Here is a 57,671-nt window from a genome sequence, read left to right as displayed (position 1 = left end):
ACGTGCATTATCACGCATTTTGTTGACGCTTGCCCGCCAGTCGCTTGATTAACTCACGGCGAAGCTGCGACAGGCTGGGCGCGGCTTGACCATGCCAAGGCAGTGGCCGCATCAATGTCATGGTTTTTAGCCCTAACCGCGCAGTGAGCAGGCCAATACCGAGCCCCTGCGCCACCCGGCCTGATACGCGACCCGCGATATTCACCGACAGCACATCAAAGCCCACATCGGTCATCGCCTCACTGGCACCCGCCAGCGCCATGTTGGTGAGCACCATTTTCAGTAAACGAAAACGCGCTTTAACGCCCAGTTGGATCCCGTAGATCTGCGCGATACGCGTCATCAAGTAAAAATTACGCCACGCCACCAGCAACATATCTGCTACCGCCAACGGGCTGACCGCCACCATGAGTGCGGCTTCTTGCGCGTGCTTGGTGACCAAAGCACGCGCCGCTTTATCTTGTGCGCTGAGCACTTGCTGCTCATAGAGGCTCAGAATTTCACTGTCACTATGTGTGGCCGCCAATTGCTGCTGCCAGTTGGCAAAGGCGGCCGTTTGCGCCTGCCCGGTTTGCTCGGCCAGTTGCTGACAAAACCGCTCTCCTTGCCCCACCGCATCACTGCTTAGCAGCTGCTCTGCTTGTTCTCGTACCGCCTCACGCTCCACCAAGCGGCGCATCGCCCGCCACTCTTTGCCTAGCATCACCAGTCCAGTGGTGGCAAGCGCGATCAGCAGGCCTTGCCAACCCAGGCTCAACCAATCTCGCGCCAGCCAGCTTTGATAGACGCTGTCCGCTGATTGCCACACCGCGAGTAATACAGTCACTAATAGCAAAAACGGCCATACGCGGCGACGTTGTCGTGGCGAAGGCGTTAGGGTCGCTTCAAGTTCCGCATCCCACTCTTCACTCGGTGCAGGGGTAAAATCGGTTTCCGATTGGAACTGTATGCCTTGTTGGATTCGACTTTCCGTGTCGTGTTCTACATCCACATCCTGTGCAAAAGTTTGCTTTGGCTTGTATTGCGTCATCGCGCTCTCACTTATCGAAATTTATCGCCCAGCAAGTAATCCAATGCCTTATCCATACGAATGTGCGGTAACGGCGCATCCAGGGGCGCTTGCTGAGGGCGGAAAGAGGGAAAATCAAACCCTTGCGCTTGCCAGAATGTCTCTTCAGGTAACTGCGCTGGCACATCACCCGGGTACAAGGTGACTGGCGAATTGTCGGCAAGAAAGCCTTTTAGCGCGCGCTGGTTTTCGCCTTTTACCGAGACATAACCGGGTGTGGTGGCTTCAATCGCGGCAACACTTTGGCAACGCATATCAATGCCCTCGAACGCGGCTTGCTGCCACGCCTGATGAACGATTTGTTGTAATAAGCTCACCATATTTGGGTGTTGATCGGGGGTCACATGATCGGCTTTAGTGGCCGCAAACAAGACCTTGTCAATCCGTGGTGAAAACAGTCGTTTCATCAACCCTGACTTGCCATATTTAAAGCTTTGCATCAGCTGCTCAACGGCAAGACGCATATCATGAAACGCCGCGGGGCCAGCATTCAGGGGCTGTAAGGTATCTACCAAGATCACTTGCCGGTCAATTTTGGCAAAATGCTCGCGATAAAAATTAGCAACCACGTGCTCGCAATAATAGTCGTAGCGCGCTTTTAGCACACCGTAGTTGGAGTCTTTCCCGGCTTTGGCCAACGCTTGCTCGTCCTGTTTCCCCACCCATGGGAAGAACTGCACCACAGGCGCGCCCGCTAGTTCACCTGGCAGCACAAATCGACCTGGCTGCACCCAGTGCAAGCCTCCGTGCGCTTTACACTGATGCAAAAACGCGGTGTAGTCTTCGGCAATGTCCGCCAGCATTTTTTCATCCGCCGGGGCAAATGGATCAAGCGCCGCCGCTTTGGTTGTCCAGGTGGCCGCCAGCTCGCCGCGGCGACCAGTGAGTAGCCCTGCTTGTTTGGTCGACCATTGCGAGTAGCTTTGGCTTAACAAGGGCAAATCGAGCAGCCACTCCCCCGGATAATCGACAATATCCACGTATAGCGTGGCCATTTCATTGATTGCCCTCAGTGCTGCCGACTGGGGGCGATAGCGCACCGCGAGGCGTACTTCACTGACATCACGTGTCGGTGACGGCCATACCGGTGGGGTTTGATGAAGCGCCTGCATGGCACTGTCGTAATCAAACGCGGGCAGATGCATGTGCGGATGGGGCTCTCGACGTGCACCCAATCCCCGCCCCTGTTGCACCAATGACATCAGCGGTAAGTTAGGCTCAGTACCCAACTGCGTCAGTTGATTAATGAGAGAAGTAATAAAGGCGGTTTTACCCGCACGAGAAAGACCGGTTACCGCGAGGCGAACATGACGGTCAGCCCCACGGCTCACCCACTGCTTCACACGCCTTTTCACTGATGGCATAGGTTGATATGGCTCCTAATTGGCCAAGCTGCCCAAACAGGGCAGCAAGGTTAGAGTTGTTTGAAGGCTTGGTCGACGTTAAAGGTCGAAGAGGTCACATAGGCTTCCATGTGCGTCACCTTATCTTCCATTTGGCTAAATTCACGGTCGAGATCGGCAATCAATTGGCTCGCCGATTTTCCTGACTGCCAAGGTTTTTGCTTCACTTGATGCTCTTGTTGCGCGGCACTCGGCTCTTGCCTGACCTCTGGCGGCTTTTTATCCAGGATCAATACCGCCGCGATATAAGCGACCACCACAAAGAACCCAAAACCGAGTAAAAACGCCGAGACAGTGAGGATGCGCACTAACCAAGTTTCCATGCCAAAGTGATTGGCAAGCCCGGCGCACACCCCAGCGATGCGGCCATTTTCTGGATCTCTATACAAGGTATTACTCATGCGCGTTGCCTCCAGTGGGGGGCTTCTGCATCCAATAAACGTTCTAGGTTATCTACCCGCGCCTGCAGCTTTTCGGCACGTTGCGCCAGTTGTTGCAGTGTCTCGTAATCTTGCCCACTCAGGCCTTGCGCCACTTGACGCTTACTGCGGTAATGCAGAAATAACCACAGCGGGGCGACAAACAGCAGAAAAATCGCCAGTGGGAAACCGAGAAATAATGATGACATGTCCGCTCCTTGTGGTATCGGTTACGATTGGTTGTTTTTCATTTTGGCTTTTAAAGACGCCAGCTCTTTTTCAATCTCATCTTGCGCTTGTAAGTCAGCGAACTCGTCTTCTAGGCCTTTGCCCTGGCCGACTTGATAACTGTCCGCTTCTGCTTCTAGTTCGTCAATACGGCGCTCATATTGTTCAAATTTTGCCATCGCTTCATCGGCGCGGCCACTGCCAAGGTGACGGCGCACATCGCGACGATTACCCGCGGTTTCACGACGAATTGTCAGTGATTGCTGACGTGCGCGTGTCTCGCTTAACTTGGTTTCTAGTGCCGCAATTTCGCCAGCAAGCTTCTCTACGCTTTCGTTAATCAGCGTCAGCTCCTCATCCAACGCAACTTTAACATCATGCGCTTTCTGCTTCTCAATCAATGCCGCACGAGCCAGGTCTTCACGATCTTTTTGCAATGCGAGTGAGGCTTTGTCCTGCCACTCTTGGATCTGACGCTCGATATTTTCAATTTTACGCGCAACTTCTTTTTTATCGGCTAGCGCTTTTGCCGACGAGGTACGCACTTCAACGAGGGTGTCCTCCATTTCTTGAATGATCAAACGGATCATTTTTTGTGGATCTTCTGCCTTGTCTAACAAGGCGTTGACGTTAGCATTCACAATATCAGCAAAACGCGAAAAAATTCCCATTATAAACTCCTTAATACGCTTCCTCATTGATGAGCCAGAGAGTTAAGGCCAATGGCGCATTAACCCGTGGTACTCGGCTCTGACACACCCAATAGGATTCAAATCCCATGCCAACTTTTAAGTCATTTATTTTCAATAACTTAAAAGGGATTGCGTTACCCCACTAAAAAGGCCATGATGAAGAAAACCACTATTTGGTAAAAATCGCCATGCGTGAACAAGACAATTTATTGGGTGAATCGGATCGTTTTCTCGCCGTGTTGGATCATGTCAGCCAACTGGCACCGCTTAACCGTCCAGTGCTGATTATGGGTGAGCGCGGAACCGGGAAAGAGTTGATTGCACAGCGTCTTCATTATCTCTCAGCACGCTGGTCGCAACCATTGGTGAGTTTAAATTGCGCCGCACTCAGCGAAGGATTGATCGACTCCGAGTTATTCGGCCACGAAGCCGGCGCCTTTACCAGCGCCAAAGGCCGACATGCGGGACGCTTTGAGCGGGCGGAAGGCGGCACCTTGTTTTTGGACGAGATCGCCACCGCGCCATTGGGCGTGCAGGAAAAGCTGCTGCGGGTGATTGAATATGGCGAGTATGAGCGGGTAGGTGGTGTCTCTCCCCTGCGTGCCGATGTGCGCCTTATCTGTGCCACTAATGAAGACTTACCTGGATTGGCACATGAGAACCGCTTTCGACCCGACTTGCTTGATCGGCTGGCGTTTGATGTCATTCACCTCCCGCCACTTCGCGAGCGTCAGCAAGATATTTTGTTATTGGCTGAGCACTTTGCGATGAAAATGGCCGTGGAGCTTGGCTACGCGTTATTTGCCGGCTTTTCCGAGCACGCTAAGTCTCAATTGTTAACGCATACGTGGCCAGGCAATGTGCGTGAATTAAAAAATGCCGTCGAGCGTGCCCTCTCCCGTCACAATGATCCCAACACGCCCATCGACACGATTTGTTTAGACCCTTTTTCACCGCCTTGGCAGCGGGCTCATTCTGCGGTCACTGCGGCCACTTCCACCACCAAAGCCGACTCACTGCCCCCTCTGCCACTCGACCTCCGTCAATGGCAAACCACGCAAGAACGCGATTTGGTCACAGCGGCGCTGTCGCAAGCCAACTATCATCAGAGAAAGGCCGCGCAGTTACTTGGCCTAAGCTACCATCAATTTAGGGGGCTGCTGCGAAAACATAACGTGGGGCAACACGACGCGCATGACCCGATGCGCTGAGTGTACGGACACAGATACACCCCCAATGCAAAGAAACACCAGATAGCCCCTACTTTGCTTGGTGGTAAAGCCGTTTCGGTGGTAGATTACGGGGTTTACTTTGATAGCTGATTTCACTTGGTTTATGCGCGTTTTTTTCCAGTTTTTGATCCTGGGGGTGAGTGGTCTGCTCCTTGCAGGTTGTGACGCTGCCAGCGATCAACGTGCGGCCGACAATCGTGGCTTTGTGTTTTGTGGCCCTGGCCAGCCGAACACCTTTAACCCTCAGTTGACCGATGGCGGCCTCACGGCTGATACCTTGTCGAGTCAGCTTTATGACCGTCTGCTGCGACTCAATCCCGAGACGTATCAACCCGAGGCGATGCTAGCAAAAAGCTGGCAGGTGAGTGATGATGGTAAAACCTACACCTTTTCTCTGCGTCGTGGCGTCGCGTTTCATCGCAGTGTTCAGTTTACCCCTTCGCGGTACCTCAACGCCGACGATGTGGTGTTTTCCTTTCGTCGCCTTATTAACCCACGCCATCCTTTTCATCACGTTTCCGGTGGTCAGTATCCGTGGTTTGATAGCATGAACTTTGCCGGCTTGGTGACCAGCGTTAAAGCGCTCGACACCTACCGCGTGCAATTTACCCTCTCTCGGCCCGATGTCTCTTTTCTCTCCACCTTGGCTACCAACTTTTCAGTGATCCTTTCAAAAGAGTATGCCAACCAATTGCTGGAGGCGGGCACACCAGAGAAGCTCGATACCTATCCGGTTGGTACCGGCCCTTTCGCGCTGGCGGAGTACCAGCCACGCGAGCTTATTCGACTGCGCCGCCATTGGCAGTACTGGCAAGGCCCTGCGCCGATGGAACAGGTGGTGTTTGATGTTTCCACGCGCGGCACAGGGACGCTTGCAAAAATGCTGACCGGCGAGTGTGATGTGCTCGCCTCGCCCGTCGCGAGCCAGCTTCCCGTGGTTGTCGGTGATGAGCGCTTTAGTTTATCGTCGCAAACAGGGATGAATGTGGCCTTTATTGCGCTCAATACCCGCCACCCTGCGTTATCGGAAGTGGCAGTACGTCAAGCGATTAACCTAGCGATTGACCGAGGGGCGCTGCTCAGTTCGGTCTATTATGGCACTGGCGCGCCGGCCACCAGCTTACTGCCACCCATGTCATGGGCCTATGATCCTAATCGAAAAACCCAGTATGATCCCAAGCTGGCCGCGGCATTACTTGCCAAAGCAGGCTATCGTCATGGTTTCAGTGTCGATTTAACCGTGCCGCTTAAACCCACGGCGTTTAACCCCAGCCCCCGTAAAACCGCGGAATTAATCCAAGCGGACTTGGGAGAAATTGGTATCGACGTCGATATTATCCCGGAGAAAACCGTCAATCGCACGTCCATTCGCCAAGGTGATGACAGCCACGATATGGTATTAACGGGATGGGTCGCCGATAATGGCGATCCTGATACGTTTTTACGCCCTTTGCTCACCTGCAACGCGAAGTTTACGGGCTGGAACATCTCTAACTGGTGTAACCGCTTTTTTGACCAAACGCTAAATCAGGCGATTGCCACGGACAAGATAGCCAAGCGCAAGGCGTTATATCAGAAAGCTCAAACTATCCTTGACCGTCGCATGCCCGTCATTCCCCTGGCCCACGGCATTCAGCATCAAGTGCGTGACGCCAGACTAACCGGACTGACAATGACGCCCTTTGGGGCCGACAGTTTCGCCGATGTGTCGCGGGAGCGCTAACCAATGTTGATTTATACGTTACGACGCCTCAACTTATTTTTAATCACCCTAGTGATCCTCACCTTGGTCGCCTATAACATTATGTTGCTGGCACCCCATTCAAATTGGCACCAATTTGATTACTGGATAGGCTGGATTTACTACATTCGCCAACTGCTTGATGGCGACCTCGGATTAGCCGTCAATGGCTCACCGGTTGTCGAGACACTGGCGCACGTCGCACCCGCGACCTTAGAGCTATGCTTTGCCGCGCTCTTTATTAGCTTGATTGTGGGCGTGCCATTAGGCACGCTGGCTGGCATTCGTAGCCAAGGGCCTGCAGATAAAGTGATTTCTTCGTTTGCCCTGGTGGTGTTCTCCATCCCTACATTCTGGTTGGCTATCCTCTTTATCATGGTTTTCTCGCTCGACTTACAGTGGTTTCCGGTGTCTGGGCGCTATAACCTTTTGTATGAAATCCCGCATATTTCCGGCTTCGCGCTGGTGGATTTGTGGCTGTCAGACTTACCGCTACAAGGCAAGGCCGCAACAGATATTGTCCGCCACCTGGTGTTACCGACCCTAACGCTTGCCGTGGTCCCGACCACCGAGATCATTAAAATGGTACGCGACTCTATGGCCTATGTGATGCGACAGAATTACATCAAAGCCGCCGCGACCAAGGGGCTATCAAAAACGGAAATCGTGCTTCGTCACGGGATGAAAAACGCCATTCCACCGATCATCCCTAATTTTGGTTTACTGGTTTCCACTATGGTGACCTTTGTGATCATCGTCGAGTCAGTCTTTAACTGGCCTGGGATTGGGCGCTGGCTACTCGATACGCTCATCGCTAAAGATTATGTGTCAGTACAAGGCGGCGTCTTGGTCATTGGTGGGTTTGTATTACTGATTAATATCATCTCGGATGTATTGGGGGCTTTTATGAACCCGCTGGTAAGGAAAAAATGGTATGCCCTCAAATAGTGTGTACGTTGAACAGCATATCCCGACCCAATTCGAGCGCACCTGGAATGCGTTTCGTCGCAACAAGCTTGCGGTGATTGGCTTTTGGTGCCTGGTTGGGCTCATCCTGGTTACCTTATTTGCCCCCCTTCTCGCCCCGTGGAGCCCGCAGCATCAAACAGGCCACTTACTGATGGCGCCCTCTTGGGTGCAATCAGGGCAAATTGAGTACTTTTTAGGGACCGATGATCTGAGCCGCGATATGCTCTCACGCCTGATTGCGGGCTCTCGACTCACCTTTGGCTATGCGCTGATCACCGCATTGGCCGCGTCGCTGGTCGGTGTGGCGATTGGCGTACTGGCTGGGATGACCAAGGGACTCAAGTCGAGTGTATTAAACCATATCCTAGATAGTATCCTTTCTATTCCATCATTATTGTTGGCCATTATCGTGGTGGCGTTTTTAGGTGTGGGAGAAACCCAAGTATTACTCGCTATTTGGCTATCACTGATCCCACGTATCATTCGCGCCGTGTATACTGCGGTGCATGATGAAATAGGGAAAGACTATATCATTGCCGCGCGCTTAGATGGGGCCAATGATTTTTATCTCCTTTATCACTCGATTTTGCCCAATATCGTCACTGTGCTGAGTACCGAAATTACCCGCGCGATTTCTGTCGCCATTCTTGATGTGGCGGCACTCGGCTTTTTAGGTCTTGGGGCACAGCCGCCCGCGCCTGAATGGGGCGCCATGTTAGGGGATTCTGTTGAGCTGATTTTCACTGCGCCTTGGACGGTCACTTTGCCTGGAATGGCGATTGCGTTCAGTGTGTTGGTTGTTAACCTAGTGGGTGAGGGGATCAGCCAAGCCATCAACGCAGGAACTGAATAATGCCGTTACTTGATATTCGACACCTGACCATAGAAATAGAAACCCCACAAGGCATGGTGAAAGCCGTCGATCGTATGAGTTTGACCATCAATGATGGTGAAATTCGTGGCTTGGTGGGTGAATCTGGCTCAGGCAAAAGCTTGGTGGCTAAAGCCATTTGCGGCGTCACTAAGGATCAATGGCATGTGACCGCCGACCGATTACGCTTGGGTAATATCGACCTATTAGAACTGCCCGCGCGCGAACGTCGCCATGTGGTCGGCAAAGACATTGCGATGATTTTCCAAGAGCCCTCTACCTGTCTTGACCCTTCCGAAGTGGTGGGACATCAGCTTGAAGAGGCGATTCCGCCCGCTTCATTCTCAGGCAGTTGGTGGCAGCGTTTGAATTGGCGCAAACAACATTCGATTGCCTTGCTGCATAAAGTGGGCATCAAGGATCACAAGCGAGTCATGGAAAGCTACCCGTATGAGCTGACCGATGGCGAGTGTCAAAAGGTGATGATTGCGATGGCGATTGCCAACCGCCCTCGCCTATTGATTGCCGATGAACCGACCAACGAGTTAGATCCCATTACTCAGGCGCAGATATTTCGTTTACTGAGTCGCACCAATCAGCTCTCCAACACCACCATATTGCTGATTAGTCATGACCTGACCTTGGTGACGCGTTGGGCTGATAGGATCACCGTGATGTATTGTGGCCAGTCAGTGGAATCGGGTAACCGCGAGCAAATTTTGACGACGCCGCACCACCCCTATACCGATGCCTTATTGCGGACGATGCCTGATTTTAGTCGCGACATCCCCCACAAGAGCAAGCTAGAGACCTTGCCTGGCTCAATACCGCCACTACAGCATTTGCCCATCGGTTGTCGACTGGGGCCACGTTGCCCGTATGCACAGCGTAAATGTGTGGAAACCCCACATACGCAAAAAGTGAAAAACCATAAATTTGCCTGTCATTTCCCACTCAACATGGAGAACAAGCATGGCCGCTCTTCTTGAAATAGATGGGCTCACCAAAGATTATCATCACCGGACTGGGTGGTTGAGAAAGCGTGTCACTCATGCGGTTAAGCCTGTGTCTTTCTCATTAGATGTTGGGGAAACCATTGCCTTTGTGGGCGAAAATGGCTCAGGAAAATCGACGCTGGCACGCATGATTGCGGGTGTTATCGAGCCGACGGCAGGGCAAATCCGAGTTAATGGCGAGACGCTGCGTTACAAAGACTACCAAACCCGCTGTAAATTGATTCGGATGATCTTCCAAGATCCGAACACCTCGCTCAACCCACGCAATCAGATCGGGCAAATCTTAGAAGGCCCCTTGCGACGAAACACCAACATGACCCCGCAAGAGCGCGGCAAACGCATTAAGAACACGCTATTGCGTGTGGGCTTGTTACCCGAGCACGCCTACTTTTATCCGCAAATGCTGGCCACCGGCCAAAAGCAACGGGTATCGCTTGCGAGAGCCTTAATTCTTCAGCCCAGTGTCATTATCGCTGATGAAGCCTTAAATGGCTTGGATATGTCCATGCGCTCGCAGATCATCAACTTGTTGCTGGAGTTACAAGATGAGATGGGACTGTCTTACGTGTATGTGTCTCAGCATATGGGGGTGATTAAACACGTTACTGACAAATTGATGGTGATGCAAAAAGGGAACGTGGTGGAATCAGGCAATACCGCAGACATTTTTGCCAACCCGCAACACGGCTTGACGCAAAGGCTGATTGATAGTCATTTTACCGCACCTGTCTTAGACCGGCGTTCGCGTAAATCAGCTGGCGCACGGCCATAGCCTGATCAAGAGCGGCATTGTTAGCCGCTCTTTTTATTGCCATTTATCTATGATCTTAATCGCTTAGCTAGTTAACGTTTGGTTGATCGCTGCCAGCACAGCAGCAGGATCGGCTGCCTGCGTTACTGGCCGACCGATCACAAGATAATCAGAGCCCGCTTGCACCGCTTCTTTTGGCGTCATCACTCGGCGTTGGTCACCTTGGTCACTGCCGGCGGGACGGATCCCCGGAGTGATCAACTTAAACCCATCTCCACATTCAGCCTTCAATAGACTGGCTTCATGCGCAGAGCACACCACCCCATCAAGCCCTGCCTGCTTGGTTAACCCCGCTAAGCGCTGCACCTGTGCTTGCGGTGACGTATGAAGGCCACTGTCAGCTAAATCGTTTGCTGTCATGCTGGTCAGTACGGTCACGCCAATCAACCAGGGGCGATTGCCGCCATAGGGGGCCAGGGCTTCACGTGCTGCAACCATCATTCGCTCGCCACCAGAGGCGTGGACGTTGACCATCCAGACCCCTAACTCAGCCGCCGCCGACACCGCACGTGCACACGTATTGGGGATGTCGTGGAATTTAAGATCGAGAAATACCTCATGTCCCCCCGCGTGCAGCTGTTTAACTAATGCCGGCCCAAATAAGGTGAACATTTCTTTGCCCACTTTTAAGCGACATGAGCCCGGCTCAATTTTATCCACAAAGGCCAGTGCTTGATTCATGTCTGCGTAATCGAGTGCCACGATGACTTTTGGGTCGTGCATGTTGTCTCCTTGTTCCTTATATAGTGTTCAACTAAGCGGTGATTCCCGCGCGATAGATAAAAAAACGGCGATGCCAATGCATCGCCCTTATTCACCATCAAGCCCCCGGATTGGCTTGATTGCCCCCCAGCTTTTGCAGGACGGACATTGCCAGTAAAGCGCGTGAGTGGAGAAGCCGCATTTTCGACAACGATAATGCGGTTTCACCTTCATCTGTTCGGCGACCAAGTCTTTTAGCGTGTTCAGACTGGTTTTTGCGCGTCCCTCTTCCGCTTGCTCAACATGGTATTCCATTAACTTGTGAAAGCCGCGCATGGTCGGATTGCGAGTAAGCTGGCGAGTGAGAAAGCTTTGCGCCATCGCGATATTTTCGTTGTTACCGATCACCTCTGATAGCATCAACTCCGCGCTGACCCCAGCATTCTTTTCAATGCATTCTTTTAAAAACCGAACCAGATGCATTTCACGCCCTAGCGCGCGATAGCTCTCCGCCAACAGTGGTAACGCCTCACTGACAAAGTCCGCATCCTGCTCTAGGATGTTCTCTAGCTGCTTGATGGCGCCTTTATAATCTTGGTGCTCAATATCAAGCTTGGCCAGCTTCAAGCTGGCGCGCACGCAACTTTTATCATACGACAAGGCGCGACGTAGCCATTGTCGTGCTTTATGTTCGTCGCCATCGGCGAGCTGTTGCATCGCCAGCTCACAATGAAAATGGGCAATGTCTTTACGTAACTTGTGCTTGCCCATCTTGACCAGTTTACTCGCGGTATCAATCGCGTTTTCCCACTCTCGGGTTTGCTGAAAGATAGCCAACAACTGCTGAAGGGCAAATTCTTGATAATCTGGCTCATCCACCAGCTCGGAAAATATCTTTTCTGCGCGATCAAAAAACCCGGCGACCATGTAATCTTTGGCCAGCTGTTGCATGGCGAGGTTGCGTTGATCAAGCGTCAGATTAGGGCGAGCAATCAGGTTCTGGTGGATGCGAATCGCGCGATCGACTTCGCCCCGAGAGCGAAACAGATTGCCAAGGGCAAGGTGGGTATCAATGGTCTCATTGTCGACCTGGAGTAGCTCGATAAACAGATCGACTGCTTTATCTGATTGTTCAGACAGCAGCAGATTGAGCCCCGCCACATACTGACGAGACAAGTGATGTGACTGTTCTTGCCGTCGATGACGAGCATTCCTGTTACCCATATACCAGCCGTAACCGGCCGCAATGGGGAGCAACAGAAACAACAGCTCTAGCATGAATTATTGTTCCTTAAGCGGGTCCGTGCGCAATTTATCAAGTTCTTTGCGTTGCTTATCCACCTGCTTACGCAGTCTTCGAGCGGTCACTCTCGCTTTTAGGTATAACGCACCGCAGACTAACCAGCCAATGCCAAAACCCATGACAAAGACGATACCCAAGATCACAGAAAGACGAAATTCCCCTTGGGCAATTAAGTAGTTAAAGTTGACCACATCTTGGTTTTGCGCTCCCAGCGCCAAGGTGATCAGAAAACATAACACCAGAAACAGAATGCCGAGTATTTTCACAAGTATTCCCTCATTGCGAAAGGCCTAGTGCCTCTTCAATTATGGCAGAACGACAAGATGCGAGGCACTTGTCACTGTGAACGTTTGCTTGATACAACAAAACGTTACTAATACACCCTTGGCTCGCGCTGTCCACTCGCATGATGGCAAGTGGCAAGGTTTTAGCTGTGGGTACAAGATCTTACACAGAAGGTATGATTATGCAGGAAATTCGCCACGCAAGCTATGATCGATAGGCATAAAAAAACGGCATACCTACAGCATGCCGTTTTTTCCAGCGTCTATCGCTTAACCATAGATGTTAACGCGATCACGAAGCTCCTTACCAGGTTTGAAGTGCGGGACGTATTTACCGTCAAGCTCCACTTTTTCCCCTGTTTTCGGATTACGCCCCACACGAGGCGCGCGATAATGCAGTGAGAAACTACCAAAACCACGGATTTCGATCCGATCACCGCTTTCAAGTGTGGTCGCCATATGCTCAAGGATTTCCTTGATAGCATCCTCTACCTGCTTAGCAGACAGATGGGCTTGCTGACTACAGAGCCTTTCAATTAACTCAGATTTGGTCATAGACACCCCGCTTTAGTATGTTTCTCAACAGTATAAATGCAGAGGGGGAAAATTTCCCCCTCAACTTATACATTATTCGCTCTTCGCTGCTTTAAACGCGTCAGCCATAGCATTACCGATAGCGCCTTCATCAGATTTGTTCAGGCTAGCCATCGCTTCTTGCTCGTCAGCTTCGTCTTTCAGACGAACAGACAGGTTCAGAACGCGGTTCTTACGGTCAACGCCGGTGAACTTCGCTTCAACGCTGTCGCCAACTGAAAGGACTTGTGTCGCGTCTTCAACACGGTCACGCGCGGCTTCAGAAGCACGCAGATAACCTTCAACACCTTCTGCAAGCTCAACAGTTGCGCCTTTCGCGTCAACAGCCGTTACCGTACCGTTAACGATAGCACCTTTCTTGTTCGCTGCCAGGTAGTTGTTGAATGGGTCTTCTTCCATCTGCTTGATGCCCAGTGAGATACGCTCACGCTCGGCGTCAACCTGAAGAACCACTGCTGAGATCTCGTCGCCTTTCTTGTATTCGCGAACGGCTTCTTCGCCAGCCACGTTCCAAGAAATGTCAGACAAGTGAACCAGACCGTCGATGCCGCCGTCTAGACCGATGAAGATACCGAAGTCAGTGATTGACTTGATCTTACCAGTTACACGATCGCCTTTGTTCTGAGTTTCAGCGAATTGCTGCCATGGGTTGGCTTTACACTGTTTCAGACCAAGGCTGATACGACGACGCTCTTCGTCGATGTCCAGAACCATGACTTCAACTTCGTCACCCACGTTAACCACTTTAGATGGGTGGATGTTCTTGTTGGTCCAGTCCATTTCAGACACGTGTACCAGACCTTCAACGCCTTCTTCGATTTCAACGAAGCAGCCGTAGTCAGTTAGGTTGGTTACACGGCCAGTCAGCTTGTGACCTTCTGGGTAACGGTTAGCAATAGCTACCCATGGATCTTCACCCAGTTGTTTCAGGCCAAGCGATACGCGAGTACGCTCACGGTCAAACTTCAGAACCTTAACGTTGATTTCGTCACCAACATTAACGATTTCTGATGGGTGCTTAACGCGCTTCCACGCCATGTCAGTGATGTGAAGCAGGCCGTCAACGCCGCCAAGATCAACGAACGCACCGTAGTCAGTCAGGTTCTTAACGATACCTTTAACTTCCATGCCTTCTTGCAGAGAAGCTAGCAGCTCGTCACGCTCAACGCTGTTTTCTGACTCGATAACCGCACGACGAGAAACCACAACGTTGTTGCGCTTCTGGTCAAGCTTGATTACTTTGAACTCGAGCTCTTTGCCTTCCAGGTGAGAAGTATCACGTACTGGACGAACGTCAACCAGTGAACCCGGTAGGAACGCACGGATGCCGTTCAGTTCTACGGTGAAACCACCTTTCACTTTACCGTTAATAACACCGTTAACGGTTTCAGCTTCTTCGTACGCTTTCTCTAGCTGGATCCAAGCTTCGTGACGCTTCGCTTTCTCACGAGAAAGCTGAGTTTCACCGAAACCATCTTCCACTGCGTCCAGGGCTACATCGACTTCACCGCCGATTTCAATTTCAAGTTCGCCAGCAGCGTTCTTGAATTGGTCAGCTGGAATAGACGATTCAGATTTCAGGCCTGCGTCAACCAGAACGAAACCGTTCTCGATAGCAACAACAGTACCCTTAACAATAGAACCTGGGCGAGTTTCGATTTCTTTTAGAGACTCTTCAAAGAGTTGAGCAAAAGATTCAGTCATTATATTTAAATCTTCAATTTGATAAACGTCCACGGGTATCCTACCGCATGGGGTTGTTAAATATGTTAGCTATCATCCTTGCAGCTAACGGTTATAGACTGCTTATGCAGCCGATAATTTGCTTTCAATAAACGCCAGTGCCTGTGCAATCACTTCGTCGATTGATAGCGACGTTGAGTCTAGCACTAATGCATCTGACGCGGGACGCAATGGCGCCACCGCTCGATTGCGGTCACGATCATCACGCTCTTGAATTTCGCTTAAAAGGCGGTCAAAGGTAACATTAACCCCCTTGCCTTGCAACTGATGCTGGCGCCGGCGCGCGCGTTCTTCTGCGCTAGCATCCAGGAAGATTTTCGCCTCGGCTTGCGGAAAGACCACGGTGCCCATATCACGGCCATCAGCAATCAAACCTGGCTCGCCGACAAACGCACGCTGACGGCGCAACAATGCCTCGCGAACACGCGGGAGGGCCGCGACTTTTGATGCTTGGTTGCCCACTTGTTCAGTGCGTAAGGCACCAGACACATCTTCCCCTTCGAGGATCACCTTCACCAGCTCACCCTCAGCGATAAATTGGACGTCTAGGTTCGCCGCTAACGGTACCAGGGCGTCTTCTGATGCGGTATCTACGTCATGATGAATCGCCGCTAATGCCAAAACACGGTAGATGGCGCCAGAGTCTAGCAAATGCCAGCCTAGTGTCTCCGCCAACCGCATACATAAGGTTCCTTTTCCTGCACCACTTGGGCCATCTACTGTAATCACAGGCGCCTGTGTCGGCATAAATCTCTCCACGTTCGTCAACTTTACTCGATTCGCGTCGCTTGCGGCTTAAAACGGGTTTGACGCCTAGCATATCGTCATGCGACAAACACACCGTTTGCCCAACAAGCCCATCGATAAATCGGCGCATAGTATAGAAGAAATCCGGCAGGAAATCATTGCTGCTGCGTCGATATCAGCAGCAATGAGTTGCAGTATGATTATTCCGCAATGCTGATTGCCGCGAGCTTCTCGAAATAATCCGGGAAGGTTTTTGAGGTGCAGCCTGGATCGTTGATAGTGACGGGCGTGTCACTTAACGCCACTAGCGAGAAGCACATTGCCATTCGGTGATCGTCATAGGTGTCGATGGCCGCATGTTGCAACTGCGTTGGTGGCTCGACGTACAGATAGTCTTCGCCCTCTTCAACCACAGCACCTACCTTTTTAAGCTCGGTAGCCATTGCGTACAGACGATCGGTTTCTTTGACCCGCCAATTGTACACGTTGCGGATCCACGTCGGTCCCTCGGCAAATAAAGCGGCCACACCAATAGTCATCGCGGCATCAGGAATATGATTAAAGTCCATGTCGATGCCTTTAAGTGTTTGTCGACGGGCAAGCACATAATCCTCTCCCCACTCGATCTCAGCCCCCATCGCCGCGAGTGCGTCGGCAAACTGAATGTCGCCTTGTACGCTATGACGCCCAATACCCGTGACTTTCACTTCTCCGCCTTTGATTGCGGCTGCGGCAAGAAAATACGAGGCTGATGATGCATCGCCCTCTACCATAAAATGGCCTGGCGATTGATAACACTGCCCGGCAGGGATCACAAACGCTTGGTATTGATCATTTTGTACCTCAACACCAAATTGCGCCATGATGGCTAGGGTAATATCGATATAAGGTTTAGAGACCAGATCCCCTTTAATGGTGATCCGGGTCTCTTGCTCCGCAAATGGCGCGGCCATCAGTAATGCGGTGAGAAACTGACTGGAGATGCTACCATCAATGCTAACGTCGCCACCCGCCAAGCCAGTGCCATGGATACGTAGTGGCGGATAGCCTTCAGTCTCAAGATAGTGGATATCAGCACCAATCGCATTCAGGGCGTCAACAAGATGGCCAATCGGGCGCTCTTTCATTCTCGGTTCACCTGTCAGGGTGACATCCCCCTCACCCAGGCACAATGCAGCCGTTAATGGTCGCATCGCCGTTCCCGCATTGCCGAGAAACAGCGTGGTCGCCTCAGCGCTATTAAACGGTTGTCCCAGTCCTTGCACCACACATTCGGTGCGATCGCTGGATAATTGATAGTCAACCCCCAACGCGGTAAATGCATTGAGCATATGCCGCACGTCGTCACTATCCAGTAAATTGGTTAATCGGGTGGTGCCTGACGCTAACGCGGCAAGCAATAGCGCGCGGTTAGACACACTTTTAGAGCCGGGAAGATTAATTTGGCCGTTCACATGAGAAATCGGGGAAAGTGTCAGTTGCTCCATTCTGGTTTATATCCGTGATGCTTAGTGCCCCCAGAGTAACCAAAATACCGGTTAACTCACAATTATTATTTTTGTCATCCTCGCCTCCCAAATAAAAAACCGCTTCCCCGTAGAGAAGCGGCTTGGTTTTGTGCTCGAGCCATTGGCAGATAACGCCAAACGATGGCTGGTAACGCCAAGAGATGGCCACAAGCGCCAATGATTTGGGAAGGTCACCCTGTGGCATCTTAACGCAGCAGTCTAGCTTGACGGTCACGACCCTTTACTAGCCGTATTTTTTCTCGAACTTGGCCATAAAGTCGACCAAGGCTTGAACGCCCTCAAGGGGCATGGCGTTGTAGATAGAGGCACGCATGCCGCCCACATCTCTGTGGCCTTTCAGCGCCTGTAAGCCCTGTTCCGTCGCTTCAGCAAGGAAAGTCTCATCCAGGTCGCTGTTCGCCAACTGAAACGGCACATTCATCAAGGAACGATTGTCTTGGTGAATGTCATTACGATATAAGCTCGATTGATCAATCGCTTGGTAAAGCAGGGCTGCTTTTTGTTGATTGCGCGCGTAAATCGCTTCGATCCCTCCTTGTTTTTTCAGCCATTTAAAGACTTCGGCGGCCAGATACCAAGCAAAGGTCGGTGGCGTGTTAAACATCGAGTCTTTCTCGGCCAACACTTGATAATTAAGCACACTAGGCAAGACGTCTTTGGCCAAACCGAGTAAATCATCACGCACAATCACCAAGGTCAGCCCGGCAGGCCCAATGTTCTTTTGCGCGCCAGCGTAAATCACCCCATATTTCGACACATCAATCGGACGTGACAGGATGGTTGACGACATGTCCGCGACAATGGGTTTATGGGTTTCAGGCAAATCATTGATTTCGATACCATCAATGGTTTCGTTAGGGCAGAAATGGACATACGCCGCATCATCACTCAGTAGCCAGTCTTTCGCCGGCGAGATAGCGCGCTTGCCCTCTCGATCGCGGCGAACATTGATAACATTGGGCGTGCAATAGCGTTTGGCTTCTTTGACCGCACTTTCGGCCCAGTAGCCGCCATCGACATAATCGGCGATGGTGTGGCTCCCCATCAGATTCATGGGCACCGCGGCGAACTGCGCTCGCGCGCCTCCCTGACAAAAAAGAATATGGTAGTTGTCAGGAATCACTAGGAGTTCACGCAAATCTTGCTCTGACTGACGGGCAAGGGCCAAGAATGCTTGGCTGCGATGCGACACTTCCATCACCGAGGTACCAAAGTCTTGCCAGTTCATCAATTCTTTTTGCGCTTTTAGCATCACCTCGCGTGGCAACATCGCGGGGCCTGCGGAAAAATTATATACCTTATCCATGTTGGGGAGGGGCTCCTGCTTATTTGTCACTTGCGGCGTCGAACGTCGCAAGGGTTTCTCTGTTTTAAAAGGCGTGTGATTGATTTAACACGTTTCGCGAACAATTTGAAAGCGCCAACGCCGATCCGAACACAATTTCCGCCATCACTCCTGTTAATAGGCAATAAAAAAGGGTGCAGTTCACTGCACCCTTAAGACGTTATCTCAGCGACGACTTATGCGTCTTGATCATCATCAGACGCAGGCGACTGATCGTTAGCATCGCGTTCGCCATCATTGATAGGCGCTGATGCTTTGCCACCGTCAGACTGAGTGGTTGTCCCGGCTTCATTAGCCAGCGCTTCCATCTCCTCTTCGTCTGGTTCCTCGATGCGCTGCAGGCCCACCACTTTCTCGTCATCACTGACGCGAATCAAGCGTACACCTTGGGTGTTACGCCCTACTTGGCTCACCTCTTCTGCGCGAGTACGGACTAAGGTTCCCGCATTGGTGATCATCATCAGCTCATCGCCTTCACAGACTTGGATGGCACTGACAACATCGCCGTTACGCTCAGACACTTTGATCGAAACCACCCCTTTGGTCGCACGACTCTTGGTGGGGTATTCTGCCAACGCCGTACGCTTACCAAAGCCGTTCTCGGTCACGGTCAAGATTTCCGCATTCTCTTGCGGCACAATCAAAGAGACGACCTGATCGTTTTCAGCCAATTGAATGCCTCGTACCCCCGCGGCAGTACGACCCATCGCCCGAACGGTGTCATTGGATGCCAGGAAACGCACCACTTTACCGAATTGCGAGAACAGCATGACTTCACTGCTATCGTCAGTGAGCTGAGCACCAATCAGGCTATCGCCCTCACGCAAGTTCACGGCAATGATCCCGGCACTACGTGGACGGCTAAAGTCAGTCAGTGGCGTTTTCTTCACCGTGCCATGCGCTGTGGCCATAAAGACGTATTTGTCTTCTTCATACTCACGCACTGGCAAAATCGTGGTAATACGCTCATCGTCTTCCAGCGGCAGTAAATTCACAATTGGTTTACCGCGCGCGTTACGCGATGCATGGGGCAGCTGATACACTTTCAGCCAGTACATACGGCCGCGCGTTGAGAAGCACAGAATCGTGTCATGGGTGTTAGCAACCAGCAGTCGCTCAATGAAGTCTTCATCCTTCATTCGCGTCGCTGATTTCCCCTTACCACCACGGCGCTGCGCGTCATAATCGCTCAGAGCCTGATACTTAACATAACCGTCATGTGACCAGGTCACCACCACGTCTTCTTCATTGATAAGATCTTCAATATCAATGTCGGCACTCGCCGCGGTGATTTCGGTCAGACGTTTGTCGCCAAAACCATCACGCACCGCTTCAAGCTCTTCACGGATCACTTCCATCAAGCGCTCGGTACTGGCCAAGATATGCAGCAGCTCCGCAATTTGTTCCAGCAAGCCTTTGTATTCGTCTAAAATCTTTTCGTGCTCAAGCCCAGTCAGCTTGTGCAGACGTAAATCAAGGATCGCTTGTGCTTGTTGCTCGGTCAGATAGTACGAGCCATCATCACGGGCACCAAATTCTGGCGCCAGCCATTCTGGACGGGCGTTTTCGCCACCCACAGCTTCCAGCATGGCAGACACGCCACCGAGTCCCCAACCTTGATCTTGTAGCTCTTGTTTGGCTACCGCAGGCGTGGGGGCTTGACGAATAAGCTCAATCACTTCGTCAATGTTGGCCAGTGCAACCGCCAAGCCTTCGAGGATATGGGCACGGTCATGCGCTTTGCGTAATTCGTAGACCGTGCGACGTGTGACCACTTCACGGCGGTGGTTAACGAAGCACTCAAGCATCCCTTTTAGGTTAAAGAGTTTTGGCTGGTTGTTATCCAGCGCCACCATATTCATGCCGAATGACGTCTGTAATTGGGTTTGCGCGTAGAGGTTGTTCAGTACGACCTCAGCCACCGCATCGCGCCGACACTCAATAACAATCCGCATGCCCTCTTTATCGGACTCATCACGCAGCGCGGAAATGCCGTCAATTTTCTTGTCTTTAACCAGCTCGGCAATCTTTTCAATCAAACGCGCTTTGTTGACTTGATAGGGGATTTCATTGACAACAATGGTCTCTTTACCATTTTTGTCAGTTTCGATATCCGCCTTGGCACGCAAGTAGATTTTGCCACGCCCGGTTTTGTACGCGTCTTCAATCCCTTTGCGACCATTAATCATTGCCGCTGTCGGGAAGTCTGGGCCTGGAATGTGCTCCATCAGCTCATCAATAGTGATATCTTCATTATCGATATACGCCAGACACCCGTTAACGACTTCGGTTAAGTTGTGAGGTGGGATGTTGGTTGCCATCCCGACCGCAATCCCGGAGCCGCCGTTAACCAGCAGGTTGGGGACACGCGTTGGCAATACGTCCGGGATTTGCTCAGTACCATCATAGTTCGGCACATAATCCACGGTTTCTTTGTCGAGATCGGCAAGCAGCTCATGGGCAATTTTCGCCATACGCACTTCGGTATAACGCATTGCCGCGGCTGAATCACCGTCGATAGAGCCGAAGTTACCTTGGCCATCTACCAACATGTAGCGCAGTGAGAACGACTGCGCCATGCGCACAATGGTGTCGTATACCGCACTATCACCATGGGGGTGATATTTACCGATTACATCGCCGACCACACGGGCCGATTTCTTATATGGCTTGTTCCAGTCGTTGCCAAGTACGTTCATCGCGAATAATACGCGGCGGTGTACTGGCTTTAGGCCATCACGCACGTCAGGAAGAGCTCGGCCAACAATGACGGACATTGCATAGTCGAGATACGAGCTTTTCAGCTCCTCTTCGATATTGACTGGCGTGATCTCTTTAGCAAGATCGCTCATGGAGCCAACATCCCTCAAATAATGTTTGCGTATTCAAATACGTGACCACGGAGAATAACACAAACCCTCTGTGGAGACACGCGAATATGGCTAAGATGTATCACGGATCTCGTTAGCAGACGCTCTGAGCGCGTCTACACGGACAAAAAGCCACCACTTGCGAAGCTAACTATGATTTTTTTACTAGAAAAGCCCACAAGGTGTCTGAGCGCGAAAAAGGAATGATCCCTTTAACTTGAGCACACGATCACTTTTTTAGCAGGCAGAGAAATATCAACCATACTTAGGTGTGACGTGTCTGACCGACCTAACGTTGGTCAACCTGGTACATAGAGGAGGCATGATGCTCACTCGTATCGTTAACGCGATTGGTGCCTGTCTCATAGCAGGCAAGTACCTTTTGGCTGGCATAATCGCCATCAGCGCCATTTTAACCGCGGCGTAATGCCGTGCTCTCTGCACGGCGGTGGCTGGCCGCCGTGCTATTTGTCTAATTGTGCACCTTGCCCCCGACTCAGGCTGTCTATCCCCCGTCATATCACCCACTGCCCCGCAAGAAGCACGGCTTCTTTTTATCGCGTTGGATTTCGTTATAATGCAGCAAAACCGATAAGGAAGCTGCAGTTATGAGCCAAGTACCCAATGTCGATCCGGCGGAAATTCAAAAATTCGAGGATATGGCCTCGCGCTGGTGGGATCGAGAAGGTGAATTTAAACCTTTGCATCAGATCAACCCATTACGCCTCGATTATGTCTTGGACAAAGCAGGCGGATTATTCGGCAAAACCGTACTTGATGTCGGATGTGGCGGCGGTATCTTAGCGGAGAGCATGGCGCAAGAAGGCGCCGAGGTCACTGGCTTGGATATGGGCAAAGAGCCCTTAACGGTCGCGCGCCTCCATGCCCTTGAAGCGGGTGTCGATGTGCAGTATATCCAATCGACCGCTGAAGAGCATGCCAGCAGCTATGCGCAGCAATACGACGTTGTCACCTGTATGGAAATGCTCGAACACGTGCCTGAACCCGCCTCCGTGATTCACGCCTGTGCACAGATGGTAAAACCCGGTGGTCATGTCTTTTTCTCGACACTGAACCGCAATACCAAATCTTGGCTGTTCGCAATTCTAGGAGCAGAACATGTGCTTAAATTGGTGCCAAAAGGCACGCATGAGCACCATAAGTTTATTCGCCCCTCAGAGCTGATGAACATGATTGATAACACCCCGCTAACGGCCAAAGACATGACAGGGCTTCACTACAACCCGGTGTTTGATACCTACAAACTCTCCAAAGCCAATGTCGATGTGAATTACCTGGTTCACACCGTCGCACCCTAGCCGACTGATAAGGAGCTTGCCAGCATGACCCCATCGACCATTCTCTTTGATTTAGATGGCACATTGCTTGACACCGCCCCCGACATGGGTGAGGCCGCCAACCGCGTCCTCGCCGAGTTTGACTTGCCTCCGTTAACACGCGAGCAAATTTATACCCATACAAGTTTCGGCGCGCGCGGTCTGTTAAGCGCTGGATTTGGCGAACAAGCACAATATCAAGACCCTGTCGCCCTCCGTGCGCGTTTTCTTGATCACTATGGTGATGCGATATGCCATGGCACCCAGCTTTACGCTGGCATAGACACCCTGCTCGACAAACTGGATCAGTTGCGCATCCCCTGGGGCATTGTGACCAATAAGCCCGAAGCGCTTACGCATCAATTACTCGCCTTTTTCCCTCGCCTGCAAGAGGCTAGGGTCATCGTTGGCGCCGATACCTATGCCCACGCCAAACCACACCCTATGCCTTTGCTCGAAGCAGCAAAAAGCCTTAATTGTGTGCCACAACAAGGGCTGTATGTCGGAGACATTGAAAACGATATATTAGCGGCGCGCGCGGCAAATATGGGGGCAGCAGTCGCAGGATGGGGTTACACCGGCGATCAAGCCTTAGTTCATAATTGGAAAGCAGATCATATTTTCGCCAGGCCGGATCAGCTTAGCGCCATTCTTGGATCCTAGTCACACCCCACATTTTGTGGGGTTTGCTGTCTTTTCAATCAGTTAAAAACGATCACTGATCATCGCCAAGATCAACCAAAATAAATTTTTTTTATTGCCAAATTTTGCCTTTCAGTGATTGAAATTTTCACTAATCTTGTCGGACTTGCGTCACTAGGTTGGTGATTACTAACTTTAGATATAACATCCCCAAGATATCCACACCCACCCCATCAAAGACTGGCTTGCAAAAATCGGGTTATATCACTATCTTGTAATCGACCCGGACATCGCCCCCTATATATAGTGTATTAGCGACGAGATGTCCGCACAGAGGCCGACCAAAAAATCATCAGCATTTTATAAAAACTTGCGAAAAAGAGCAGTTTGGCAAGGGAATATTGGGAAAGCATACAAATGAACCAAGAAATTACCGTATTAAAGCGTGATGGACGCAAAGAAAACTTAAACCTCGATAAAATCCATCGCGTAGTGACTTGGGCTGCCGAAGGCCTCTCAAACGTTTCTGTTTCTCTGGTTGAGATGCGCTCTCACATCCAGTTTTACGATGGCATGCGCACGGAAGATATTCACGAGACAATCATCAAAGCTGCCGCCGATCTGATTTCCGAAGAGAGCCCGGATTATCAATATCTTGCAGCTCGCTTGGCTGTCTTCCACCTACGTAAAAAAGCCTATGGCCAGTTCGAGCCCCCTAAGCTGGTTGATCATGTCAAAAACATGGTCGAGAAAGGCAAGTATGATCAGCATATCTTGGAAGACTACAGCGAAGAAGAGCTTGATACCCTAGACAGTTACCTCGATCACTGGCGCGATATGAACTTCTCATACGCCGCGGTGAAGCAGCTGGAAGGGAAATACCTAGTGCAAAACCGAGTGACCGGTGAGATTTACGAAAGCGCACAGTTTTTGTACATGATGGTCGCTGCCTGCTTGTTTGCGTCATACCCGAAAGAAACACGTTTGGACTACATTCGTCGTTTTTATGATGCTGCCTCGCAGTTTAAGATCTCACTGCCAACACCGATTATGTCTGGGGTACGTACGCCTACACGTCAATTTAGCTCTTGTGTGCTGATTGAGTGTGACGACAGCTTAGATTCTATCAATGCCACATCCAGCGCGATTGTTCGCTATGTATCGCAACGCGCAGGTATTGGTATTAACGCAGGCCGTATTCGCGCGTTGGGTAGCCCAATCCGTGGCGGTGAAGCCTTCCATACTGGTTGTATTCCGTTCTATAAGTATTTCCAAACCGCGGTGAAATGCTGCTCGCAAGGCGGTGTTCGTGGTGGCGCAGCGACCTTATTTTATCCAATTTGGCACCGCGAAGTGGAATCACTGCTGGTATTGAAAAACAACCGTGGTGTGGAAGAAAACCGTGTGCGCCACATGGATTACGGGGTGCAAATCAACAAGTTGATGTATACCCGCCTGCTTAAAGGTGGCAACATTTCCTTGTTCTCTCCGTCAGATGTGCCTGGCTTGTACGACGCCTTTTTCGAAGATCAGGATGAATTCGAACGTCTGTATACCCAGTATGAAGCGGACGACACTATCCAACGCGAGACGGTAAAAGCGGTCGACCTGTTCTCACTGATGATGCAAGAGCGCGCCTCAACCGGCCGTATCTATGTTCAAAACGTTGACCATTGTAATACCCATAGTCCGTTTGATGCATCGGTGGCCCCAATTCGCCAGTCGAACCTGTGCTTAGAAATCGCGCTACCGACCAAGCCACTGAACAATGTTGAAGATGAGAACGGTGAGATTGCACTGTGTACGCTGTCCGCCTTTAACCTGGGTGCGCTTGAATCACTCGACGAGCTGGGTGAGTTGGCCGACTTAACCATTCGTGCCCTTGACGCGTTATTGGATTATCAAGATTATCCGTTACCTGCCGCGCGCAAAGCGACCATGAACCGTCGTACCCTGGGTGTGGGTGTGATTAACTTTGCCTATCACCTCGCTAAGCACGGTGTACGTTATTCGGATGGCAGTGCGAATGGCCTCACCCACCGCACTTTCGAAGCGATTCAATATCACTTATTGCGTGCGTCCGTGGAGCTGGCGAAAGAAAAAGGCGCGTGTCCTGCGTTTAACGAAACCACTTATTCACAAGGTATCCTCCCTATCGATACCTACAAGAAAGACCTGGATGCGATTTGTGATGAGCCATTACATCTGGATTGGGAAACCTTGCGCAAGGATATCAAAACCCATGGTTTACGTAACTCAACACTGACCGCTTTGATGCCGTCAGAAACGTCGTCACAAATTTCAAATGCCACCAATGGCATTGAGCCACCACGTGGTTTTGTCTCAGTGAAAGCCTCCAAAGATGGCATTCTCAAACAAGTGGTACCTGAGTATCATAAGTATAAAGATAATTACGAACTGCTCTGGAACATTGGCAGCAATGAAGGTTACTTACAGCTAGTCGGTATCATGCAAAAATTCGTTGACCAAGCGATTTCTGCCAACACCAATTATGATCCGAGCCGACATGCAAGCGGTAAAGTTCCTATGAACCAGCTGCTTAAAGATTTGCTCACCGCGTACAAACTGGGGGTGAAAACCCTGTACTATCACAATACCCGTGATGGCGCGAGCGATGGTCAGTCGGAATCAACCGCGGCGCAGGCGGCTGAAGATGATTGTGCCGGCGGTGCATGTAAGATCTAACACACGACATGCAAAGGGCCCCTGGGCCCTTTTCTAGAGGTTTATAAGATTCATGGCTTACAGTACGTTTTCTAAAATCAACAATGACCCGCTCAAAGAACCCATGTTCTTGGGCCAGTCCGTTAATGTTGCCCGCTACGATCAGCAAAAATATGAAATTTTTGAAAAACTGATCGAAAAGCAGTTGTCGTTCTTTTGGCGCCCAGAAGAAGTGGACGTATCGAGCGATCGTATTGATTACAACAAGCTACCTGAACATGAAAAGCATATTTTCATCAGTAACTTGAAGTATCAAACCTTGCTGGACTCTATCCAAGGTCGCAGCCCTAACGTCGCGCTACTCCCACTGGTTTCTATTCCAGAGCTAGAAACCTGGATTGAAACCTGGAGCTTCTCTGAAACCATTCATTCTCGCTCTTACACCCACATTATTCGTAATATTGTGGCTGATCCGGCGATTGTGTTTGATGACATCGTGATGAACGAGCACATTCAAAAGCGCGCAGAAGACATTGCCCAGTATTATGATGACCTTATTCAGCTGAGTAACTATTATCACCAACTTGGCGAAGGGACGCATTCGATCAATGGTCAGACAGTCACCGTCAGCCTGCGCGCGCTGAAGCGCCAGCTGTATTTGTGCCTGATGTCGGTCAATGCGCTTGAAGCCATTCGCTTCTATGTCAGTTTTGCATGCTCCTTTGCCTTTGCCGAGCGCGAACTGATGGAAGGGAATGCTAAGATCATCAAGTTTATTGCCCGTGACGAGGCCCTGCATCTGACCGGGACGCAGCACATGCTCAACATTCTACGTAGTGGTCAAGACGATCCTGAGATGGCTGAGATTGCTAAAGAATGCGAGCAAGAGTGCTTTGACTTGTTCAAGAAAGCCGCTGAACAAGAAAAAGATTGGGCCGAGTATCTGTTCCGTGATGGCTCGATGATCGGTCTGAACAAAGATATCCTGTGTCAGTACGTCGAGTACATTACCAATCTGCGTATGTCTGCGGTGGGCTTAGCGCCTGCCTATGACAATGCGACACAAAACCCGATTCCTTGGATTAACGCTTGGCTGTCCTCGGACAATGTTCAAGTGGCACCACAGGAAGCCGAAATTAGCTCGTATCTGGTCGGTCAGATCAATAACGAAGTCAGCGTCGAAGACTTTGGCGACTTCGAGCTATGACCCGTATCACCATCGAAGTGAACGGCATAATGGTGGGTGGCAACACCCACCAAAACTTGCTGGAGCAGTTAGAAGACGCCGGTATTCAGCCTGAATATCAATGCCGAAATGGCATGTGTGGCGCCTGCCGCTGTAAGCTTAATCAAGGGTCTGTCACGCAGGGAGAAAGTATGGCGTTTGTGATGCCAGGCGAAATCCTCGCTTGTCAAAGTGCGCCGCAGACGGATGTGTCCATCGCGTTCGACTACCAACCCGCTGACATCAAAAAACAAGTGAACGAGGCGTAATACAATCGCCTCGCCTTCCGTTCTCTTGCCGACCTTCTATTCTATGCTGTCTGCATCAATGTAAATATCGTCATGTCGTGTCAGTGAAGCATAATCGGCAATCACCGTATACCCACTTAAGTAGCGCCTTAACATATCTAATAACACCGTAGAGATGTAACAGCGCGCATCGTCGTGAGACAGTTGCCGTTTAAAGCTTAATCGCTGCCCCCACTCGCCCTCTGGTGTGGAGATAGCCACACAAATTTGTCCGTGCAGTTCCGGGCCACAGGCAAGGCCAATTTGCTTTTGGTCGGGGCTGATCGTCGCACTGGCCATCGCCAGTGATGCCGCCAAAGGATTAGCCACCGCTTGCTCCGGCACATGCGCGTTCGACATTACCCAGCCTTGTTCAACCAAGTAAGCCGCTTGGCCATTGAGTAAGCTTGATAGCCAGCCACCGGTAAATTGCTCGGCGACTTTCAACGCCATACCGTGACGTTTAACGTCAAACGCTAATGCTGACACCATTGGCTCATTGTATGACACCACGTAATCAGCAAGCCGCTGTTGCAATGCCTCAAGGAGGGTGTCTTTTTCATCATGGTCTGCATCAATAAACAGTTTCACCTCAATAAAAGGCAAACTCGAGCGATAGCCCAATGACACATCGTCAGGAAGCACTAATGATGCCATCACGTCACTGATCCCGGACTCTGACAAGCCAAATGTAAACAAACGGTAACAAGATCGCGCTTTTGCTGCGTAAACATGTAACAACTCAGGAAGGATTTGGCGCTCAACCATGTCGAAAAACTCAGAGGGCACTCCAGGCGTAAAATAAAAATGACACCCATTGAGTTCACAGTGAAAACCACACGCTGTTCCTTTCGGGTTCTCAATTAAGCGCGCGCCGTCAGGTAACATCGCTTGCTTAAGGTTGCTTTGTGCCATCGGCCGGCCGTGTCGCTCAAACCGCTGTTTCAGCTCATCGAGCCACGCTTCGTTCAGTGTCAGCTCCACCCCCATCGCCGATGCCATCGCCGCCGTGGTGAGATCGTCCGTAGTGGGCCCAAGCCCGCCGTTCACAATAACCACTTGCTCTGTCTGCGATAACCGAACTAATTCAATCGCCATATCATCAAGGTCATCCCCAATGGTCACACGGCGAGACATCGTTAGCCCGTTCTCAAATAAAGTCCTTGATAGCCATGCTGCATTGGTATCCGCGATATCTCCCAGCAACACTTCCTCTCCGGTAGAAAGCATCGCGATTTGTGGCATTGGTGCTTGATGTTGTTGGTTTTCCACCCTGCCGCTCCTTATTGGTCACCGTGATTCGTCTTTGATTATGACATTAGACCGCTCGATTCACTACCCCAGCCCAACCGTACACTTTACTTTACTGAGTCGTACCTTTAGCATTACACGCATCCGTTTTTTTATCTGCATAGACAGTGCACAATGCGCATAAATTCACGTTATCTTTTGTGCGAACACAACAATTAACTTTTTATTAACACTGGTTAAACATAATATGAATAAAGTACTAGGAAGTTCGCTGATTATCGCAGGGACCACGATTGGCGCAGGTATGCTTGCTCTACCGCTTGCCTCTGCCGGTATTGGATTTGGAGCGTCGATGGCATTAATGGGGGCGATGTGGGCGTTGATGACCTATACCGCGCTATTAATGCTAGAAGTCCATCAGTACGCTGACGCGGATGCCACACTACACAGTCTGGCCAAACAGTTTTTAGGGGATAAGGGGAAGTGGCTTGCCTCATTCGCCATGTTGTTCTTGTTCTATTCCCTATGCGCCGCCTACATTGCGGGCGGGGGGAGCCAGCTAAATGAGAAGCTGGCACAGTGGTCAGCGATCGAGCTACCGCCAGCTGCCGGTGCGGTATTGTTCACCCTCGTGTTTGGCTTAGTGGTGACGCTAGGGACGAGTAAAGTGGATTTAATCAACCGTGGTTTATTTACCGTTAAAGTCTTATTCCTGATTTTAGCGTTAACCTTACTCACTCCACACGTATCCAGCATTAACTTAGTAGAGATGCCAGTCGAAAAAGGGCTCTTGGTCGCTGCATTGCCCGTTATTTTCACCTCTTTTGGCTTCCACGGCAGTATCCCCTCGATTGTGCGTTATGTCGGGATAGATCTCCCTTCCCTACGCAAAGTGATGATCGTCGGCTCCACCTTGCCACTTGCCCTCTATATTTTTTGGCAAGTCGCGAGCTTAGGCACCGTTGCACAATCTACCTTAGTTCAAAACGGCGAGCTGTCTCAGTTTGTTGCCATCATCCAATCGGTGGTGCAGCAAGATTATATCGCCTCCAGCATTTCGCTGTTTGCTGATTTAGCCTTAGCGACGTCATTTCTTGGTGTCAGTTTAGGCTTGTTTGACTTTATCTCGGACAGTTTTAACCGCCAAGATAGCATACGTGGCCGCTTGCAAACCGCCGCTATAACCTACTTACCGCCTTTGGTATTCGCACTTTTCTACCCTCAGGGATTTATCACAGCGTTAGGTTACGCGGCGATCGCTCTGGTGATTCTTGCGGTGGTGTTACCTGTGCTGATGGTGCGTAAAGCACGTCAAACCGTCTCAACAGATGAGCATTATCAGGTGATTGGTGGGAACCTTGGCCTTAGCTTGGCAATGGTGGGAGGCATAAGCGTTGTAGTGGCACAGTTTATTGGCTGATCATCGCTCGCTAACCATCCAATGATTCAATGACGCCCCACTGACTGGGCGTCATTTTTTTATTTTTTCTAGCCACCCATCAAGCCGCGTACCAGCGTACTGACTCCAGCTAAGGTACAGAGTAGCAACATTGCCCGACGGACGAGCTGCGGTTTCACCTTTGGTGCGACGCGATAAGCAAGCCATGTCGCCACCAGTACGGCAGGCACCGCAAATGCCGCTTGCTTTAAGTGCCACCATGTCAGAAAGTCCGTGGCGCTTAAGGCGATCAAAGACAAGATGCAGCTAATCGCAAAGTACCCCGCCAAGCATGCGCGCATCTTATTGACATCCGCATGTTGCAATACAAGAGCCATTGGCGGGCCACCAATACTGGTGGTGGTGCCCATCACTCCAGAGGTAAAACCGGCGACAAAAAAGTTTCGTCGATTAGGGGCAATGTCAAAGCGCATCACACTGGCCAATACTGCGATTAAGACGGCTGCCCCTATGATAATTTCCAGCATTTGTGTTGTGACGACTAACATCACGCCCCCAGCGACAGCAGTCCCCGGCACACGGCCTAAGTAAGCCCAACTAAGATCACGAAATGAGAGTTGATGCCGATATTGCCAAGCATTAATACTCGCCAATGTCAGCCCTACCATAGAAATGGTGGTCGGGACGAGTTTGGGATCAATCATCAGCAACAGTGGCGCGGCCACAATCGCCATGCCAAACCCAACCAAGCTTTGCACAAAACAGCCAAGCCCCAAGATCATGGCCACCGCCATGGAGACGCCGATATCAGGCATAAAAAGTAACTTCAGGTAAAGATAGGTAACCCGAGTGTAACGATTTACCCAGTCTTGAGCGAGCTTTTACGGGTAATCGCCTGATCGACACTTGTCCACCAGGCGTAACACGTCAAAGGTGTGCTGGCCTGCTGGGCACATTGTTCTTTTCGGCATGAATCAACAGGTTGCGTGGCGTCAATTCACGCTCACAAAACTGTATCAGACTCACCGAGTACCCATGTTGCTCAAGGTATAACACCCTATCCAACACCAGCCATATTTCCATTGCTCGGCGAAAAGCACTCTTAACGACGTTGATTTGTTCGAGGATGGCAAAACGGGCTTCTCCACGGCGCAAATAGCCATCCGCATCGAAGTTAGCGGGGAACGTAAGCCCTTTTTGTGCCGCCCCCCGGCGACAAAATGCAGCAAACCCTTGGTGAAGTTGTGATTTTTTCAGTGCCGGTAATGGCAAGTATTGATCTTGGTTTTGCCAGTCCCGCTGCCATTCATCAAAACCTAAGCGATAAATAACTTCCTGTTCCCGTTGGCGACGGACGCGCTGTCCGCCGGTCACCGATTCTTGGACGGCAAGTTTAAGGTCGGCTTTTTTCAACCGTATTCCCGTTCCCTGCGCGACATCCGAGAGCGGCTGATAAGTCTCCTCACGAATAAGGTGATAGCAACACGGCGAGACGGATAGGCGCGACATGCCACACGTCACCGCTTTTTGCAGGAGTTGTACATGCAAGTCGCCGCAGGCATGTAGCGCTAACCCGTGGTCACAACCGGCCATCACAGCGGCAGCCTCCGCGCCCATGGCATCTAAGGGATAAAATCGCATCGCGAGGGCGTTGCGCAGCGCAAACGCTTGTCCTTGATCGCAAAGCGCCTTTTGCCATTCAATACTCTCAACCGGCTTAGCGGTCACCGATGACATGGCACGCCCGAGATACCCTTTTCCGGCACACCACTCAAGGTAACGTACCGTCTCCCCGTGAGTGGGAACTGCACCGATGTATGCCTCGATTTGCGCCCACTTTCTTCCCGGGACCCCTACCGCCAACCGCGGATCCACCCCCAGCTTGGTCGTACTTGCCTGAGGCACAGCGGTGAGTTCGGTCAATGACGCCAACGCAGGCCACCAACTCGACAGCTGGGTAATCACGGCGTCAGGTGCGGCCTTTAGCGCTGTAACCTGGGAATAGTCCAAGCTTGCCAGCCAAGCGCATAATGCGTCTTCTTCCTGCCATGGTAAACGTCTATGTGCCATTGGCATTGGTTGCCATAGCCATTGGAACTGGGTAAGAAGTTGGGTTAATTGCTTGAACTGTTGCTGAAAAGAGACGGAAGACATGGCGGCTATCAAGACTTGAATAAAGCGTGATCAAAAAAGGCTGCTTGACGCAGCCTTGTCATACTCGTGCAGTTTAACGAATTGGCAGCGGAATGTCCTTAAACATGCCATCAATTTCTTCGTTTGAACGTAGAGCCACCGCTTGATCTATCACATTGCGCGTCAGGTGTGGGGCAAAGCGTTCAATAAAGTCATACATATAGCTGCGAAGGAAGGTGCCTTTACGAAACCCAATTTTGGTCGTGCTGGCACCAAAAATATGGCTGGCGTCAATGGCGACGAGATCTGAATCAGCTTGGCTATCCATCGCCATACTGGCAATAACCCCCACCCCTAGCCCCAACTTCACATAGGCTTTGATCACGTCCGCGTCTGTAGCGGTAAATACAATCTTGGGGGTGAGATTAGCGCGGTGGAACGCCTCATCCAACTCTGAGCGCCCGGTAAAACCAAAGACATAAGTCACGAGCGAATAGGCCGCTAAGTCCTCGATGGTAATATTGTCTTTTTTCTGTGCCAGCGGGTGATCAGGCGTGACGATAATCGAACGATTCCAGTGGTAACACGGCAGCATGACCAAGTCTTCATAGAGGTGGAAAGCTTCGGTCGCGATAGCAAAGTCTGATGTGCCTTTGGCGACCGAGCTGGAGATCTGCGTTGGCGTCCCCTGATGCATATGCAAAGAGACTTTCGGATACCGCTTGGTAAAGGCTTGAATCACATCCGGTAGTGCATAACGGGCTTGTGTGTGGGTGGTGGAAATATTGAGGTTTCCCATTTCTGGGTGCGTATGTTCACTCGCCACCGCTTTAATGCTTTCAACCCGAGACAAGATGCTTTGAGAGATTTCCACAATGGCTTCACCAGCAGGGGTAACTTGGGTCAGGTGTTTGCCACTGCGCTCAAATATTTGCACGCCGAGTTCGTCTTCTAGTAATCGAACTTGTTTACTGATCCCAGGCTGAGAGGTATACAAACTCTCTGCGGTCGCAGACACATTTAGGTTGTGGTTGACGACCTCAACGATATATCTAAGCTGTTGTAGTTTCATAGTGCAGACGCGCGAGCCTCATGGGTTAAGTGACAGCATTGGGTTGTGATAGATTATTTATATACCCAAATTAGACTATTTAATAGGCTTTGGTTATATAAACGTTAGCGATTGCACATTCACTAAGCAACTTGGTGAACAAACGTGATATGACTCGACCGCTAAAATTTGATTATTCCGATACGTTTATCGCCAAGTGCACGATTATGGACCACACTATTAGCAGCGCATGCGAATCGGATGTCATGTGCAGAGTTAGAGGCGGATCACTCATACTGCCTCCATCCTTGATTGATGCTATCTCTGTCGGTTGAGATCGTGTATCTTAACCCGTTGAGTTTATTACAAGGAACATCGACGCTGAATTATGAATATTGCCTTGATAGCTGGCCTTTGTGTCATATTGCTCGGCCTGATTGTCGGCTACAACATATTGGCTCAACAACGTAAGCAAATTGAATCTCACAAGCGCCAAGAGATGGCAAAGCACATTGCAGTGATTGACGCCACCGAAGAGCTTATTGGTAATGCGCATAACCTGCCTTATAGCGGGACCTTGTTGGTTTGCTTGAATAAGAAGATCCTAGATTCCTTGAAAGCCATGTACGAGATTGATGATTCCGATAAATCCATCAAGCAACGTATTAGTGCCACTCAAGCGCAAATCGATCAAATCAAACAAAGCTATTCAAACCGCGAGTCCACCTCTTTTAAAGTGCCAGATAACGATCGACAAGCGATTTCGATGCTCAAGTTAGTAAAACGTCTGCGTTCGGTGGTGAAAGCGGAGCATTCAAAGGGACGACTGGCAACACAGGCGTTTGTGGCTGAGAACGCGCGCTTGGAGCAGATGCAGCTTAAAATCAATATTGAGAACGTGATTAAGCGTGCCAATGACGCCAAGCAAAAAGGGCAAATGGGCACCGCTCAGCAGTTATTGAAAAAAGCGATTGATGTGGTCTCGCCCAAAACCGATGATTACTCGCAAGAGATGAAAAAGCATTTAGAGCAAATGCATAGTGATATCACCCAAACACTGAATACGGGCCATGAGAAACTCCAGTCGGAACAAGAAGAAGAAAGAAGTGATCTGGACGAGTTGTTTGCGCCGAAAAAGAAATGGTAAATCAGCTTACGTAGGCTTAAAACAAACGGCGCGTTGATATGCGCCGTTTGTTTATTCTTCTCCTGCTCTTGCGTTCATCCCCTAGACGCGGACTCTCTCAACGAGCGCGGCAAAAGATGCGCTTCAATATGATCCAGCACCCCATCTGCCGCTTGTTCAAGCAAGTCTAACACCCGCTCAAAGCCGTCCGGGCCACCATAATAAGGGTCGGGGATCGGCCCATCGGTATGCTCCCCCCAGTGGAGAAATAAAGACAGTTTGCCTTGGTACTCGGGTGGGCATTGCGCTTGCAAGTCAGCCAGATTGCTCTCATCGGCTGCCAGAATCATGTCATGACAGCCAAAGTCAGCTGGGCCAACCTGGCGCGCGCGAATACCTTCAAACGAGTAGCCTCTCGCCTGCCCCGCCGCTTGGCTACGTGTATCAGGCGGATTACCCTGGTGATAACCTGCCGTGCCCGCTGAATCAATATCGACTGCCAAGCCTCGCGCCTGTGCGCGAGCACGTAATACGGCTTCAGCGGTGGGCGAACGACAGATGTTGCCCAAGCACACCACCAAAACACTGGGCCTTTGATTATCCGTTGTCATCAGCGTTAAACCTCCTTATGGCTAGGCTTTCAGCTTACCAGTAAGGATAAACGCTGCCTATAGTTAGGCAGGTAATCGACATCCGCCTGCTCTAGCGTTTGTATAAAACGCCCTATTGGTTGGAACTGTTTGTTTGCGCACCGCGTGTCAACGTTGGCATCCAACCTATCGTCCCTTTACTATAGACCTAAGTTAACCAAAGGTTGGAAATCACATGTCAGAACACAGTCATCAACAGCGCCAGCAAAAACTGAAAGAAAAAGTCGATGCTCGGATTGACGCCGCACAACAAGAAAAAGGGCTATTTCTTATTATTACTGGCAACGGCAAAGGCAAATCCACCTCCGCGTTTGGCACCGTCGCACGCGCCGCAGGCCATGGCTTCAAATGCGGGGTGGCGCAGTATATCAAGGGAACCTGGGCATGCGGTGAGCGAGACTTACTCAGTCAGCATGGCGTGGACTTTCATGTGATGAGTACAGGGTTTACCTGGGATACCCAAGATAAAACGGCCGACACCCAAGCCGCACAAAAAATCTGGTCAGCATGCAAAACCATGCTCAGCGATCCTGGTTACGATTTGGTCGTCCTGGACGAAATCACCTATATGATCACCTATGGCTATATTGATCTAGACGATGTCATCGCTACGATTAGCCAACGCCCAAGTGAGCAATCGGTGTTAATCACGGGTCGCGGTGCGCATCGTCGTCTCGTTGAAATGGCGGATACCGTGTCTGAGGTTCGTAATGTTAAACACGCCTTTGATGCGGGTGTTAAAGCTCGCCAGGGTATTGACTGGTAGGCGTTATCGAACGCCTACAAGACAATAATGAGCGTGCAGAGGCACGCTCATTGCTTTGAGATGCCGCTGGTCGGTACCGCTGTAGAGGATAGCGTATCAACAGACGTATCATTCGCTTGACACGACTGCCGACAGAGTTTGGCATCGATGGACTGATCGCCCAACAAGCGTTGCCACAACGCGGGGAGCGCGGTCTCAGGCAAAGGGCCAGGCTCGAGTTGTTGAGGCGCGACCGGCGCCCACTCCCCATTCATCTTTTGCTCTGCCAGTAAAAACTGAAACGGCTGATAGGCGGCCACCCCGAAGCGTAAGTCGGTGACGACCTGCTGCCCGTTTCGGTTTTCAAAGCGAATAAAATTACGTGAAAACGTCCGTAGAGCGCTGAGGGTATCAGAGTTTGCCAGCGGCCACTCTCCCAGAGGCTGCGTGACCCAATCAATTGACGGGTTGGCATCAAGTCGTGAGGCCAGCCCCTCCCAGTATTGATCTTCGCCACTGACGACCACACGCCACAGTAAAGTGTTAAACGGCGTTGGCATAATGATCAACGGCTGGCCTTCCAGCAAGGTTCCTTGTGTTTGCTCGGCAACCCGGTTTTCTATTTGATGGAGCTGATACACAGAACTGGCCAAATAAAGACTCGAGACCATCAACCCAACACCACACATCCTGGCCCCAAGATGGCGCCATACCAGCGCGCTGATGAGCGCAACCAGTAGGGGCAACGTATACAGGGGATCGATAATAAATAAACTCGCTACCGCTACTGATGGCACATCAAGCGGCCAGAATAGCTTGGTGCCATATACCGTCATGGCATCAAGCAATGGATGGGTGACAAGCACCGCGATGACCAGCACCATCAATTGCCACAGTGGCCACTGACGCTGCCAGCGCCACCAGCACCAAGTAATGAGCGCACCAACCCAAGGCAATACGAACAGCGAGTGGCTGAAACCTCGGTGATTCACAGTGTTCGCCACCGGATCGCCATAATCAATCAATACATCCAGATCCGGTAAGGTCCCCAAGGCCGCGCCCGCCAGCAGCACTTTCGGTGAGCAGCGTTTACCCGCAACCAAGCCCGCGACCGTCGCGCCTAACGCGGCTTGCGTGACAGAATCCATAAAGCGTCCTTTAATGACTTTGCATTAGATAGCCTGATGAGTGATGCGCCGATCACTGAAATAAATTAAGGAGTTTATCTGCCGTCTCTTTGACCTTATCGTCATCCGCTTTATCACCCAGTAGCTTTTTCAGCCCCCGTTGCGCCTCTTTGCGTGCTTTCTCTTCTAACGCTTTATTACTGCTGAGTAACTGCTTAATATCTAATTTATAGCTCGGCGATTGCCAAGTACCAGCTACCGTCACTGGGATGGTCACATCACGCAGTTCATCAATATCTTTACCGCCCTGGCCTTTACTGGTCTCGACCACCGAGGTATAGACGTCAAAATCGAGTGTCTCTTTCAGCAGATCGGTTTGTCCGTCACTACGTACCCGAAGCGCCGGCGCTTCCAACAGTAAGTCGGTGGTGCGTGCCATGCCGTTACCTAGGGTAAAACTTGCCGTGAGTGCGCTAAAGTCCGTTTTACGTACTTCTTTGGCGGCCGCTGCCGACTCGCCTTTTAGGGTTGCTTTCGCCTCTCTGAGCATCTGCGCCAAGTTAATGCCATTTATCGCGCCATCTTCGAAGAAAATAGCGACACTGCCTTGAATCGCTTGACGCAATGCATACGGTGACAAGCCTTTGCCTTGTACATTGATATCAAGGTTCCCCTTACCTTCTAATAAGTCCACCTCAGCGGCATCTTCCAGTAAAGGAAGCACTTGGATCCCACGCGCTTTTTTACTCACCTGATAGCGCGCAGGGGTTTGTGTGGCATCTAGCATCCCTTGCACAACCACGCTGCCTTCATAGGCTTGTGTTGTTAGATCGGACACGTCGACCTTGCCACGGTCGATGGCAACTGTCGCACGCGTTTTTCCCAAGGTAACATTACTCACGGTCAGCCCTTTCATCGCCAATGAGCCGGCAATATCTAGCGTCTTCAACACACTCAGATCAGGCTCTTCTTTGCTCAGGGGCGCAGCTTGTTTGTTGGAGCTGGATGGTGCATTAGCGCCAGACTCACTTGCATTAGCGGACTGACTAGGCGCTGCGTCTGTCGGTAGCAGCGTATCGAGGTTGATATGGTTGGTATTCAACGCAAAGCGCACTTGGGGGATCTCAGTCAACTTGACCGCCACTTTACCATCCACCACAACATCATCGTCGTTCAACCGGCTGGTCAATTCACTGACCGTCACCGTTTGCTGGTTGATGTCAAACACAATATCCGCGGCTAGCGCTTGGCTAAGAGACGAGTGGGGAATAGGCTCGCCGGACAGTGTCGTGAGCATGTCTAACCCCTGAACAGTGACCTTATCTTGTGTTTTTGCGATAGTCACCTGGGCTTTACCTGAGCTTTCAATGACGATGTCAGCCGTTTGCGCATTCACATTGAAGCCTAATTTCGCCGTCTCGCCCAGCGAAAAACTATCAAGGGTAATATTGGCTTGTTCAATCGCCATATCACCTTGCTCTGCCGAAAGCGTCAACGCCAGTTTGCGCAACTGGCTTTGTATCACGTCACTGGCCAATTTCAACTCGCCTTGACCTTCCACCTCAAAGCGGGCGTCATTTTGCTCGCCGCGCAACGACAGTGATAACGGCGTCCACACATCCGTCGCCAGATTGCCCACCTCAAGATCCACATCGCGCAGCGCCGTCATGGTGCCCGCTTGATCATCTTTGACGACCACACTCGCGTTAGCCACACTGAGCCCTTGTAACGATACATTCCACGTCTTTGCCTCAGTGCTCGTCGTCTCAGAGGATGAGTCTGATTCTGGTGTCGGCTCTGTTTGAGGCGCTGCGGCCTGTGATGTCGTGGTGAGGTTGCTCTCCCCATTACTCAGGGTTTGAATAAACACATGAGGGTCTTGCAATATTATTTCGCCGACCTGCAAGGTTTGCGACATCAAAGGCAACACATCGACAGACAGGCGTGCTTGAGATAAGCGCATCAGATCGGGTTCATCAAAGCCGGGGCGATTTTTTATCGCGACATCCTCGACTGAAAACCCCAAACTTGGCCAAAACTGCCAAGCAATGTCGCCACCGATGACCATGTCATAGCCTGTCTGCTTTTTAACTTGCTCGACCAACAATGGCTTAAACTGGTTAGGGTTAATAGTCGCGAGCACAGCGGCGATGCCACCGATGACAACCACCACCAAAACAACAAGAGTAAGGGCGATTTTTTTTATCATTGCAAGATGCTCCTTGTGCGTAACAGGCGATACCACTCGCGAGAGATACTCGCCTTATCGACCATGATTTCACGATCGGGTTCCCCGTTAGAAAAAATGCGCCCGTAGGCGCATTGCAATCGTTAAACCTTGTCTTGGCTAATGCGAGAGGCGACGGCCCCTTGCTGATTTTTGTATTTTGCGTTGTCTCGTTTGTTATACGGCTTATCAGCCGCGCCCGACATAGGCTCAAAGCTTAACGCACCAATCGGCATACCGGGTCGTAGCGCCAAAGGCAAACGACCATTGTTATAGAACTCAAGGACAATACGGCCCGACCAGCCCGGGTCTATCCGGTGCGCGGTTACATGCACCATCAGCCCTAAACGTGCTAACGATGAACGGCCATCAAGCCAGCCGACGATATCGTCCGGTAGGGTCACTGCTTCATGCGTGACAGCGAGCGCGAGCTGGCCTGGGTGAAGATAAAATGCCTCACCATCAGCAATCTCAATTTCATCACTCATCACACGTTCAAGCTGGGCATTAACCTCTTCTTTCGGGCCAGATAGATCGATAAATGCCGCCCCGTGATCATTAAAGACACGGAATTGATTGCCCAACGTCACATCCGCCGTCACACCAGAAATCGACGCCTCTGCCGGACGCGGCTCAATTTTGATGCGGCCATCATCAAGGTGTTCTTTGATATGCCTGTCGCATAGTCGCATCGGATAGTCCTCACGGTTAATAGATGGAGCGATACACTCACGTACCGCATTCACTTAGCTCGTTATCCTCTGCATACAAAAGCAGGGAGTGGTGATCCGTTAAGCCATCATACGTCAATCAGGCTTTCAGTAATCGCGCGATATGCGCTTTTAATACATCAATCGCAATGCGGTTTTTCCCTCCGCGTGGCACGATAATGTCGGCATATTGCTTTGACGGCTCAATAAACTGCATAAACATAGGGCGGACCGTCTTCTGATATTGCTCCATCACAGAGTCCATGGTGCGGCCGCGTTCAGCCACATCACGTTTCATGCGACGCAATAAGCAAATATCAAGGGGGGTATCCATAAAGACGCTGGCATGGATAAGATTGCGCAGACGTGGGTCGGTCAGTAACAGGATCCCTTCCAAAATGATCACCTTTTTGGGCGTCATGGTGGTGGTTTCATCCATACGGGTATGCTCTGAGTAGCTGTACACAGGCACATCGACAGACTGACCGGCCGCGAGGCTTTCTAAGTGCTCGCAAAGCAAGTTATGGTCTAGCGCTTGTGGATGGTCATAGTTGGTTTGTACGCGCTCTTCCATGCTGAGATGGCTTTGATCGCGGTAATATCTGTCTTCCGTGATCACGCCGATTTGATGATCGCCGACTTTTTCCTTTAATTCCTTATAAATCGTGCTAGCGATCAGGCTTTTACCGGAAGCAGAGGCGCCTGCTATGCCGATAATAACGCATTGGTGGTTGTTGTCACTCATAATATGAATACCCAGAGGAAGCTTGGCGGAATCTACATAAACCGCCTGATTATAGGGAGTTGAAGCCGCTGGCGCCAGAGAAAATCACGCTTCCCTGACGCATCCGTCGCTTTAAGCCTGCTACAGTTGCCCGTTGCTCAATCAGGGCGACACCGTTTGTACGCTTATTTGTTCAGGGCGCGTTTCCCCTTGCCAGTAAAGCTGACTGGCGACGGTGGCTGCCATTTGGCGATAAACCGCAGCGTGCTCACTGTCAGGGCGCGCTACCATACTCGGTGTGCCTGCGTCTATGTCCTCACGAATGGCGACATGAAGCGGTACTTGTGCCAAGACCGGCACACCCTGTTCACGGGCCATTTTCGCCGCACCGCCGGTACCGAAAATCGCTTCATGATGGCCGCATTGCGAACAAATATGGTAGCTCATGTTTTCTATTACCCCGAGAACCGGCACCTGTACTTTCTCAAACATCGCCACGCCTTTAATCGCATCAGCCAGTGCGAGATCCTGTGGTGTGGTGACCACCATCGCCCCCGTCACCGGAAACTGTTGCGCCAAACTAAGCTGAATGTCGCCCGTGCCTGGCGGCATATCAACCACCAGATAATCAAGTTCAGGCCAGCGGGTTTCATTGATCAATTGAGCAAAGGCTTTCGATGCCATCGGCCCACGCCACACGGTGGCGTTATCGGCGGGCACCAGGTAACCAATTGAATTAGAGACGATGCCGTGACGCCTCACAGGCTCCATCAGTTTGCCATCATGAGTTTGTGGCTCGCTGTCTTTAGCGCCGAGCATTATCGGCAGCGATGGGCCATACACATCCGCATCGACAATGCCCACTGATGCCCCTTCGGCGTGCAGGGCCAGTGCCAAATTGACCGCCGTCGTCGATTTACCCACGCCGCCTTTGGCCGAACTCACCACTAACAGGTTTTTCACCCCTTTGACGGGCGCTTTGTCACCACTTTTTATCGGCGCCACTCTCTGTGTCAGTTGAAACTGCTGCGCCAATGACGTCGACTGGGTACTCAGCCACTCATCGAGCGCCTGCATCACTGACGCCGCTGCAAATGGGAATGTCACCTTAAAGCCGTCTCCACTCGCGCTCACCCACTGTGGTTGGCTCGCCCACTGCTCCACCAAGCGCGAGTGTGAAAACTGATTCAATAGACTCACTGCGTCGTCCACATTGGTCAGCGGGGCGGCCGTGTCTTCTTTTTGTTTTTGTGCTTTTTTCTTTTTAGAACCAAATAACATGCATCACCATCCCATTGATTAAAATATATTAGGCCGGATTGGCAACGTTTAACGGATAAACCGCCTCACTCACGGCCTGCACTAGGCAAGGCATATCGTATCAGGTAAGATTTCCGCAATCATTCCATTCATATCATAAGAGCGAACAAACAAGATTATGGCTGCAACCCCACGGAAAATTCTGGTGACCTGTGCGCTGCCTTATGCGAACGGCTCGATTCATTTGGGCCACATGCTCGAGCATATTCAAGCAGATGTATGGGTGCGCTATCAGCGCCTACGTGGCAACACGACTCACTTTATTTGTGCCGACGATGCCCACGGTACCCCCATTATGTTGAAAGCACAGCAGATGGGTGTCGAGCCAGAAGCCATGATCGCTGGCGTGCAACAAGAGCACCAAGCCGACTTTGATGGCTTTGATATCAGCTTCGATAACTATCACAGCACCCACAGTGATGAAAACCGCGAACTCGCCTCATTTATCTATACCCAGCTACGCGATAACGGTTACATCACCAGTCGTACTATTTCTCAACTGTTTGATCCAGAAAAAGAAATGTTCTTGCCGGATCGCTTTGTCAAAGGCGAGTGTCCAAAATGTCACGCCGACGATCAGTACGGTGACAACTGTGATAACTGTGGTGAAACCTATACCCCAGCAGAGCTGATTAACCCTCGTTCAGCGGTGAGCGGCGCGACGCCCGTGATGCGTGACTCTGAGCACTTCTTCTTCGATTTGCCACAATTTGAACAAATGCTCAATGAGTGGACGAAATCCGGCTCACTGCAAAGTGAGATTGCTAACAAGATGAATGAGTGGTTTGAAACCGGCCTGCAGCAATGGGATATTTCCCGCGATGCGCCCTACTTTGGTTTCGAGATCCCTGATCAACCTGGCAAGTTTTTCTACGTTTGGCTCGATGCGCCGATTGGTTATATGGGGTCATTTAAAAACTACTGTGACAAGCGCGGCGACATCGACTTTGATGAGTATTGGAAAGCCAACAGCGATGCCGAGCTTTATCACTTTATTGGCAAAGACATTGTTTATTTCCATAGTTTGTTCTGGCCCGCCATGCTCGACGGTGCCGGTTTCCGCAAGCCAAACAACGTCTTTGTGCACGGTTATGTCACCGTCAACGGCGCGAAAATGTCCAAGTCGAAAGGGACATTCATTAAAGCAAGCACTTACTTAAAGCACCTTGACCCTGAGTGCCTGCGTTACTACTACGCCGCCAAACTCAACAGCCGTATTGATGATCTCGATTTAAGCTTGGATGACTTTATTCAGCGCGTGAATACCGACATCGTCAACAAAGTGGTCAACCTAGCCTCTCGCAACGCGGGTTTCATCAGCAAACGCTTTGACGGTCAGCTATCAACGGTTTGCTCTGAGCCTGAGCTATATCAATCCTTTATCGATAAAGCCGAGCACATTGGCGAGCTCTATGAGGCCCGTGAATTCAATCGCGCCATTCGAGAGATCATTGCGCTGGCCGATAAGGCCAACCAGTACGTCGATGAGAAAGCCCCTTGGGTCATCTCCAAAGAGGAAGGGAAAGAGGCTGAGCTACAGGCTATTTGCTCAGTGGGTATTAACTTATTCCGAGTGTTGATGACTTATCTAAAACCCGTGATGCCAAAACTGGCCGAACGGGCGGAAGGCTTTTTAAACGACACCCTCACGTGGGAAAGCATTGCCACTCCACTCACTGGCCATCAGATCACCAAGTTCAAGGCGCTATTTAACCGGATTGATCCGAAAGCCGTCGATGCCATGATTGCTGATAGCAAAGAAGATGTTGCGACTGAAGAGGCGGAAAAAGCCAAAGCGCAAGGGCCTTTAGCTGATGACCCCCTCGCGGATGAAATTGAATTTGGTGACTTTGCTAAAGTGGATCTCCGTATCGCCAAGATCCTTGAGTGCGAAGCCGTGCCAAAAGCAGATAAACTGCTCAAATTCAAGCTCGATATTGGCGGTGAAACACGTCAGGTTTTCGCTGGGATCAAATCGGCCTACAAACCGGAAGATCTGGTGGGCAAACACACTGTGATGGTCGCCAACCTAAAACCCCGTAAGATGAAGTTTGGCATGTCAGAAGGCATGATTTTAGCGGCCGGCCCTGGCGGGAAAGAGATTTGGATCCTAGAGCCTCATGAAGGGGCCCAGCCAGGTATGCGTGTCATGTAATCTCCCTGCCTCGTCAACTTGCACAAGCAGAGAATAAAGAGCCCAGCCGGGCTCTTTTTTTGTCCAATAGGTGCCAATTCTCCGCGCCCTGCACTACAAGAGGGCAATCACTCCCTAACACGGTGCGTAAAACGCCCACCATCAGACCCCGATCAAGGCCATACAAGGCGTGATTAATCTCTCATTTTTGGCATGCTTCATGCTTCTTCAGAGAGACACGCGAGCCATAGCAAGGAGAGCATATGGGGTGGTTAGTCATGATAGGGATTTTAGCACTCGGGATTGCTAGCGTGGTGGCGGTTATCGTGTATCGTCAACGCCCGGATTGGCGATTACATCAACTGCATGAGTTACGTGCATTACTTCAGCATGCTCGCTACCTGGCGACCCAACCGCGCGTCGATCCGCATGACTATCATCGATTGCTGGATCAAACACGCCAGTTACATCACTTGGCGCCGCATACGCAAAAGCCAATGTATCGGCTTTTTTTCCATCACCTCCACGCCTTGCCACAATACGATGATGTGACCCAGGCCAAGATGAAAAACCGCGCATTGCAACACCTCGCTTACTTGGTGGATGAAGCCATCCCACCAGTGTTGATTGCCTATGGTGAGGACCACACCCTCGCGGCTTACCAGCAAATTTGGTATGCGGTGTTAGAACTGCTGCAGGCTCGCCAACGTTTTTCCTACGCGTCAATACAATTGGAGAACGCAACGCCCAATGCACATCAGTCTCTCAGTTTACAACAACAAATACTCACCAAGCGCTTAGTACAGCTACGCGACCTTGAATTGGATGAGGCATTCAGCGATAAGGTTAATCAGGTTATCTCCCAGCTTGATGATGTACATAGCTTGTCACTCACGCACCGCCTGGCGGTGGCACAGCAAGTCAACGCCGTGATGCTTGATGCCCTCGATACCTTTCTAGCGACGCTGCTCGCGCGCTTTCCTGCACCAAAGGATGATATTTTCAATACGCTTTCGCCCATCAATGACTCACACCATCAATGATCAACCTCTAAGCCATTAAAAAGCCGGCACAAGGCCGGCTTGATAGCAACATGATGACACTTACCCAATATGGGTTTGCCCGCCCATATAGGGGCGAAGTGCCTCAGGGATCTCAATACGGCCATCCGCTTGTTGGTAGTTTTCCAAAATAGCTACCAAGGTACGGCCTACCGCCAAGCCCGAACCATTCAAGGTGTGCAACAGCTCAGGTTTTTTCTCACCTTTACGACGGAAACGTGCCTGCATACGGCGAGCTTGGAAGTCCATGGTGTTTGAGCACGATGAAATCTCACGATAAGTATTTTGCGCGGGCAACCAGACTTCTAGATCGTAGGTCTTGGCCGCACCAAAGCCCATGTCGCCGGTGCAGAGCAACATCTTACGGTATGGTAGGTTCAGCAACTGCAATACTTTTTCTGCATCCGCAGTCAATGACTCCAGTGCTTCCATTGAGTCTTCTGGCTTAACCACCTTCACCAACTCAACTTTATCGAACTGGTGCATACGGATAAGGCCGCGCGTATCACGCCCGTATGAACCTGCTTCTGAGCGGAAGCAAGGTGTGTGTGCGGTCATGCACAGCGGAAGATCCGCTTCATCGATGATTTCATCACGTACCATGTTGGTCAGCGGCACTTCCGCGGTTGGGATCAAAGACATGCCAATGCCTTCTTCCGTCGCCGGCTGGGTATGGAACAAATCTTCACCAAATTTAGGCAGCTGACCGGTGCCATAGAGGCTGTCCGCATTAACCAGATACGGTACGTACATTTCGGTGTAACCGTGCTCGTTGGTGTGCAAGTCGAGCATAAATTGCGTGAGCGCACGATGCATACGCGCCATTTGCCCTTTCATCACGATAAAGCGAGAGCCTGACAGTTTCACCGCACTGGCAAAATCAAGACCACCGGTGAGTTCGCCGAGGTCGACGTGATCTTTAACCTCGAACTCAAATTGACGGGGCTCGCCCCAGCGAGAAATTTCCTGGTTTTCAGACTCGTCTTTGCCACTGGGCACTTCTTCGGCCGGTAAGTTAGGCACGCCCATCACGACATCATTCACTTTTTGCTGGAGCGCCGCGAGCTCTGTTTTCGCCGCATCCAATTCATCACCCAGGTTTGCCACTTCTTCGAGCAATGGTGCGATGTCTTCACCCTTTGCTTTAGCCTGGCCAATGGACTTCGATCGGGAATTACGCTCTGCTTGCAGTTGTTCGGTGCGAATTTGCAGCGCCTTACGTTGTTCCTCGAGTTCACGCATAGCGTCAACATCAAGCGTAAAGCCACGACGAGCGAGTTGTTGAGCGGTTTGTTCCAGCTCAGTTCGAAGTAATTTGGAATCCAGCATGCTAATCCTGTGCTTTCGGGTTATTGACTGTAAATTGACGAAGTTAAACCTTACCCAAAAAGGGTAAACTTGCCTAGCGCTTTTGCGGGCTTTTTATATCCTGCTCTGCGAGAAAGGCGAGCTTTTCGGCGATTTTAATTTCTAGCCCACGATTGACGGGCTGATAGTAACGCGCCTCGCCAAGCTCCGGGGGGAGATAGCGCTCTCCCGCGGCATAGGCATTGGGCTCATCGTGGGCATAGCGATAGCCGTCTCCGTGTCCCATTTGCTCCATCAATGCCGTTGGTGCATTACGAAGGTGCATAGGAACAGGCGCATTAGCGGTGTCTTTGGCATCACGCAAGGCTTGTTTCCACGCGGTATAAACCGCGTTACTTTTAGGCGCACTGGCCAAATACACCGCGGCTTGAGCAATGGCGCGCTCACCCTCTGCCGGCCCCACGCGGGTAAAGCAGTCCCAGGCGTTAAGCGCGACCTGCATCGCGCGCGGATCGGCATTACCGACATCCTCAGACGCAATCGCAAGTAGTCGCCTGGCGACATAGAGCGGATCGCCCCCTGCACTGACAATCCGTGCGTACCAATACAATGCTCCGTCGGGGCTCGAGCCACGTACCGATTTGTGAAACGCAGAAATCAAGTCATACCACGCATCACCTTGTTTATCGAATTGCGCCACTTTTTCACCGGCCACGTCTTTAAGCATCGACATCGTGATTTGGCCATCGGCCATGTCTGCCAACATTTCCAATAGGTTTAATGCCATACGTGCATCACCACTGCATGCTGCCGTTAATGCTGCTTTCACGCCGTTATCAAAGGCTAAAGACTGCTTACCGAGCCCACGCTGTGAGTCAGCGAGCGCTTGATCAATCACCGCTTCCAAATCGCTCTCATCAAGGCTGGTTAGGCGGTACACACGGGCGCGCGATAGCAGAGCGTTATTAAGCTCAAATGAGGGGTTTTCCGTGGTGGCACCAATAAACGTCACCGTCCCCGCTTCCACATGGGGTAAAAACGCATCTTGCTGGCTTTTGTTAAAGCGGTGCACTTCATCGACAAACAAAACAGTACGAATACCGGCTTGCTTGTTTTGCTCTGCGCGCCCAATCGCCTCTCGGATCTCTTTGACGCCAGAGGTCACAGCCGAGATCTGTTCCAGCTCTGCGTTGGCTTGGCGCGCGGCAATATCGGCGAGCGTGGTTTTACCGGTCCCCGGTGGCCCCCAGAAAATCATCGAATGGAGGGAGCCCGACTCAATCGCCCGGCGAAGCGGTTTACCCTCGGCGAGAAGATGGCGCTGCCCGATGTACTGGTCAAGCGTGAGTGGACGCATACGTGCGGCCAGTGGGCGAAAATCGTCTGCAAAGTCAAGCGGTAAGGTCGCCACAGTCACCTCCGAGGCAATTATCTTGGTTGGCGCTGATCGTCGACCATCACTGAGTCGGGTGGCGTAAACGAAAACAGGTCCGACGCCGGTGTTTGTCGACTAAACTGGCTCAGCGTAAACTGGCTCTGTTGCCCATCTTGCTCAACCACGGTAAAACCGGTCAAGGTACCATCCGGCTTCACCGTGACCTCAAATTCGCCAATGGTGCCTGTGGTTTTTGGCGTTAAGGTAAAGGTGTCAGCCTCTTGGGTGATTTGATAAGCCTGCCAATCACTGGGCTGATTGCGCGTTAGCAATACAAACGGCGTCTGTGCCGTGGCATCCTCCAGCCACATCGCCGTCACTTGCTCAACAAAGGGGCTGTAGTACCAGAGCGTCTCGCCATCGGAAATCATGATAGTTTCGTCGGGTGAGGTTGTGGTCCAGTTAAACAAATTTGGCCGCTCAATGGCGAGCCGTCCTTTTGCTTGATGAATCACCTCTCCTTCTGGGCTGTGCACTGTTTGCGAAAACTGCGCACTGAATGCGTCAACCTGACTCAAGCGTTCCATCAGGTGTTGTTGCGCCGGCGTTTTCGCCTGCACCGATAATGCAAAAAATAGCGATATCACCACCATTAGGTGGCGGATAGCAGAGAGTCGAGTCATGAAACCTTCCATTCGATCAATCTTTGGGTGGCGGTGGCGCGATGACTTCGCGATTACCGTTATGGCCTGGTGAGCTTACGACACCATGTGCTTCCAGTTGTTCCACGATCCGCGCTGCCCGGTTGTAGCCAATTTTAAACCGGCGCTGCACACCAGAGACAGAGCCTCGGCGGCTTTCGGTGACAAATTCAACCACTTGGTCAAAAAGCTGGTCCAGCTCCTCACCCTCTCCGCCTGAAGGCGCCTCACCCGGCAACAAGCTATCGGAGCCTTGATCCCCTTTGGTTATTTCGTCTAGGTACTGAGGCTTACCACGCGCTTTCCAGTTGTTCACCACGCGATGCACTTCTTCATCACTGACAAAAGCGCCATGTACACGGATGGGGTGGTTGGAGCCATTAGGCATAAACAGCATATCACCCATCCCCAGTAACGACTCTGCGCCGCCTTGGTCGAGGATAGTGCGCGAATCTGTCTTAGTAGACACCGTAAACGCCATCCGCGTTGGAATGTTGGCTTTGATTAAGCCTGTAATCACATCAACGGACGGACGCTGAGTGGCAAGCACAAGATGAATCCCCGCTGCCCGCGCTTTTTGTGCTAGTCGCGCAATCAGCTCTTCCACTTTTTTGCCCACCACCATCATCAGATCGGAGAATTCATCCACGACCACCACAATATAAGGTAGCTTTTCCAGCTTAGGCGCTGACTCATCCATCGAGTCACCTGGCTTCCAAAGCGGATCGGGAATGGGGTTATTGGCGGCTTCCGCGGCTTTTACTTTTTCGTTAAAGCCTTTTAGGTTCCGTACTCCAAGCGCCGACATCAGCTTGTAACGACGTTCCATCTCACCCACACACCAACGCAGGGCATTCCCCGCATCTTTCATGTCAGTCACCACCTCAGTCAACAGGTGTGGGATCCCCTCGTATACCGAAAGCTCGAGCATTTTCGGATCGATCATGATAAAGCGCACATCTTCCGGTGAGGCTTTATACAACATACTTACCAGCATCACGTTCACGCCCACCGACTTACCCGAGCCTGTGGTACCGGCCACCAGCATGTGTGGCGCTTTACCCAAATCAGTGATAATCGCCTCACCGGCGATATCATTCCCCAGCACCACCGAAATCGGCGAGTGGCTATTCTTAAAACGTTCGCTTCCAATCACTTCGGACATAAACACCGTCTCCCGGTGCTCATTAGGCAGCTCAAGGCCAATGTAGGGTTTTCCTGGTATCACTTCGACCACACGCACTGCCGTGGTCGACAAAGCACGCGCCAAGTCTTTAGATAAGCCAGAAATGCGTGAAACTTTAACCCCAGGCGCAAGATCGAGCTCAAAACGGGTGATCACCGGGCCTGGATATACGCCCACTACGCGCGCCTGAACTTTAAAGTCTTCCAGTCGTGCTTCGACCAGGCGAGCAATCTTCTCGAGCTCTTCACGCGTCGCCTGCTCTGCGGTATGGCGAGCGGGGTCAAGCAGCTCGAGGGTCGGGAAAGGTTCTTTCGGCGTGGGTAAATCCGGCTCATCTTTGACTAGGAACGGATGATCCAGTCCAGCTGCCTGCTGCTGATTTTTTTGTGCTTGGCGAATGGTTTCCTGAAACGGGTCGTCATCCTCATCCGCGCCACTGCTCGCTTGTTCTGCACGCTCAAGCTCGGACAGCCCATCTTGATTATCATAAGTTGTGTCGGCGTGATGCTGGCTCGGTGCGATTGGTGCACTGTGCAGATCATCAGATGGTGTCTCTTCGCCCGTTTCAATAGAGGGAGCAGTTCCAGTATCAAGATGTGGCGTGTCCACCTCAACGCGCGAAGACAATACAGGCGCAGCTTCTTCATGCTCCTCCTCGTGCTCGATAGCAAGGTGCCACTGCCCCAATGACGGTTCCTCGGGTTGCGCATCATCGCTATCGGTAGCGCCCTGATCGTCGGCAACATCCGAGTCTGTTGCCGAACGCGCTTGTCCACCAAAGATAATAGGCGACGCTGCCTTGTTCTGTGCCTGCTCATCGTTGGCGGAACTCTCCGCCTTCTCCGGCGCTGACGGTGTCAAGCGACGTAAATCACTGAGCTCCATCGGCTCAGACGCATTGGCTGCGGTGCTCTGTGTGTCGGTGTCTGGAACGCCTAACTCGGTCGGCGCGTCACCACGAATCCGATTGACCGCCCAGGTGACGCCTTTTAGTGTCATGGCACCGAGATTATCAACAATGGTTAACCAAGAAATACCGGTAAAAAGGGTAAAGCCGGCCGCCCAACCAAACAGCATCACCAAGGTCGTCCCTAATACGTTAAATAGCGGCAGCGCCAAACTGTTGGTGACATCCCCCATTACACCACCAGAGGAAAAATGCCAAAAATCGTCAAAATTCAAATCGGCCAACGAACAGCTGGTTAAAAACAGGATAAACAGTCCCAAGATACGCGCGCCGATAATGGTATAATTGATGGGTTCATCGTCGCTGCGGCGACGCAAGAACACCCACCCCCCGAGAATCGCCGCTGGTGGCAGCGGATACGCTAAGATACCAAACGAAAAGAAGAGACTATCGGCGAGCCACGCGCCCATGGCACCTGCTGCATTGTGGACATCACCATGCCAGGCAGTTTGCGACCAGGATGGGTCGGCCGGATTAAAAGACAATAGGGCGACCATGGTGAACACGGCTGCCGCGAGTACCAAAATAAACCCACACTCTTTTAATCGCTGAACGCCATCTAAACGCGCTTTAGCACGAGCCGCTTTGGGCTCTCGACGTAAAGAAAACTCCATCATCACCTGTTTAATACTGTTCGTGAACCGCATTCCTCATCCTACTCTGAGGCTTGCTTATGTTGCCCTGACTTTATCACATTCATGCCGTGAGGGCAGGCATGATGCCTGCCTACGCCAAATCTTTACCGAGATATCACACAATCTTGTGCTATCCGCACAAAAAATAAGCCGAGCATGACGCTCGGCTTCAGTCTCGACAAGTGGTGCGTCGCACCCCATTTTATCACCTGGCTAACGGGTATGGATAACCAGATGATTACTCTGTTTCACCTCTTCCATCACCACATACGTGCGAGTGTCATTCACACCGGGTAAACGCAGCAAGGTTTCACCCAATAACTTGCGATAAGCTGACATATCCGCTACTCGTGTTTTAAGCAGGTAGTCAAAATCCCCTGATACCAACGAGCACTCTTGAATATCCTCAAGCGTTTGCACGGCTTTATTAAATTGCTCGAACACATCAGGCGCACCGCGGTTGAGTGTGATTTCGACAAACACCAACAGTGATGCATCCAAATACTGGGGGTTAAGCAGTGCTGTATAGCCAAGGATATAACCTTGACGTTCAAGACGTCGTACACGTTCTAGACAGGGGGTAGGAGAAAGACCAACACGTTTTGATAACTCAACGTTAGAGACTCGCCCATCCTTTTGAAGCTCGTTCAGGATGTTGCGGTCAATGCGGTCCAATTCCTTGGAGGGCTTTTTTTTGGTATCTACCATTTTTTATTCCACCTTGTTACTTCCTTGCAAAAAGATATACCAAATTAAATAACATCTAAATGATCTTTAGCATCAAATACTGGTTTATTGCCTTTATACTAGCCTGAAAATTGACAATATCAATAAAAAGCCAGCCGATAACACTGAATAAACACGAGGTGACAGCATGATCATTGGCATTCCAAAAGAAATCAAAAACCATGAGTACCGCGTTGGTATGGTACCCGCGAGTGTTCGCGAGCTTATCTCTCACGGCCACTCTGTTTACATCGAGACCAACGCAGGTAATGGTATTGGTTTCTCTGACGACGACTATAAAGCCGCCGGCGCGTCTATCCTTCCCACTGCTGCTGACGTTTTTGCGAAAGCAGAAATGATCGTCAAGGTAAAAGAGCCACAAGCCGTTGAGCGTGCGATGCTCCGCGAAGGACAGATTTTGTTCACCTATTTGCATCTTGCACCAGATTTTCCGCAAACAGAAGACTTAATTAAAAGTAAAGCCATCTGTATTGCCTACGAAACGGTAACAGATTCTAAAGGTCGATTGCCACTCCTTGCGCCTATGTCTGAGGTCGCCGGCCGCATGTCTATTCAAGCAGGTGCACAAGCGCTAGAAAAATCACACGGCGGTTCGGGCATGTTGCTCAGCGGTGTGCCCGGGGTTGAGCCTGCGAAAATCGTGGTACTCGGCGGTGGTGTTGTCGGCTCGAACGCCGCTCGTATGGCCGTTGGTCTGCGTGCTGACGTCACGATTCTCGACAAAAATGTCGATACCTTACGTCGCCTCGATGAAGAGTTCCAAGGACGTGCCAAAGTGGTCTACTCCACAGAAGAAACCCTAGAGCAGCACGTATTGAACGCCGATCTGGTTGTCGGTGCGGTACTCATCCCAGGTGCGGCCGCCCCCAAACTGGTTAACGAAGACCACATTAAGCGTATGAAGCCCGGCGCAGCAGTTGTGGATGTGGCTATTGATCAAGGCGGCTGTTTCGCGACCTCACACGCGACCACTCATGCGGATCCCACCTATATCGTCGATGATGTCGTTCACTACTGTGTCGCCAACATGCCTGGCGCGGTGGCCCGTACCTCTACTGTCGCACTAAACAATGCCACACTGCCATATATTGTTAAGCTGGCTAACAAGGGCTATCGCGATGCCTTGGTGGAAGACCAACACCTGCGCAATGGCCTGAATGTTATCGGCGGTCAAGTCACGATTAAAGAAGTCGCTGAAGGCTTTGAGTTGCCGTATGTTGATGCCATGGACGCACTAAAGGCCGCGCATTAATCGGCCACACCAATCATAGAAATCGAGGGCACCATCACGGTGCCCTTTCTTTACCTTTCTAATTTACCTACAATCAGTCCATTCAAAAAACGAACCTCTTTTCCTGCTCGGAGACGTGAATGAGTAACATTAAGCATGCGAACCTGTTGATCCTGGGTTCAGGCCCGGCTGGCTATACCGCCGCTGTTTACGCCGCGCGCGCTAACTTAAACCCCGTGATGGTGACCGGAATGCAACAAGGTGGCCAGCTGACCACCACCACGGATGTTGAAAACTGGCCTGGCGATCCTGAGGGACTGACAGGACCGACCTTGATGGATCGTATGAAAGCTCATGCGGAAAAATTCGAGACTGAGATTATCTTTGATCACATTAACGAAGTGGACTTATCCTCTCGTCCGTTCCGCTTAAAAGGCGATAATGGTGAGTTCAGCTGTGATGCATTGGTTATCTCTACCGGTGCCTCTGCGCAATATCTTGGCCTTCCATCTGAAGAAGCGTTTAAAGGACGGGGCGTCTCAGCCTGTGCCACCTGTGATGGGTTTTTCTATCGCAACCAAAAAGTCGCGGTGATCGGGGGTGGTAACACCGCGGTCGAAGAGGCTTTGTACCTATCAAATATTGCCTCAGAAGTGCATGTTGTTCATCGTCGCGACACCTTCCGTGCCGAGAAAATCCTCGTTGACCGCATGATGGATAAAGTGAAGAACGGCAATATCGTGCTACACACTAATCGCGTGCTCGATGAAGTACTAGGCGATGAAATGGGTGTGACCCAAGCACGCTTGAAAGACACCCAAAGTGATGAAACCGAAACACTGGATGTGATGGGTGTGTTTGTTGCAATTGGCCATAAACCTAATACCGATATTTTTGCGGGTCAATTAGAGATGGAAAATGGCTACATCAAGGTCGAGTCGGGCCTCAATGGCAATGCCACTCAAACCAGCGTTGAAGGTGTGTTTGCTGCCGGTGATGTGATGGATCATGTTTATCGCCAAGCGATAACCTCTGCAGGCACCGGCTGCATGGCCGCATTAGATGCCGAGCGCTATCTCGACGCTCTGGCGAATAATCAGTAAGCCCACGCTCTCATGCAGGCCGCCATTCGGTGGCCTGCCCAGCCTATTTGTAGGCTCTCATAAAACAATAAGACGATATGGATAAATCTAAACAGCGGGCGCTAACCCAATGGCTCAAGTCGCAGAGCACGTTAGCCAAACCCTGGTTAGTTGCGACGATTAGTATTGCACTCCTCTCCGGTGTGCTTTTGATTGCCCAAGCAGCACTTCTCGCCCACCTGCTGCACCAATTGATTATTGAACAAACGGATAAATTCACCCTACTCCCCAGTTTTCTGGCGTTAGCTGGCGTCGTATTAGCACGTGCAGCATGCAGCTGGGCCAAAGAGCAAACGGGCTACCGCTGTGGTGAAGTGATTCGCCAACATATTCGTCATTTAATCCTGAATCGCCTTGAGGCGCTGGGGCCGGTGAGCATTCAAGGACGGCCAGCAGGCAGCTGGGCGAGCCTGATTTTAGAGCAAGTAGAAGAGTTACAAGACTTTTTTGCCCGTTATTTGCCGCAAATGGCCATCGCCGTGCTGATCCCCTTGGTGATCTTGGTTGCCGTTTTCCCAATCAATTGGGCGTCGGGCGTGATCTTTTTAGTCACCGCGCCGCTGGTCCCCTTTTTCATGGCCTTAGTTGGCATTAAAGCCGCTGATGCCAACCGGAAAAACTTTAAGGCACTGCAACGTTTATCCGGTTACTTCTACGACCGCTTACGTGGACTGCCCACTCTCAAGCTGTTTAATCGCGTTGAGGCGGAGGCCGAGCAGCTTCATCTCGCATCACACACATTTCGCCAACGAACAATGGAAGTGCTGCGCCTGGCCTTTTTATCATCGGCCGTGCTGGAATTTTTCACCGCCATTTCCATTGCCGTTGTCGCCGTCTATTTTGGGTTTAGCTTTATTGGTGAGCTTGATTTTGGTCACTATGGTGCCTCTATTTCGCTGTTTACCGGTTTATTCGTGTTAGTGCTGGCCCCCGAGTTTTATCAGCCATTGCGCGATCTCGGCACCTTTTATCACGCTAAGGCACAAGCAATTGGGGCGGCCGAGTCGATCGTGGAATTTCTCGATGCCCAGCCAGATACCGGCACCCAAGGTGAAGCCACGCCTGATTTATCCACCGTCACTATCATCGCGCACGACCTGGAGGTACTCAGTCCCGACGGTCACGTATTGGCAGGGCCAATGTGCTTTTCTATCCAACCCGGTGAACAGGTTGCGCTTGTTGGCGTCAGTGGCGCGGGCAAATCTAGCCTTCTTAACGCTCTGCTTGGTTTTCTGCCCTACCGTGGTAGCCTCACCATTAATGGCTATGAACGCAGTGAACTTGATTTAACGCATTGGCGTCAGTCGATAAGCTGGGTCGGGCAAAACCCACAACTGTTCCATGGCAGTATTCGCGACAATATTGCCCTCGCTAACCCTGAGGCAACGCCTGAGACCATCAACCAAGTGATGACCCAAGCGTACGTGGATGAGTTCGTGATGCGGCTGACCGATGGCTTGGCGCATCCTGTCGGTGACCGAAATGGCGGGTTATCAGTGGGTCAAGCTCAGCGTATTGCGGTCGCGCGAGCGCTATTACAAGATGGTGCGCTCTGGGTACTGGATGAACCGACCGCAAGCCTAGACGCACATAGCGAAAACCGCGTGCTAGAAACCTTGAGTGCGGCAACCCAAGCCAAGACCTGTGTCCAGGTGTCGCACCGTTTAGACTCGCTCACCCACAGTGACCAAGTCTGGGTGATGATGGACGGAAAGTTAGTACAACAAGGCCCCTATCATACTCTCGCTGAAACCGGCCCGCTGGCTGAGATGCTGGCTTCCGCCGATAGGAGAAATCTCGATGCGTGAACTACTGCCCTATCTCCGCCTCTATAAGCGCCACTGGTTCGGTTTGAGTCTAGGTATGGTGCTGGCGTTTGCTACCTTGTTTGCCGCCATTGGCCTACTCACCCTCTCCGGCTGGTTTATTGCCGCTGCGGCTGTCGCTGGCTTGGCGGGCCTTGCCACCTTTAATTACATGCTGCCCGCCGCCGGTGTGCGTGGCTTTTCCATTGGTCGTACCTTCGGCCGTTGGGCTGAACGTGTGGTCAGCCACAATGCCACCTTCAAACTATTGGCCGATTTACGCGTATCATTTTTTCGTAAACTCGCCCCATTAGTGCCTGGTCAAGGGCTGAATATGCGTGATGGCGACTTACTTAATCGCATGGTCGCCGATGTCGATGCCATGGACCACGTTTATCTGCGCCTAGTCAGCCCGATGGTGGTTGGTATCGTGGGCATCCTGGCGGTAAGTTTCTTCCTGGGTTGGTTTGACCCAATGCTTGGCATGGCGCTTGGACTGATCTTGCTCGGGTTACTGATTGGGCTGCCGATCCTTTTTTATCGCTTGGGTAATGATCAAGGCCGTACACAGTTGGAACAAAATGCAGCCACGCGCATCGCACTGCTTGATTGGTTACAAGGCCACGCCGAGCTGGCTTTATTTGGCGCACGTGACCGCTATCGCGCCCGCATCGATGACAGCGAGCAAGCCATGCTGCACGCACAAGCCAATATGGCGCGCATCACCGGATTAGCCAATGCTGTGCTCGTCGCGGCCACAGGGCTAACACTGGTGGCGATGATTTGGCTGGCGGCAGATGGTGTCGGTGATCATAAGCCTGGCCCCCTAATTGCTATGGTGGCCTTTACGACCATGGCCAGTTTTGAGTTGATGATGCCGATCACTGCCGCCTTCCAATACCTCGGCAAAACGCTTACCGCCGCGAAACGACTGAATGCGATCACGGAGCGCGCGCCCAGTGTCCCCTTCCCCTCACAAGGACATACTGGCCCCGCTGTCGGCGATATTAGCTTTGATAATGTCAGTTACCAATACCCAGGCGCAGCACAAGACGCGGTTTCAAACATCTCTCTTCGCATCACACCAGGACAAACACTCGCCCTGTTAGGAAGAACGGGATGTGGCAAATCAACCTTATTGAGCTTGCTTACCCGGGCGTGGGATCCCACGC

Annotated in this window: 49 protein-coding genes; 20 read left to right on the top strand and 29 right to left on the bottom strand. The window is 51.3% G+C overall.

The annotated features are described in order from the left end of the window. Positions 1 to 10 precede the first annotated feature (10 nt). Genes C7A19_RS05500 through pspA form a run of 5 tightly spaced genes read right to left on the bottom strand, consistent with a single transcriptional unit; the run spans position 11 to position 3,790 of the window. Positions 11 to 1,030: a TIGR01620 family protein gene (locus C7A19_RS05500; RefSeq protein WP_116644404.1), complete on the bottom strand. Its 1,020-nt coding sequence runs from the start codon at positions 1,028 to 1,030 to the stop codon at positions 11 to 13. Between the two features lie 11 nt (positions 1,031 to 1,041). After that, on the bottom strand, positions 1,042 to 2,433 hold the full coding sequence (locus C7A19_RS05495; protein WP_116644403.1) for a YcjX family protein: 1,392 nt from the start codon (positions 2,431 to 2,433) through the stop codon (positions 1,042 to 1,044). 50 nt (positions 2,434 to 2,483) lie between these two features. After that, positions 2,484 to 2,873, bottom strand: coding sequence for an envelope stress response membrane protein PspC (pspC, locus tag C7A19_RS05490; RefSeq protein ID WP_069361478.1), 390 nt, complete (start codon positions 2,871 to 2,873; stop codon positions 2,484 to 2,486). Next, positions 2,870 to 3,100 carry an envelope stress response membrane protein PspB gene (pspB, locus tag C7A19_RS05485; protein ID WP_046073483.1) on the bottom strand — a complete coding sequence of 77 codons (231 nt, stop codon included), beginning with the start codon at positions 3,098 to 3,100 and terminating at the stop codon, positions 2,870 to 2,872. Before pspB ends, pspC begins: the two co-directional genes overlap by 4 nt. Before the next feature lie 21 nt (positions 3,101 to 3,121). Continuing rightward, positions 3,122 to 3,790, bottom strand: coding sequence for a phage shock protein PspA (pspA, locus tag C7A19_RS05480; RefSeq protein WP_077458064.1), 669 nt, complete (start codon positions 3,788 to 3,790; stop codon positions 3,122 to 3,124). A 209-nt stretch (positions 3,791 to 3,999) separates the two neighbouring features. On the opposite strand from pspA, the gene pspF reads away from it, so the two are divergent. The 6 genes from pspF (at position 4,000) to C7A19_RS05450 (ending at position 10,412) form a co-directional block, all read left to right on the top strand. Next, on the top strand, positions 4,000 to 5,022 hold the full coding sequence (pspF, locus tag C7A19_RS05475; RefSeq protein WP_077485652.1) for a phage shock protein operon transcriptional activator: 1,023 nt from the start codon (positions 4,000 to 4,002) through the stop codon (positions 5,020 to 5,022). Between the two features lie 124 nt (positions 5,023 to 5,146). After that, positions 5,147 to 6,766 carry an ABC transporter substrate-binding protein SapA gene (gene sapA, locus C7A19_RS05470; RefSeq protein ID WP_116644402.1) on the top strand — a complete coding sequence of 540 codons (1,620 nt, stop codon included), beginning with the start codon at positions 5,147 to 5,149 and terminating at the stop codon, positions 6,764 to 6,766. A gap of 3 nt (positions 6,767 to 6,769) precedes the next feature. Further along, the gene (locus tag C7A19_RS05465) at positions 6,770 to 7,732 is read left to right on the top strand and encodes an ABC transporter permease subunit (RefSeq protein ID WP_116644401.1); all 963 of its coding nucleotides are present in this window, start codon (positions 6,770 to 6,772) and stop codon (positions 7,730 to 7,732) included. Further along, positions 7,719 to 8,606, top strand: coding sequence for a putrescine export ABC transporter permease SapC (gene sapC, locus C7A19_RS05460; protein WP_069361473.1), 888 nt, complete (start codon positions 7,719 to 7,721; stop codon positions 8,604 to 8,606). Before C7A19_RS05465 ends, sapC begins: the two co-directional genes overlap by 14 nt. Continuing rightward, positions 8,606 to 9,613 carry an oligopeptide/dipeptide ABC transporter ATP-binding protein gene (locus tag C7A19_RS05455; RefSeq protein WP_069361472.1) on the top strand — a complete coding sequence of 336 codons (1,008 nt, stop codon included), beginning with the start codon at positions 8,606 to 8,608 and terminating at the stop codon, positions 9,611 to 9,613. The genes sapC and C7A19_RS05455 overlap by 1 nt, the downstream gene beginning before the upstream one ends. Then, the gene (locus C7A19_RS05450; protein ID WP_077458058.1) at positions 9,597 to 10,412 is read left to right on the top strand and encodes an ATP-binding cassette domain-containing protein; all 816 of its coding nucleotides are present in this window, start codon (positions 9,597 to 9,599) and stop codon (positions 10,410 to 10,412) included. The genes C7A19_RS05455 and C7A19_RS05450 overlap by 17 nt, the downstream gene beginning before the upstream one ends. A gap of 63 nt (positions 10,413 to 10,475) precedes the next feature. Here the strand turns inward: C7A19_RS05450 and pyrF are convergent, their stop codons facing one another. From pyrF to gyrA, 9 genes are all read right to left on the bottom strand, one after another. Beyond that, a complete protein-coding gene (pyrF, locus tag C7A19_RS05445; protein WP_077485646.1) occupies positions 10,476 to 11,174 on the bottom strand; it encodes an orotidine-5'-phosphate decarboxylase in 699 nt (232 codons plus the stop codon). A gap of 87 nt (positions 11,175 to 11,261) precedes the next feature. Continuing rightward, positions 11,262 to 12,431: a lipopolysaccharide assembly protein LapB gene (gene lapB / locus C7A19_RS05440; RefSeq protein WP_116644400.1), complete on the bottom strand. Its 1,170-nt coding sequence runs from the start codon at positions 12,429 to 12,431 to the stop codon at positions 11,262 to 11,264. Positions 12,432 to 12,434: 3 nt separating this feature from the next. After that, positions 12,435 to 12,722 carry a lipopolysaccharide assembly protein LapA domain-containing protein gene (locus tag C7A19_RS05435; RefSeq protein WP_116644399.1) on the bottom strand — a complete coding sequence of 96 codons (288 nt, stop codon included), beginning with the start codon at positions 12,720 to 12,722 and terminating at the stop codon, positions 12,435 to 12,437. Between the two features lie 288 nt (positions 12,723 to 13,010). Next, positions 13,011 to 13,295 (bottom strand): integration host factor subunit beta, encoded by a 285-nt coding sequence (gene ihfB / locus C7A19_RS05430; protein WP_046073494.1) that lies wholly within the window; start codon positions 13,293 to 13,295, stop codon positions 13,011 to 13,013. A 72-nt stretch (positions 13,296 to 13,367) separates the two neighbouring features. Then, positions 13,368 to 15,038 (bottom strand): 30S ribosomal protein S1, encoded by a 1,671-nt coding sequence (gene rpsA / locus C7A19_RS05425; RefSeq protein ID WP_069361506.1) that lies wholly within the window; start codon positions 15,036 to 15,038, stop codon positions 13,368 to 13,370. A gap of 102 nt (positions 15,039 to 15,140) precedes the next feature. Next, the gene (gene cmk, locus C7A19_RS05420; RefSeq protein WP_069361466.1) at positions 15,141 to 15,824 is read right to left on the bottom strand and encodes a (d)CMP kinase; all 684 of its coding nucleotides are present in this window, start codon (positions 15,822 to 15,824) and stop codon (positions 15,141 to 15,143) included. 200 nt (positions 15,825 to 16,024) lie between these two features. After that, positions 16,025 to 17,311, bottom strand: coding sequence for a 3-phosphoshikimate 1-carboxyvinyltransferase (gene aroA / locus C7A19_RS05415; protein ID WP_077650563.1), 1,287 nt, complete (start codon positions 17,309 to 17,311; stop codon positions 16,025 to 16,027). Positions 17,312 to 17,576: 265 nt separating this feature from the next. Beyond that, positions 17,577 to 18,659: a 3-phosphoserine/phosphohydroxythreonine transaminase gene (gene serC / locus C7A19_RS05410; RefSeq protein WP_116644398.1), complete on the bottom strand. Its 1,083-nt coding sequence runs from the start codon at positions 18,657 to 18,659 to the stop codon at positions 17,577 to 17,579. Between the two features lie 215 nt (positions 18,660 to 18,874). Next, positions 18,875 to 21,550 (bottom strand): DNA topoisomerase (ATP-hydrolyzing) subunit A, encoded by a 2,676-nt coding sequence (gyrA, locus tag C7A19_RS05405; protein ID WP_116644397.1) that lies wholly within the window; start codon positions 21,548 to 21,550, stop codon positions 18,875 to 18,877. 626 nt (positions 21,551 to 22,176) lie between these two features. Here gyrA and ubiG point away from each other — a divergent pair. The 5 genes from ubiG to yfaE all read left to right on the top strand — a co-directional run bounded on the left by ubiG (position 22,177) and on the right by yfaE (position 27,726). Further along, positions 22,177 to 22,887: a bifunctional 2-polyprenyl-6-hydroxyphenol methylase/3-demethylubiquinol 3-O-methyltransferase UbiG gene (ubiG, locus tag C7A19_RS05400; protein ID WP_077650565.1), complete on the top strand. Its 711-nt coding sequence runs from the start codon at positions 22,177 to 22,179 to the stop codon at positions 22,885 to 22,887. A gap of 24 nt (positions 22,888 to 22,911) precedes the next feature. Beyond that, positions 22,912 to 23,568 carry a phosphoglycolate phosphatase gene (gph, locus tag C7A19_RS05395; RefSeq protein WP_116644396.1) on the top strand — a complete coding sequence of 219 codons (657 nt, stop codon included), beginning with the start codon at positions 22,912 to 22,914 and terminating at the stop codon, positions 23,566 to 23,568. A gap of 396 nt (positions 23,569 to 23,964) precedes the next feature. Further along, a complete protein-coding gene (nrdA, locus tag C7A19_RS05390; protein ID WP_116644395.1) occupies positions 23,965 to 26,253 on the top strand; it encodes a class 1a ribonucleoside-diphosphate reductase subunit alpha in 2,289 nt (762 codons plus the stop codon). 52 nt (positions 26,254 to 26,305) lie between these two features. Continuing rightward, positions 26,306 to 27,439 (top strand): class Ia ribonucleoside-diphosphate reductase subunit beta, encoded by a 1,134-nt coding sequence (gene nrdB, locus C7A19_RS05385; protein WP_116644394.1) that lies wholly within the window; start codon positions 26,306 to 26,308, stop codon positions 27,437 to 27,439. Then, the gene (yfaE, locus tag C7A19_RS05380) at positions 27,436 to 27,726 is read left to right on the top strand and encodes a class I ribonucleotide reductase maintenance protein YfaE (RefSeq protein ID WP_069361458.1); all 291 of its coding nucleotides are present in this window, start codon (positions 27,436 to 27,438) and stop codon (positions 27,724 to 27,726) included. The genes nrdB and yfaE overlap by 4 nt, the downstream gene beginning before the upstream one ends. A 36-nt stretch (positions 27,727 to 27,762) precedes the next feature. Here the strand turns inward: yfaE and C7A19_RS05375 are convergent, their stop codons facing one another. Next, positions 27,763 to 29,016: a CinA family nicotinamide mononucleotide deamidase-related protein gene (locus C7A19_RS05375; protein WP_235614265.1), complete on the bottom strand. Its 1,254-nt coding sequence runs from the start codon at positions 29,014 to 29,016 to the stop codon at positions 27,763 to 27,765. Positions 29,017 to 29,242: 226 nt separating this feature from the next. Between C7A19_RS05375 and tyrP the strand changes: the two genes are divergently transcribed. Beyond that, complete coding sequence (gene tyrP, locus C7A19_RS05370) at positions 29,243 to 30,415, top strand: tyrosine transporter TyrP (RefSeq protein ID WP_069361457.1); 1,173 nt, start codon at positions 29,243 to 29,245, stop codon at positions 30,413 to 30,415. A gap of 68 nt (positions 30,416 to 30,483) precedes the next feature. Here the strand turns inward: tyrP and C7A19_RS05365 are convergent, their stop codons facing one another. From C7A19_RS05365 to cysB, 3 genes are all read right to left on the bottom strand, one after another. Next, on the bottom strand, positions 30,484 to 31,209 hold the full coding sequence (locus C7A19_RS05365; RefSeq protein ID WP_100297945.1) for a sulfite exporter TauE/SafE family protein: 726 nt from the start codon (positions 31,207 to 31,209) through the stop codon (positions 30,484 to 30,486). Positions 31,210 to 31,321: 112 nt separating this feature from the next. Next, the gene (locus C7A19_RS05360; protein WP_116644393.1) at positions 31,322 to 32,548 is read right to left on the bottom strand and encodes a methyltransferase; all 1,227 of its coding nucleotides are present in this window, start codon (positions 32,546 to 32,548) and stop codon (positions 31,322 to 31,324) included. Between the two features lie 73 nt (positions 32,549 to 32,621). Then, complete coding sequence (cysB, locus tag C7A19_RS05355; RefSeq protein WP_116644392.1) at positions 32,622 to 33,599, bottom strand: HTH-type transcriptional regulator CysB; 978 nt, start codon at positions 33,597 to 33,599, stop codon at positions 32,622 to 32,624. A gap of 367 nt (positions 33,600 to 33,966) precedes the next feature. On the opposite strand from cysB, the gene C7A19_RS05350 reads away from it, so the two are divergent. After that, the gene (locus tag C7A19_RS05350; protein WP_069361453.1) at positions 33,967 to 34,725 is read left to right on the top strand and encodes a DNA repair protein; all 759 of its coding nucleotides are present in this window, start codon (positions 33,967 to 33,969) and stop codon (positions 34,723 to 34,725) included. Between the two features lie 74 nt (positions 34,726 to 34,799). On the opposite strand, the gene C7A19_RS05345 is transcribed toward C7A19_RS05350, so the two are convergent. Continuing rightward, positions 34,800 to 35,315: a low molecular weight protein-tyrosine-phosphatase gene (locus C7A19_RS05345; protein WP_069361452.1), complete on the bottom strand. Its 516-nt coding sequence runs from the start codon at positions 35,313 to 35,315 to the stop codon at positions 34,800 to 34,802. Between the two features lie 214 nt (positions 35,316 to 35,529). Between C7A19_RS05345 and cobO the strand changes: the two genes are divergently transcribed. Beyond that, a complete protein-coding gene (gene cobO / locus C7A19_RS05340; RefSeq protein WP_069361449.1) occupies positions 35,530 to 36,120 on the top strand; it encodes a cob(I)yrinic acid a,c-diamide adenosyltransferase in 591 nt (196 codons plus the stop codon). A 47-nt stretch (positions 36,121 to 36,167) separates the two neighbouring features. Here cobO and C7A19_RS05335 read toward each other — a convergent pair whose 3' ends face one another. The 5 genes from C7A19_RS05335 to apbC all read right to left on the bottom strand — a co-directional run bounded on the left by C7A19_RS05335 (position 36,168) and on the right by apbC (position 42,168). Continuing rightward, positions 36,168 to 37,247 carry a metal-dependent hydrolase gene (locus C7A19_RS05335; RefSeq protein ID WP_116644391.1) on the bottom strand — a complete coding sequence of 360 codons (1,080 nt, stop codon included), beginning with the start codon at positions 37,245 to 37,247 and terminating at the stop codon, positions 36,168 to 36,170. Between the two features lie 52 nt (positions 37,248 to 37,299). After that, positions 37,300 to 39,435 (bottom strand): AsmA family protein, encoded by a 2,136-nt coding sequence (locus C7A19_RS05330; protein ID WP_116644390.1) that lies wholly within the window; start codon positions 39,433 to 39,435, stop codon positions 37,300 to 37,302. Between the two features lie 122 nt (positions 39,436 to 39,557). Then, positions 39,558 to 40,145, bottom strand: a complete 588-nt coding sequence (dcd, locus tag C7A19_RS05325; protein ID WP_046073840.1) for a dCTP deaminase — start codon at positions 40,143 to 40,145, stop codon at positions 39,558 to 39,560. Positions 40,146 to 40,263: 118 nt separating this feature from the next. Continuing rightward, positions 40,264 to 40,908, bottom strand: a complete 645-nt coding sequence (gene udk / locus C7A19_RS05320; protein WP_069361447.1) for a uridine kinase — start codon at positions 40,906 to 40,908, stop codon at positions 40,264 to 40,266. Between the two features lie 141 nt (positions 40,909 to 41,049). Continuing rightward, a complete protein-coding gene (gene apbC, locus C7A19_RS05315) occupies positions 41,050 to 42,168 on the bottom strand; it encodes an iron-sulfur cluster carrier protein ApbC (RefSeq protein ID WP_116644389.1) in 1,119 nt (372 codons plus the stop codon). A 157-nt stretch (positions 42,169 to 42,325) separates the two neighbouring features. Between apbC and metG the strand changes: the two genes are divergently transcribed. Next, on the top strand, positions 42,326 to 44,362 hold the full coding sequence (gene metG / locus C7A19_RS05310) for a methionine--tRNA ligase (protein WP_116644388.1): 2,037 nt from the start codon (positions 42,326 to 42,328) through the stop codon (positions 44,360 to 44,362). 242 nt (positions 44,363 to 44,604) lie between these two features. Continuing rightward, positions 44,605 to 45,384, top strand: a complete 780-nt coding sequence (locus tag C7A19_RS05305) for a hypothetical protein (RefSeq protein ID WP_069361445.1) — start codon at positions 44,605 to 44,607, stop codon at positions 45,382 to 45,384. Between the two features lie 60 nt (positions 45,385 to 45,444). On the opposite strand, the gene serS is transcribed toward C7A19_RS05305, so the two are convergent. The 5 genes from serS to lrp all read right to left on the bottom strand — a co-directional run bounded on the left by serS (position 45,445) and on the right by lrp (position 52,282). Further along, positions 45,445 to 46,731, bottom strand: a complete 1,287-nt coding sequence (gene serS, locus C7A19_RS05300; RefSeq protein WP_077485609.1) for a serine--tRNA ligase — start codon at positions 46,729 to 46,731, stop codon at positions 45,445 to 45,447. Positions 46,732 to 46,804: 73 nt separating this feature from the next. Next, on the bottom strand, positions 46,805 to 48,067 hold the full coding sequence (locus tag C7A19_RS05295; RefSeq protein ID WP_077520321.1) for a replication-associated recombination protein A: 1,263 nt from the start codon (positions 48,065 to 48,067) through the stop codon (positions 46,805 to 46,807). A 71-nt stretch (positions 48,068 to 48,138) separates the two neighbouring features. Then, entirely contained in the window at positions 48,139 to 48,738 is a 600-nt protein-coding gene (gene lolA, locus C7A19_RS05290) for an outer membrane lipoprotein chaperone LolA (RefSeq protein ID WP_077520323.1), read from the bottom strand. A gap of 46 nt (positions 48,739 to 48,784) precedes the next feature. Next, the gene (locus C7A19_RS05285) at positions 48,785 to 51,556 is read right to left on the bottom strand and encodes a DNA translocase FtsK 4TM domain-containing protein (protein WP_346330221.1); all 2,772 of its coding nucleotides are present in this window, start codon (positions 51,554 to 51,556) and stop codon (positions 48,785 to 48,787) included. Between the two features lie 231 nt (positions 51,557 to 51,787). After that, a complete protein-coding gene (gene lrp / locus C7A19_RS05280) occupies positions 51,788 to 52,282 on the bottom strand; it encodes a leucine-responsive transcriptional regulator Lrp (RefSeq protein ID WP_046073519.1) in 495 nt (164 codons plus the stop codon). 166 nt (positions 52,283 to 52,448) lie between these two features. Between lrp and ald the strand changes: the two genes are divergently transcribed. From ald to C7A19_RS05260, 4 genes are all read left to right on the top strand, one after another. Further along, positions 52,449 to 53,573, top strand: coding sequence for an alanine dehydrogenase (gene ald / locus C7A19_RS05275; protein WP_116644387.1), 1,125 nt, complete (start codon positions 52,449 to 52,451; stop codon positions 53,571 to 53,573). Positions 53,574 to 53,692: 119 nt separating this feature from the next. After that, positions 53,693 to 54,655, top strand: a complete 963-nt coding sequence (trxB, locus tag C7A19_RS05270) for a thioredoxin-disulfide reductase (RefSeq protein ID WP_116644386.1) — start codon at positions 53,693 to 53,695, stop codon at positions 54,653 to 54,655. 77 nt (positions 54,656 to 54,732) lie between these two features. After that, the gene (gene cydD, locus C7A19_RS05265; protein ID WP_116644385.1) at positions 54,733 to 56,502 is read left to right on the top strand and encodes a cysteine/glutathione ABC transporter permease/ATP-binding protein CydD; all 1,770 of its coding nucleotides are present in this window, start codon (positions 54,733 to 54,735) and stop codon (positions 56,500 to 56,502) included. Beyond that, positions 56,495 to 57,671 (top strand): ABC transporter transmembrane domain-containing protein (locus C7A19_RS05260; protein ID WP_116644384.1); only part of this gene is annotated, 1,177 nt, incomplete at its 3' end. The genes cydD and C7A19_RS05260, both read left to right, overlap by 8 nt.

Origin of the sequence: Salinivibrio sp. HTSP, assembly GCF_003390965.1 — a bacterium.
GTDB lineage: Bacteria > Pseudomonadota > Gammaproteobacteria > Enterobacterales > Vibrionaceae > Salinivibrio > Salinivibrio kushneri.
The sequence above is the reverse complement of the archived record's forward strand: the minus strand, read 5'-3'. Positions and strand labels throughout refer to the sequence as shown.

Excerpts from the sequence above, each read along its gene's own strand:
- C7A19_RS05500 (WP_116644404.1), bottom strand. The coding sequence starts at position 1,030 with ATGACGCAATACAAGCCAAAGCAAACTTTTGCACAGGATGTGGATGTA.
- C7A19_RS05495 (WP_116644403.1), bottom strand. The coding sequence starts at position 2,433 with ATGCCATCAGTGAAAAGGCGTGTGAAGCAGTGGGTGAGCCGTGGGGCT.
- pspC (WP_069361478.1), bottom strand. The coding sequence starts at position 2,873 with ATGAGTAATACCTTGTATAGAGATCCAGAAAATGGCCGCATCGCTGGG.
- pspB (WP_046073483.1), bottom strand. The coding sequence starts at position 3,100 with ATGTCATCATTATTTCTCGGTTTCCCACTGGCGATTTTTCTGCTGTTT.
- pspA (WP_077458064.1), bottom strand. The coding sequence starts at position 3,790 with ATGGGAATTTTTTCGCGTTTTGCTGATATTGTGAATGCTAACGTCAAC.
- pspF (WP_077485652.1), top strand. The coding sequence starts at position 4,000 with ATGCGTGAACAAGACAATTTATTGGGTGAATCGGATCGTTTTCTCGCC.
- sapA (WP_116644402.1), top strand. The coding sequence starts at position 5,147 with ATGCGCGTTTTTTTCCAGTTTTTGATCCTGGGGGTGAGTGGTCTGCTC.
- C7A19_RS05465 (WP_116644401.1), top strand. The coding sequence starts at position 6,770 with ATGTTGATTTATACGTTACGACGCCTCAACTTATTTTTAATCACCCTA.
- sapC (WP_069361473.1), top strand. The coding sequence starts at position 7,719 with ATGCCCTCAAATAGTGTGTACGTTGAACAGCATATCCCGACCCAATTC.
- C7A19_RS05455 (WP_069361472.1), top strand. The coding sequence starts at position 8,606 with ATGCCGTTACTTGATATTCGACACCTGACCATAGAAATAGAAACCCCA.
- C7A19_RS05450 (WP_077458058.1), top strand. The coding sequence starts at position 9,597 with ATGGCCGCTCTTCTTGAAATAGATGGGCTCACCAAAGATTATCATCAC.
- pyrF (WP_077485646.1), bottom strand. The coding sequence starts at position 11,174 with ATGCACGACCCAAAAGTCATCGTGGCACTCGATTACGCAGACATGAAT.
- lapB (WP_116644400.1), bottom strand. The coding sequence starts at position 12,431 with ATGCTAGAGCTGTTGTTTCTGTTGCTCCCCATTGCGGCCGGTTACGGC.
- ihfB (WP_046073494.1), bottom strand. The coding sequence starts at position 13,295 with ATGACCAAATCTGAGTTAATTGAAAGGCTCTGTAGTCAGCAAGCCCAT.
- rpsA (WP_069361506.1), bottom strand. The coding sequence starts at position 15,038 with ATGACTGAATCTTTTGCTCAACTCTTTGAAGAGTCTCTAAAAGAAATC.
- cmk (WP_069361466.1), bottom strand. The coding sequence starts at position 15,824 with ATGCCGACACAGGCGCCTGTGATTACAGTAGATGGCCCAAGTGGTGCA.
- aroA (WP_077650563.1), bottom strand. The coding sequence starts at position 17,311 with ATGGAGCAACTGACACTTTCCCCGATTTCTCATGTGAACGGCCAAATT.
- serC (WP_116644398.1), bottom strand. The coding sequence starts at position 18,659 with ATGGATAAGGTATATAATTTTTCCGCAGGCCCCGCGATGTTGCCACGC.
- gyrA (WP_116644397.1), bottom strand. The coding sequence starts at position 21,550 with ATGAGCGATCTTGCTAAAGAGATCACGCCAGTCAATATCGAAGAGGAG.
- ubiG (WP_077650565.1), top strand. The coding sequence starts at position 22,177 with ATGAGCCAAGTACCCAATGTCGATCCGGCGGAAATTCAAAAATTCGAG.
- gph (WP_116644396.1), top strand. The coding sequence starts at position 22,912 with ATGACCCCATCGACCATTCTCTTTGATTTAGATGGCACATTGCTTGAC.
- nrdA (WP_116644395.1), top strand. The coding sequence starts at position 23,965 with ATGAACCAAGAAATTACCGTATTAAAGCGTGATGGACGCAAAGAAAAC.
- nrdB (WP_116644394.1), top strand. The coding sequence starts at position 26,306 with ATGGCTTACAGTACGTTTTCTAAAATCAACAATGACCCGCTCAAAGAA.
- yfaE (WP_069361458.1), top strand. The coding sequence starts at position 27,436 with ATGACCCGTATCACCATCGAAGTGAACGGCATAATGGTGGGTGGCAAC.
- tyrP (WP_069361457.1), top strand. The coding sequence starts at position 29,243 with ATGAATAAAGTACTAGGAAGTTCGCTGATTATCGCAGGGACCACGATT.
- C7A19_RS05365 (WP_100297945.1), bottom strand. The coding sequence starts at position 31,209 with ATGCCTGATATCGGCGTCTCCATGGCGGTGGCCATGATCTTGGGGCTT.
- C7A19_RS05360 (WP_116644393.1), bottom strand. The coding sequence starts at position 32,548 with ATGTCTTCCGTCTCTTTTCAGCAACAGTTCAAGCAATTAACCCAACTT.
- cysB (WP_116644392.1), bottom strand. The coding sequence starts at position 33,599 with ATGAAACTACAACAGCTTAGATATATCGTTGAGGTCGTCAACCACAAC.
- C7A19_RS05350 (WP_069361453.1), top strand. The coding sequence starts at position 33,967 with ATGAATATTGCCTTGATAGCTGGCCTTTGTGTCATATTGCTCGGCCTG.
- C7A19_RS05345 (WP_069361452.1), bottom strand. The coding sequence starts at position 35,315 with ATGACAACGGATAATCAAAGGCCCAGTGTTTTGGTGGTGTGCTTGGGC.
- cobO (WP_069361449.1), top strand. The coding sequence starts at position 35,530 with ATGTCAGAACACAGTCATCAACAGCGCCAGCAAAAACTGAAAGAAAAA.
- C7A19_RS05335 (WP_116644391.1), bottom strand. The coding sequence starts at position 37,247 with ATGGATTCTGTCACGCAAGCCGCGTTAGGCGCGACGGTCGCGGGCTTG.
- C7A19_RS05330 (WP_116644390.1), bottom strand. The coding sequence starts at position 39,435 with ATGATAAAAAAAATCGCCCTTACTCTTGTTGTTTTGGTGGTGGTTGTC.
- dcd (WP_046073840.1), bottom strand. The coding sequence starts at position 40,145 with ATGCGACTATGCGACAGGCATATCAAAGAACACCTTGATGATGGCCGC.
- udk (WP_069361447.1), bottom strand. The coding sequence starts at position 40,908 with ATGAGTGACAACAACCACCAATGCGTTATTATCGGCATAGCAGGCGCC.
- apbC (WP_116644389.1), bottom strand. The coding sequence starts at position 42,168 with ATGTTATTTGGTTCTAAAAAGAAAAAAGCACAAAAACAAAAAGAAGAC.
- metG (WP_116644388.1), top strand. The coding sequence starts at position 42,326 with ATGGCTGCAACCCCACGGAAAATTCTGGTGACCTGTGCGCTGCCTTAT.
- C7A19_RS05305 (WP_069361445.1), top strand. The coding sequence starts at position 44,605 with ATGGGGTGGTTAGTCATGATAGGGATTTTAGCACTCGGGATTGCTAGC.
- serS (WP_077485609.1), bottom strand. The coding sequence starts at position 46,731 with ATGCTGGATTCCAAATTACTTCGAACTGAGCTGGAACAAACCGCTCAA.
- C7A19_RS05295 (WP_077520321.1), bottom strand. The coding sequence starts at position 48,067 with ATGCGTCCACTCACGCTTGACCAGTACATCGGGCAGCGCCATCTTCTC.
- lolA (WP_077520323.1), bottom strand. The coding sequence starts at position 48,738 with ATGGTGGTGATATCGCTATTTTTTGCATTATCGGTGCAGGCGAAAACG.
- C7A19_RS05285 (WP_346330221.1), bottom strand. The coding sequence starts at position 51,556 with ATGATGGAGTTTTCTTTACGTCGAGAGCCCAAAGCGGCTCGTGCTAAA.
- lrp (WP_046073519.1), bottom strand. The coding sequence starts at position 52,282 with ATGGTAGATACCAAAAAAAAGCCCTCCAAGGAATTGGACCGCATTGAC.
- ald (WP_116644387.1), top strand. The coding sequence starts at position 52,449 with ATGATCATTGGCATTCCAAAAGAAATCAAAAACCATGAGTACCGCGTT.
- trxB (WP_116644386.1), top strand. The coding sequence starts at position 53,693 with ATGAGTAACATTAAGCATGCGAACCTGTTGATCCTGGGTTCAGGCCCG.
- cydD (WP_116644385.1), top strand. The coding sequence starts at position 54,733 with ATGGATAAATCTAAACAGCGGGCGCTAACCCAATGGCTCAAGTCGCAG.